The following is a 57293-nucleotide window of genomic DNA, read 5'->3' as shown; positions in this document are numbered from 1 at the left end:
GGGTATATCCCCTGTCGGTCGTGGCGAGCGTGAACTGGCAGACCGCCGTCCCTCCGTCAAGCTGACGGACATCGGGATCCTTTCCGAGATTCCCGATCAGCATCACCTTGTTAAGCATCCTTTGCCTCCTTCCTCAATGTGATTCGTATGGATGCCGGTGTCCCGGTTTCCTTGACGTATTGTCTGTACAGTTCCGGATGGTCCGACTGGAATTTCTTCGCATCGAAAGTTCTCTTCGTCGCCGCAGGCGTTATGGTAGCTTTAAGGCATCCGGTGTCCCACGATTTGACCTCATGTTCAATCATGGCACGTTTCAACGTGTCCTTGAAACCGTCGATGAACCGCTGTATCTTCTCTGCTTCAGCCACAGCTTCAAGATATTTGTTTATCACATCCTCCGGCAACAGCTGTACTTCATCTTTCCTGTATTCAGTTGCTGTTTCTGTATCCAAGTAGCGCTTGCCTTCAATCTCACACTGAAGCAATCTTTTGACCTTCTCGTCAGATTTGCGTTCAAGCGGAATAAGTTCTGACTTTTCATTGTAAAGCCACGCACCGAACAGGCTGTCTACCTTAAGATGCGGATTCTGCAATTCAAAGAGATAGGCATAAATGGACAGCTGCCATGCAAGGTACTCTTCGTCCGGTGCATAGGTTGTCTTTATATCCACAAGGGCAATCTTTTCATTTTTCTCCCACACACAGTCAATGTTGGAAGCGAAGTTTTCCCCGTCAGATACCGTATATTCATTTGCGAGAGCCCTATACCCTGCACCCGTCCGAAGAAGGAGATAGTTCATCGCTTCCTGGCTTTCAGGCTCAAATCCTGTTGTGTCAACAAACTGGCATTCGTGGTGAACTCTTGTACCTCTCTCAGCAGCACGTTCGAGTATGTGCTGCGGTATCTCCTTGTACTTGTTCGGAAACAGCTGCCTTCTAATCATTCCTGTTATTCCCGAGAGCTGCCTGCCCCCCAAGAAATAGGTGTGACTTTCTTCATTGAAAACCACACCCGACTTGACCAATTCTATCATTCCGGATATTTTTTACACATTTCCATTGTTGCGTTCCTGAACTCCATATTCTGCTGGAGAACTGAATGCTTTTTCCATACTTCATTAATCGCATACCTGCTCTGACATGCCTTAACCTCTGCAACGGCATCCTTCAGCTGCTTCCCTGTAAACACGTTAGGATTTTGCTGCCGAGGCTGCTGCTTCCTGGCAGGAAAACTGAACCTTTCATTGCCCTTGTCGTCAATGATTACGCACTTGCTTACTTCCCTGTTTTCGTCGTATTCAATTTCACTTACAGAGAATTTGGTGTAAGTTGAACATCTGCCCGAAGTGTTCTTGCTGATTTCGCCCGGTTCAAGTCTAACCCAGATAAAAGGCGCCGAATAGAGTTCGCGCCCTATTCCCCAGTTGAATCCGGCTCGCTTGAACGCATCCGACGCCTGCCCCTTCTCCTTCTCGGTATTGGATTCCGTTCCGACATCCTGCTTGCTTACCCATTCCTTCTTCCGTTCATCGTAGACGGATATGGTACAGAAAAGGTTCCCGTTCACAACTTCGTGGCATCTCTTCCAGTTCATTGGTCCGAACACCTCGTCAAGCAGTCTCATATCCACACGGGCATCCTTGTACAGCAACAATGTGCATCCCTTCTCATTGATTGTACCGATTCGGCATTCTATCTCGTTTGCCTTCAAGGTGCGGATTCCTGCCAGCTTTCCGTCCATGCCGGCATCAGATTCCGCATGAACTTCCTGCGCATTCTTCTTCGTTTCCATAAATTACAATTTATCAGTTTGACATTCAATTGATTACATCTATAAATATAGCCGTTGGCGACAAGATGTGCAAACGGTAGCTTCGCCATTTTCATGCCTTTTTAACCCAACGGAACAAAGCATGTCCGTCCGGTTTCGCGTCACCTTTCAGATGGAGTCAGCGGCTGACCGATGCCGTGCGGTGTAATCCTGCGCCATCTTCGCCCTACTCCCGGACATGTGCGGACATGCGCCCAAACACGGGTTGTGGGTACTGCGGGACTCGAACCCGCAACCTCCGGATGCACACTAACTAATAACATGGAATAAAAAAATAGAATCAAGAAATCCGGCGTTCTTCCCTTGAACCAAGTACCCGTCGGGACGGGCGGCCTTCACAGGCGGCGCGTCCATAGAAAATAAAAGTTGATAATTTAACATTTAAGTAGAAAAAACATGACCCTCACGGGCTTATGGTTATGCCTTCCTTTTCTTTCCTTTCTTCTTCGCCTTCCTTGCAGAACAGTTGCGGAGCACGTCACCGGCACGGCAGAACCATTTCCCGTTCTGTCCCCGGCTGCGCTTCTCCGAACGTATCCTGTTCTGCTCTATCAGCCTCCGCAGCCTGCCCTCCCCTCCGACAATCTTCGCGCTCAGGTCTTTCGAGAAATACTCGTCCTCCATCGCGAGAAGGATGTTTTCAAGCAGAATCTCTGCGGTATTGTCATACAGCGTCGTCATCATAAGCCTGCCGTTCAAAGTGTACACCATGTCAGCTCACCCTCTTCACCGTAACCGTACCCTTGTTCCGGTCGGACCTGATCGTCCACGACATGCCGGAGGCACGTTCCTTGTCCATACGCGAGGAAATCGTATTGTACAGCGACACCCTCTGCCGGATGGGGAACGCTTCCTCCGTACCGACCTCCATCGCGCGCAGCGTCGGCGCGATGGGCTTCCTGCATTCTTCCGAACTCATACCTTGTCCTCCTTTTCCAAAAATTCAACGAAATCCTCATAGCTGCTTCCGGGCTTCCCGCGCTCCTTCCTGTCCAGCCGTGCCAGAACGGGGACAAGGGCCGCGATGAAGCACACGGAAGAAATCCAAAACCACAAATCCAGATTGCGGATCGTGAACAGTACCGCCACATAGGCGCATACGCATATAACCGAAATAATCTTCATACCTGTATGATTTAAATTGGGGCCGGAAGGCGGAGTCGAACCGCCTGCAGACATGAGCAACATGCCGTCCACCCGCTGGACTATCCGGCATTTCCTTCCGGAAAACCTCCGTCTTGCGGGAACCGGAAGGATTTCTTAATTTTACTCTGTAAAACAGAAATCAAGAAATTATGAAGCAGTGCATTGAAATGATTCTCGACTGGATTTTGGACAACGGGGAACTGTCCGCACTGATAATCGGAATCATAGGTTTCTATTCAAGGGAAATGTACAAACTGAGCATCAAAAAGAGAGAGCTCAAGTACACCACGTTCTATTCACATTCAGTCAGCTCAATCTCTACATTCGTCAACGCGTTCCATTTGTTCAGAGCGTCCATGAAGGACATTCCGCTAGCCGGTTGTCTTGAAGGAAGCGTCCGTCCCGAAGAACTGGACAGAATGGCATCCGAACCGCTCCGGACACTGAAACGGCACGACCTGACGATGCGCCTCTATCTGGACAGGAACCTTTACGAGACCTACAGCCTGCTGACCAAGGAATCATGAACCTCCATTCGACACTTGCCTTAATCATATCCGACAAGTCACGGACCCCATTGGAAAAATGCAACAGGTATGACGAAGCGTTCAGGAACTTTGAAAGGCATACGGAGGACTGCCTTTCAGAGGCCGTCAGCAAAACACAGGAACTTCTGAAGCATTAGAAGCAGGAACTGGACCGCAAAAAGTACGGAAGAAATGACCAGAGCGCCTATCGCGACCGGACACCAGCATCTGGCCCCTCTGAAATTGAACGGCTCCCTCTTCCTGCACGACCTCCATATCTCATGAATCAGAAACGGGGAGAACATGAAAAATGCCCATGCGGACAGCACCCACACGAACATGACTCCGTACTGTATCGGCCTGATGGCTTCCGCCACCGAACCCAATGACTCTAATTCTGTCATACTGCAAATGATTCTTTATCGTTAAACTTCGGACGGGGAGGCGGATTCGAACCGCCGGCCTTCACACCCTTTGCCCTCGGACTGTGACGCTCTTCCGCCGAGCTTCCCCCGTCAATATCACCTAAAGCCCGCATTTGCGGACCGAATTGCGCAAATTCTTAAATCTGTCAGGCCGCCCGCTATCCACGGTGAATTACTATGCCCTTTCGGACACGCCTGTCAGCGTAAACATGTCAAGGAACTCTTCTCTTTCGTTCCCGGATAGGCGGTCAGGCCGCACCGGGAGATTCAGACTCAGCCGAAGACGTACTCCTTCAGCTCGTCAAGGCTGGCGAAACACATCCCTTCCGGAAAGTACGCCAGATAAGGATTGCCCTTCTCGCAATAGGACACGGAAACGGAAGAGTCCTCTTCCATGGTAACCGTTATCCTGCCGATTTCAAACTCGAAGGCCTTGCCCCCGTTCAGCGTCCATACTTTCTCGCCGCTCTCGAATTTTGTCTTTACTTGTGCCATAATTTCTGGTTTTAAACTGTTTATCGGTTTGACTTTCTATATCGCCGGAATCATTTATCCGAACCTGTATCTCATGTAGTCCGCTTCACTTGCGAAGCCGTGGTCGTCCCACTCGTCATAGTCCTCATCGTCCTCCCGTTCGCGGACGTGCGTCTCGGCAATCCGGAGCTCGTTATGGAGAAACTCAAGGAACTCGTCCTTGCCGTCGTCTGTGTTGAAACGCTCCTGCATTTCCCTTTCCGTCAAGGACTCAACTTCCGCGATTTCGTTCCTCAATTCCTCGGCTTCCCTCTCGTAATAACTTTTGTCCATTGCCATTTCCTTTTCAACTTTTATTTTCTATATTTGTATGTGTGATTGATTGTATTGCAAAGATAATCTCATTTGAGATAATTCAAAAACAAAACACCTATTTTATTATCTCAAATAGGATAGTTTAACATTTAAGTAAAAAAGATATGGTTACAAGAATTAAACAAATAATCCAGCATTACGACTTATCTGATAGAGCCTTTGCTATCCAATGCGGTCTAAAACAAAATACATTTAGCAACCAAATGAATGGTATAAGAGAGTTAAGCCTAACTACAATTAATGCTATTCTTAGCACATTTCCGGACATCTCCGCCGAATGGCTTCTGCGCGGCAAGGGAGAAATGCTCATTGCAGAAGAACAGCCGTCCGAAGCCGGAAACGAACGTCTGGGCAAGCTCATCGACACGATAGCCCTCTTGCAGGAAACCGTCAACAACTACAAGGAAAAGCTCGGCGACCTTGAAGCCAGAAACAAAAGGCTGGAAGCGGAACTGGCAATGTTCAAAAATGAAAGACTAATCGGATAAAATAAGAAGATAATCTCAAAAATGAAAAAGAAATATATCTGCTTAACAATAATAGCTTTAACCCCAATAATAATTTACATAATAAATTTTGGAGAATCAAGCATAAGTAAAGACCCTGAGAAATGGGCATTCTTCGGAGATTACATAGGCGGTGTGTACTCTGTTGTACTGACATGTGTACTGACATTTATAATGTATCAGCTCAACAAAAAGGATGAAAAATCAAAAGAGAAAAAAGATTTCGTAAAATCACTTCTCTGCAATATTAACGAATTCAATAATTCAACTACAAATTTAAACTTAGATAAAGTAGATGAATTTAGAAAACTCATCATAAACAATGAATTCATCATTGATGAATCTTTATTTAGAACACTTATTGATATAGGAGATTATTATCTATCATTATGCTCTGATATAAGTAATAGAGACATTGAGAGGGAATCCAGAATCAAACGTTTTTTAAAAGAATTGTACGATGGAAAATAAAACAACTACAAACATAAGAATACCGCCTAAATGTGTTGTCGATGAAATTCTATCTTTTCTAAAAAGTGTAGAAGTAATTTTCAATTGGAAAAATGAAAAAAAACCCAATGTCCTATTCAATTTATCAGAGGTTAGAGATATTGATATGCTTGGACTACTTCTCAATTACAAAATAATAGAATTCTGTGTAGAAAACAGATGTATAACGGATTCAAAAATTAAAACAAATGAATATGTTAACAACAAATTATCCGAGTTTAAAATCCAAGAACTTTTAAACTCGTATTTAGAAAACAAACGGGCTGATTATACAAATCTTGATTTTTTCCAAGGAAAAAGATTGTTTATAGCACCGTTCCCATTATTGAGAGAAAATGAATACACCAAATCAAAAATAAAAGAAAGCTACTTCCCTAAAATTGAAGAGTATTACAGCGGATGCAAAAATAAAGAAAACATTGCTTCAATGATATTCCAATGCTTTAGTGAGATATTGTTAAATTTTTGGGAACACGCCGTAAATGACACAAAATCAATTATAATTGCAAATGGCAATACTGATTTTATTGAAATAGCTTGTGTAGATACTGGAAATGGAATAATCTCGACATTAGGGCCAACATTAGACCATCACCTTACAAAGGGAGAAATATTATTGAAATCACTTGAAATGGGAGTAACTTCAAAAAAGGATACAGACCATATGGGATGTGGACTTTGGATTATTAATAGCATAACCAGTCTAGCAAAAGGAAGATTAATATTAATATCTGAGGACCAATATGTAAAAAATGACTTTGGGAAAATTTCAAATGGAGAATGTCCCTATTGGGGAGGTACAATAATATACGTCTTTCTAAGTCTAACATCTCCTAAAAGTTTGTTAGATATATTGCCAGAAGATGAATATAGAAATTTAAACAACCTAAATATAAACTTTCAATGAAAAATATAGCGCTTGACACATTTGCTCCAATAATTAGCAGCAAAGAAAGTGGAATTGCAATCTACAATCTCATTAAAGATGCTAATCCGTATAAAAATGAAATAACAATAGATATGCAAAATATAAAATCAATGGCTACCTATTGTGCAAAACAAATTTTTGGAAAACTATATGTGGAATTAACACCTGAAATTTTCAACAAAAATATAATAATTAAAAACGCTTCAGACAATGTAAAACTCATCATTCAATTGGGTATTAGATTTGCAGTAGATAATGAACCTAAATATTAAACGCAAATATGGTCAGTTTACTGTCAAACTGACCATATAATCCTTTTTCCTCGTCATCTCCCACGGGTTCGGGGTGGGCACATAATCAACCCTTATGCCCAGATCGGAAAGCATGTTACTCAGATGGCTGCCCAAGGCTTCATCGCTGACATTCTTTTCATCGATAAGGTATCTTATCTGATAGACCATGCCCATTATAGCGGTTTCCGATATTTCCTTTTTCTTGAACATACACGAAAGGCAAGAATTGTACAGACTATTTGAATGCAAATATAAAAAACTATCCGACATGATACACGAAAACCGATTTTTCGACAGCGCATGACTGCATTTCATTCCACTTTCATTCCAGTCAATGAAAAAACATCAATCGCAATCTACTGATTTACAGAGCGGAGTATCACATATCAAAGACTAAGTCTAGTTTAGTTTTTGTGTTGTGATACTCCCGGCAATAGAGATTGTCGGGAGTGTCTTTTTTTACCCCGCTTCTTCAGCGGACAATGCGGAAGTATCCTTCTTTTCTCGGTTTGGCCGGAGAAGGATCGCCCTGCGGATAACCCAAAGCCAGCCCGCCGATACCCGCCAGTCCGTCGGGAAGTCCCCAGCTCTTCATCAGCCTTCTGCCCCTCTCGGTAGCAAACATCTCTTTTTCCCTATGGATCCAGCAGCTTCCCAAGCCGATGGAATGGGCGGCAAGCATCATGTTTTCAAGCACGCAGCTCCCGTCCTGCACCGGATTGGGAGCATCGGAAGGAGCAAAAACAAGCACATAGACAGGAGCGTCATAATAAGGATTGGAAGCCACTCCCATAATCTCCGCATTCATCGCCGCCAGTTCCGCGCGCTGCTCTTCATTCTGCACCGCAACGATAAAGGGAGCCTGCAAGCCCCTTGAAGTGGGAGCATAAGTGCCAGCCTCGAGAACCGCCTGCAACTCTTCGTCCGTAATCTGGTCGGGCCTGTATTTCCGGCAGCTGCGCCTGGTCTTGATGATTTCCAAAAAATCTGCATTCATAAAATTCATTATTTAAAACGGTTTATCGCTTATCTTTTCTTCAGCAACGTATTCAGAACGGCCTGCATCACATGGTCGCGCGCCGCAACATCCTGAATGCACTCGAACGGGAAGCCCAGCACAAATGTCCTGTAATCCTTGCCTCTGTACACGACTCCCGTGCCATAATTCCCTTCGGTATAGACAAACGCGGAATAGCTTCCGGAAACGGGAAGCACGCACTGGATGGAAGGCACGGCATAAATCTGTTCATTGGCACGGCCCGCCAAGGAGAAGCGGACATTGGCTCCCGACAAATCCCTGCCGTTCAGGTTGCTGAAAGTGCCTCCGTCCTTGCACTTCAGCACCTTTGCGCCAAAGTCATCCTGCACCAGACTCTTCTTCAGCCTGGATCCGCTGACGAACAACCGGCCTCCGGCATTGCAATACCGGAGCAGGGCATGCCTGAAATCAGAAGAAAAGCCTCTGTCGTCCACTCCGCAAACCACATCCACCATCCTGTAATCTTCAAGATTCACGCTTCCGCTCTCGACCGTTTCATCGCTGCAAGACACGAATGAATACCTTCCGGCACGCTGTATCGACTTGCCATGTACAAACACATAATCGAACGTGTTTCCGGCTATCAGACGGCCCTCCATGCCATCGCCGCTGAACCCCAGTCCGCCGGCCGTTTCGATTCCCATCCGGCTCCGGTCGAAGCTCTGCTGGAGTCCGCAGAAGGCGGGCGTGCTCTGATAAGAAAGTCCCGGATCCGCCTGAAGGTCAAAGCCCTCCATCAGAGGCGACTCTACGGAGGCCGGAGCGCTCACCTTGTCGAAAGCATTGACTATAAGCACCGTTCCCCGGCTTCTTCTGGCCTTGTAAGCCGAAAGGATTTCCGACGGGAAGCTTTCGCCTCCCTTATTGACCGCGGTCACCTTGAAGCTGTATACGAGTCCCGGCTCGACCTTCACGGTATATTCAGGCTTCCGCACGTACACGCCGTTGTCAAAGCCTCCATACCCCACACGCGTATAGACGATATAACCCTGGGGGCGTGCGGTAGGCTCGAGCACATCTTCGGTTCCGGTCCACCGCAGAACGAATGTATTTTTCTTCTCTCCCTCGCGGACGGCGAAATGGCTGACCGGCAGAGGCTGGACCGTATAGTCCGTGCCGTGCATCTCCGCCACGTATTTCAATACCGACTTGTAGACAGACCTGCCCACCACGAACTTAAACCTCGGATCATGCCCCAGCTTCATGTCGGCAAAGTTCTGGTGAGAAAGCAGTTCGAGAATCATGGAGGGCACGGCCGGCAAGCGCGTTTCGCTATAATTCCGGTTCCACATGCCTCGCCGGTTCCAGCGTATTCCGAAACGTGAGGCGATGTCGCGCTGGAGGCCCGTCAGCACCATATCGGCCAGATCGCGCGAGGCATAGCGCGAGATGCCGCAATTCAGCTTCCCATCATTGAAGCCGGTGGTATAGATGCCCAGAGATCCTACCAGCGAGCCGTCTTCCCTGTATCCGGCATCCGAATGCAGGGCCAGCGACAATTCAAACGGCACTTTCAGCCCCTCTTCCGCGGGGTTATACACGGAGCCTCCGCTCAGATAGTTGAGCATGAGCGAGCGCGCATTGATGTCGTCGGTATAATCGTTCTTTCCTCCGCTCTTGCTATACACCTCATAAGGCATCCCCGCCCATTGCGCCGAATAGCGCGCCCCTTCAAGATAGCGGGGCAGGCCGCTCACCTTTCCGCCCCGCGAAATATTGCCCATTCCTCCTCCGAAGCGCACCGCATCGGCACATACAACTCCCTTGCGTGAACTTTCATTGCTCAGCACCACCATCCCGTAGTCGTTCATGCCCTTGTCGAATTCAAAAGTGCCCAGATAAACCCACGTTCCTCCTCCCATCCGCTGGTTGACCTTAAACTCAGACACTCCCCCGTTGTGGAACACCAGGTATTTCGCGTCGTCAACGCTCTCGGGCAATGTCTGGTAGCTTACGTAAACGGCATACCTGCCTTTTTCCGGGATGTCGGGAATCCACTCGGCAAAAGCCTTCTCGGGCTTCGACTGGGTTGCTATGAAGCGCGCCGTGCCGTCCGTGAAGGGATTGTGATTGTCGGGATACTCCCGGTATTTCTGCGCAAAGCCGGGGATGCCGGTGTCTGCCCATCTGTATCCCTTATCCTCCACCTCCAGGTAGCGGCTTCCGGGAGGGCAAGTATTGTTGTCAACGATCACCTCATGCCTCTGCCAGTCGCGTTCGCGGGGAGTGAACACCACCGCTCCGGCATTTTCAAGCATGGGGATAAGGTAAGGGACGACGAACGACTGGGTGAACAAGTCCTCGGTCGTGCAGAACAGCCGGGGGCGCTGCCACCTCCATTCGTCACGGTCGTTCTTGTAGAATTTCCCATGGCTCTGCCACACGGCCACATGCCGGTTCTGAAGGCCCTGGGTGATGTCGAAAGGGCGCGACACGTTCTTCACCCACGGGCTTCCCTTGTAGTCGGCCTTTCCGTAGAGCCTCGACTTGTCCTTCTTCCTGCGGAAAGCGTTCGGCACCAGATTCTCTATCGGCTGCCCGTCGGCAAACACCTGGAGCGAATAGTAGTTCACCGGGCCGGGAAGAACCTGCTTCAGCGAGCGGTAGATGGCCGAGGTGTTCTCTTCCGTGAAGGGCTGGTATCCGAAGGCCGCATTCGCATATACCTTGAGCGTTTTCTTCTCGTTGTCCAGCTCAAAACTTTCCAGCCCGCATCTTCCGATTTCGGCGTACAGCGTTTCATAGTTGCCGAAGAAAGTTTCCAGTCTTTGGCGCACAGTCCGTTCCAGGCTCTGCGCAAGCCCCGCCAGGCAAAAGCAGAAGGAAACGGCAAACAAGAGCAAATATCTTTTCATAAGCACAACGGTCATTATCCATTTTATCAGGCTCAAAGATACGAAAAAGGCCGCTCCGCACGAAAGCGGAACAGCCTTTTTTTATCATCATATCCGGAAACTTCCATCAATTGTTTTCCGGACGGAGCTTGCGCACGGTAACGGCGGTCTGCCACATTTCGCTCTCGCGCAGAGCCTTCAGCTCGGCGTTCAGCTTGTCGCGATAGTCGGGCTTCGAGTTGCTGTCGATCGAAATCTGCGCCTCGTGGCCGCTCTTCACGCTTTCATACAGCTTCTGAACCACGGGCTTGATGGCATCGTGGAACGGGCCCATCCAGTCGAGCGCGCCGCGCTGCGCCGTGGTAGAGCAGTTTGCATACATCCAGTCCATACCGTTCTTGGCGAAGAGAGGCATGAGCGACTGGGTAAGCTCTTCTACGGTTTCGTTGAATGCCTCCGAGGGAGTATGCCCGTTTTCGCGCAGCACTTCGTACTGGGCGAGCAGCAGGCCCTGAATAGCGCCCATCAGCGAGCCTCGTTCGCCCGTCAGGTCAGAGGTGGCCTCGCGCTGGAAAGTGGTTTCAAACAAGTATCCCGAGCCGATGCCGATGCCGAGCGCGATGGTGCGGTCGTAAGCTTTCCCGGTAAAGTCCTGATAGATAGCATACGAAGAGTTCAAGCCTCTGCCTTCGAGGAACATGGTGCGCAGCGATGTTCCCGAGCCTTTCGGGGCAACCATAATCACGTCGATATCCTTGGGAGGAACCACTCCGGTGCGGTCGTTCCACGTGATGGCGAACCCGTGCGAGAAGTAGAGCGCCTTTCCGGCGGTCAGATGAGGCTTGATGGCGGGCCATACGGAGATTACCGCCGCATCCGAGAGCAGGCACATGATGACGGTGCCCCTTTCGCAAGCCTCTTCGATGCTGAACAGCGTTTCGCCCGGCACCCATCCGTCGGCCACGGCCTTCTCGTAGGTCTTTCCCTGGCGCTGGCCCACGATGACATTGAACCCGTTGTCACGGAGGTTCAACGACTGGCCCGGCCCCTGCACGCCGTATCCGATGACGGCTATCGTTTCGTTCTTCAATACTTCACGCGCTTTTTCCAATGGAAACTCTTCGCGGGTTATCACGTTTTCAATAACCCCTCCAAAATTCATTTGTGCCATTTTACAATCTTTTTACGCGGCATAAGCCGCCGTTATTAAAACTTTAGTTAACTGAATATCACTTTGCTCCGAACGGCCACTTCCGAGCCGTTCTTCTTTACTTCCATATCGTATTCGTTCTCGCCTTTCCGCTCGCGGAAGAACGTGAGCCTGTCGCCGTAATAGCTTTCGGCCACGTAGGCCATCTCGAAGCGCCGCACCGTCTTCTCGCGGAACATGTCCAGCGGAAACAGGTCGAGAATATGCTCGATGTACTTGATGCTGTTCACGTGTCCGTTGATGTCGATGTCGCTGTATTTTGTCTGATACTCGGCCTCCGGGCTTCCCCCGCTCACCTTGATGCGTCCCGGCCGGTCGATGGGGCATTCCTTGTCGCAGACATATCCCGTTATGGCTCCCCCGTGCAGGGTGAGCAGGTCGGCGGGCCTGCGCGTTTCCATGCTGATCATCGCCCACACGGAGCGGGCATATCCGAGCGGCCTCCCCTTTTCGTCGAGGATGGCAAAATTGCGGTCGGTAAAGAGCCTGTATACATTTTCGACCCACGTCTGCACGCTGAACTTCTGGTAAGCCCGGGGCATATCCTCCAGCTCGACGGCCAGGCGCGACAGCACCCACGTGTAATGGTTTTCGTTCAGCTCCGCAATCCCGAAGCCGCGCTCTGCGGCATGAAAGCCCGCGCAGTTCAGCAGGTGGTTTCCGAGCACCCCCATCGTGAGGCGTCCGGCGAAGTCCACATGAAAGGGTTCGGCCACAAACTGATATGTTCCGACTTTGTCATTTCCATCCATACCGTACAACTGTTTTTCAGGTGAATCATTTTCCGTTTCTGTAGCGTTCTTCGCGATGCGCCAGGTATTCGTTTACCCGCTCGAAGCAGCTGGTGGAAACGGCCACGCGCCCCGAGCGCACGAACTGAAGCACACAGTTCAGGTCCTTCAGGTTCTGGAACAAGGCCGTTATCTCGCTGCTCATCCCCACCTTCTCCACGATGGCGAACGTGGGGTTCACCTCCACGATGTGCGCGCTGAACCTGCGTATCACCTTCGAGGCCTCGGGATTGGCCTGAAACTCGGGCATCGAAACCTTATACATGGCCACTTCGCGCTGGAATATTTCCGCGTCGGTGAAATAATGCGCCTGGATCACGTCAATCTTCTTCTCGATCTGCCTCACCACCTTCTCCACGATGTCTTCGGTTGTCCAGCAGGTTATCGTGTACTTGTGCACTCCCTTGATGGAAGACGCCGACACGTTCAGGCTCTCGATATTGATCTGGCGGCGGGTGAACACGGCCGTTATCTGGTTCAGCGTTCCCGCGAGGTTCTCCGAATGAACGATTATCGTATACAATGTCTTATTTTCCATATCCTATCCGAATCAACATTCCATTAACATATAATTGACTGAACTTCCCGGAGGAGTCATCGGAAGCACGTTTCCTTCCTCAACCACACATACCTCGAGCAGGAAGGGCCCTTCGGCGGAGATCATCTCCTGTATGGCGTCTTCGAGCTCTTCGCGCCCGGTCACCCTCCGCGACGGTATCCCGTAGGCAGAAGCCACCAGCATATAGTCGGGATTCATCATCGGAGTGAACGAATAGCGCCGGTTGAAGAACATGGCCTGCCACTGGCGCACGTTGCCCAGGTAGTTGTTGTTGAGCAGAATCATCTTCACCGGAACCTGCTGCTCCATCACGGTGCCCAGCTCCTGCATGGTCATCTGCAGGCCCCCGTCGCCCATGAATGCGCACACGGTGCGTTCCGGACATCCGAAAGTGGCTCCGATGGCAGCGGGCAGGCAGAATCCCATCGTGCCCATGCCTCCCGAAGTGACGATGCTCCGGCTCTTCGTAAAGCGGAAATACCGGCAGGCCATCATCTGGTTCTGGCCCACGTCTGTAACGAGAACCGCTTCGTTCCGCGTGGCCTCGCTCACCGCATGAACAACCTCGCCCATGTTGACGGGGCCTTGGGCGGGGAAGACCTCCTTCCTGATGACTTGCTCGAACTCTTTCTCTTCGTAAGGCTTGAAGCTCTCGATCCACTCCGTATGCTTCTGCGGCTGTACCAGTTCGGTGAGCAGGGCCAGCGTGCGCTTGCAGTTGCCCAGCACCGGTACGTCCGCCGGCACGTTCTTGCCGATTTCGGAGGGGTCCACGTCGAGATGGATGACCTTCGCCTGCCTTGCATACGTTTCGAGCTTTCCCGTCACGCGGTCGTCAAAGCGCATTCCTACAGCTATCAGCACGTCGCATTCGTTGGTTTTCACGTTGGGCCCCAGGTTGCCGTGCATGCCCAGCATCCCCTTGTTCAGCCTGTGTCCGCTCGGCAGGGCCGAAAGCCCCAGCAGGGTGCATCCGCAAGGCATGTCGCCCTTTTCTACAAACGCCCGGAGCTCTTCCTGCGCGTTGCCCAGCTCCACGCCCTGGCCCACGAGCACCAGCGGCTTCTGCGCCTCGTTGATGAGGCGCACGGCTTCGGCCACCATCTTCGGGTCGGTTTCGGGATCGGGGTCGTAGCTCCGGATAAAGTCGAGGTCAACCGGCTCGTATTCGGTCATTTCAGTCTGCGCGTTCTTCGCGAAGTCGAGCACCACCGGTCCCGGCCGTCCGCTCCGCGCGATATAGAATGCCCTGGCCACCGCCCATGCCACATCCTCGGCGCGCCGTATCTGGTAGCTCCATTTGGTTATAGGCTGGGTGACGCCCACCAGGTCGACTTCCTGAAAAGCGTCGGTTCCCAGCAGTCCTGCGCCTACCTGTCCGGCAATCACCACAATCGGGGTGCTGTCGATCATGGCGTCGGCCACTCCGGTAATCGTGTTCGTGGCTCCGGGTCCGCTGGTGACCAGACACACCCCCACCTTTCCCGAAACCCGCGCAAAGCCCTGCGCCGCATGTGCAGCTCCCTGCTCGTGCCTCACCAGCACGTGGTTGAGCTTGTCGAGATGGTCGTACAACGCATCGAAAACGGGCATGATCGCTCCTCCGGGGTATCCGAAAATCGTCTTCACCCCTTCATGCTCCAGCGAGCGCATCAAAGCCTCAGAACCTGTTATCTTTTCTTTCATACCTACTTTTGATTTTATCATTCAACAATCCTGACTCCCCCCTTGTCGGCCGAGCTGACCATGCTTGCGTAAGCCTTGAGCGCCTTCGACACCTTCCGGCTGCGCGTGAGAGGCGCCATGGGCCTTGCGGCCAGCTCCTCGTCGGTCAGCCTCACGCTGATCGAGCGGTTGGGGATGTCTATATCAATGATGTCGCCGTCAACGATTTTTCCGATGTTTCCTCCGGCCGCGGCTTCGGGCGAGATGTGTCCGATGCTCAGTCCCGACGTGCCTCCGCTGAAACGCCCGTCGGTGATGAGGGCGCATTCCTTGCCCAGGTGCTTCGACTTGATGTAGGAGGTGGGATAAAGCATCTCCTGCATTCCGGGCCCTCCCTTAGGGCCTTCGTGGGTGATGACCACCACGTCGCCGCTCTTCACCTTGCCTCCGAGTATGCCTTCGCAGGCCGCTTCCTGCGAGTCGAACACCTTGGCGGGGCCTGAGAACTTCCAGATGCTCTCGTCCACTCCGGCGGTCTTCACCACGCATCCGTCCTGCGCGATGTTTCCTTTCAGCACGGCCAGGCCTCCGTCGGCCGAATAGGCATGCTTCAGGTCGCGGATGCATCCGGCCTCACGGTCTGTGTCGAATTCCTTGTATTCGTTCTGCTGGGAGCCCATCTCGGTGCTGAACTTTCCTCCGGGCGCGCTCGAGTAGATGCGCCTGGCTTCGGGGTCGATTTCAGAGGCCGGCTTGCAGATGTCGTATTTTGCGATGGCCTCGGCCAGCGTCATTCCGTCTACGCGCTTCGCCGAAGTGTCGAGCAGCCCTCCCTTTGCCAGCTCCGCGAGGATGTTCATGATTCCCCCCGCACGGTTCACGTCCTGTATGTGGTATTTCTGAGTATTGGGAGCCACCTTGCAGAGGCAGGGCACGCGGCGCGACAGCATGTCGATGTCGTCCATGCGGAAGTCCACCCCGCCTTCGTGGGCGATTGCCAGCAGATGGAGCACGGTGTTGGTAGAGCCTCCCATGGCGATGTCGAGCGTCATGGCGTTCAGAAACGCCTCGCGTGTGGCTATGCTCCGCGGAAGCACGCTCTCGTCGCCCTCCCCGTAGTATTTGCAGGCGTTCTTCACGATCAGTTCGGCCGCGTCCTTGAACAGGCGGCTGCGGTTGGCGTGTGTGGCCACCACGGTTCCGTTTCCCGGCAGGGCAAGTCCGATGGCCTCGTTCAGGCAGTTCATCGAGTTTGCCGTGAACATTCCCGAGCAGCTTCCGCATCCGGGACAGGCGCGGCGCTCGATCTGGAACACCTCCTCATCGCTCACCGTAGGGTCGGCCGACTTGATCATCGCGTCGATCAGGTCGAGGTGCTGCCCCTTCCATTCGCCGGCTTCCATCGGCCCTCCCGACACGAACACGGCGGGGATGTTCAGGCGCATGGCGGCCATCAGCATCCCGGGAGTTATCTTGTCGCAGTTCGAGATGCAGACCATTGCGTCTGCCTTGTGCGCGTTGACCATATACTCCACGCTGTCTGCTATCAGGTCGCGCGAGGGGAGCGAATACAGCATCCCGTCGTGTCCCATGGCGATTCCGTCGTCAATGGCTATCGTGTTGAACTCTGCGGCAAAGCATCCCAGCCTTTCAATTTCCGCCTTCACCTGCTGGCCGATTGCGTGCAGGTGCGTATGCCCCGGCACAAACTGGGTGAACGAGTTGACTATGGCTATAATGGGCCTTCCCATCATTTCTTCTTTCATGCCGTTGGCCTTCCACAAGGCGCGTGCTCCGGCCATCCGCCGGCCTTCGGTACTCATCGAGCTGCGTAACTGGTGTTTCATTTTCCTTCTGTTTTTCAATTAAAAAGCCTCTCTCATCATTCGGGTGAGAAAGGCTTTCGTACAATATCACTGCAAGCAACTACATACATGAAGCTCCCTCACCTCTTGGTTCGACGACCACGACGCGAATAATGTGCAGGACTGCCAGGACAATCAGTGTATGAATTGCTTTCATTCTGTTTCTTTTTTCGGTTGTTTTACACTTGCAAAGGTAAAGGCTTTTTTGAAACAAACAAATAAAATGACACTTTTTTTTCAAATAAATTATTATTCGTAAGAAACAAGTGTGTTTTATTGTCAGTTTATCAGATGCCGTTTTCCGAGCCGCGCATAAATCATCTGCGAAAATCCGCGTTAGCCTGCGTTTCCGGACAGACAGGCTTTGCATAAACGGGTTCTCAGCATCCGCTTATTCCGGCACGCCTCCTTCCATGCTCCCCTTCACACCCGGACCTTTTTTCCGCCCTTTTTACTGATATAAACGAAAAAAACAGCCGCCGTACACCTTTTCAGGGCATACGGCGGCCAAATATGCAAGAAAATTCTTTTCCGGTGTCAGATTCCCAGCGACTTCTTCACGGCCTCAATCTTTTCCATCGCGTCAGCAGTTGCTCCGGCATAGCATTTGGGGCACTGCATTTCGCCCTTGATTTCCATGTAGAACTTGATTTTGGGCTCTGTTCCCGACGGGCGCACGGAAACCTTCGTGCCGTCGGCGGTGAAGAACTGGAGCACGTTCGACGTTTCGGGCATGTCGAGCGCGCTGACGTTGCCCTGGCTGTCGGTAGCCTTCAGCGTCTTGTAGTCTTTCACCAGCACCACTTCCGAGCCTCCCAGCTCTTTCGGCGGGCACGAGCGGAAGTTGTCCATCATCGCCTTGATTTCGTCGGCTCCGGTCTTTCCCGGCTTCACCACGTTTACGGTGACTTCTTTCGAGAATCCGTATTCCACATAGATTTCCATCAGCACGTCATACAGCGTCTTGCCCTGGTCTTTCGCCCATGCGCAGATTTCGGCCAGCAGCGAGCAGGCTGAAACGGCGTCCTTGTCGCGCACGAAGTCTTCGGCCAGGAATCCGTAGCTTTCTTCGCCTCCTCCGATATACTGCTCCTTGCCTTCGCGCAGGCGGATTTCGCGGGCTATCCACTTGAATCCCGTATAGCAGTCGATCATCTTGATATGGTTCTTGTCGGCCACAGCCTTGATGAGTTCGGTGGTCACGATGGTCTTCACGATAAACTCGTTGCCCTTCATCTTGCCGGTGGCGATGCGGTTCTTGATGATGTAGTAGAGGAAGATCAGGCAGGTCTGGTTGCCGTTGATGAGCACCCATTCGCCCTTGCTGTCCTTGCATGCCATTCCCACGCGGTCGGCGTCGGGGTCGGAAGCCATCACGATGTCGGCGTCGATTTCCTTCGCCAGCTTGATGGCCAGCGTCAGCGCCTCCGCGTTTTCGGGGTTCGGCGAAACCACGGTGGGGAAGTCGCCGCTCTTCACCATCTGCTCGGGCACGCAGTGCACGTTCTCGAATCCCCAGAGCTTGAGCGACTGGGGGATGAGCATCATGCCCGTGCCGTGGAGCGGGGTGTATACGATGCTCAGGTCTTTCTGGCGTCTGATGACTTCGGGGTCGATCGAGATGGAGTGAACCTCTTTCAGGTATTCGTCGTCGATGTCCTTGCCCACGATCTGGATCAGGCTCTTGTTGCCCTCAAATCTGATGCCGTCCACCTTCACCTTGTTCACCTCCTCGATGATGCCCGTGTCATGCGGAGCGAGCACCTGCGCCCCGTCGTCCCAGTAGGCCTTGTATCCGTTGTATTCTTTCGGGTTGTGCGAGGCGGTGATGTTGATTCCGCTCTGGCATCCCAGATGACGGATGGCGAAAGACATTTCGGGAGTGGGGCGCATGTCGTCGAACAGATACACCTTGATGCCGTTTGCCGAGAAGATGTCGGCCGAGATTTCGGCGAACTTGCGGCTGTTGTTGCGGCAGTCATGCCCTACCACCACCGAGATGCCTTCCTTGCCGGCGAAGCATTTGTTCAGGTAGTTGGCAAGCCCCTGCGTGGCGGCTCCCACGGTATAGATGTTCATGCGGTTCGACCCTGCTCCCATGATGCCTCTCAGGCCTCCCGTGCCGAACTCCAGGTCCTTGTAGAACGCGTCGATGAGTTCTGTCTTGTCGGGGTTTTCCAGCATGCGCTTCACTTCTGCCTGTGTTTCCGCATCATAAGCCGGAGTAAGCCACGACTGGGCTTTTTCCGTGCATTGCTTGATCAATTCTTCGTTTTCCATGATTTCTGTTGCTATTTTTTAGTTTTCCGGTATTCAGTCTATGCGAAGACAAAAATAAGAATTTTATTCGAGAAATCCTATAGCCGGACGATTTTTTTTCGGCCTGCCGGGAAACGGCCGCCACCGGTGCCCCCGGCGCCGCTTCCGCAAAAAAGCCTTACGCCCTTACAGACTTACAGATTACAGTATTACAAAAAGCTGATATTCGTCTGTATCCGATGGAATATAGATATTATAATATATATTATATATAAATATATTTATATATAATATATATTATAAAATTATTTACTAATATTTTTGCTGATGAAAGGGAGCTTTATCTCAGAAAAGCAAACTGTAATCCGTAAGACTGTAAGGCTGTAAGGAAGAAGAGGGGCGGCACGCACGCTTTTCATGCACATTCCTGCATGTTTCTGCACGTTTCTGCACATTTTTGCAAATTTCTGCACGTTTCTGCGCGTCCGGGCACGTCTGCAAACTCCGTTCCGCAGATTCCCGCTACTTTCGCCCCAGGTATTCAGAACTGTGCAGAGAAAAAAAATCACGGCAGAGATTTCTCTTCTGCCGCGAAAAATGCGGAACCTGTCCGCCCGGAACCATGAATCTGAGCGGACAAGTCCTTCCGGCGGAGGTCTTTGACATCACTTCAGCGCTTTCACCCTGTAGCGGTCGCCCGTTTCCTTCACCAGCTGCCTGAGGAAGTCCTCGGAGTATCCCGGACGGTCGAGGGGCGCGGTGTTTCCCGTGGCCGGACGCTGTATCTGCCCGTCCTTCATGCGCTTCACCACCCCGTCGTTGTAGCGCACGATGAGGAACTCGCCCAGCCTTTTCCAGCTGTCTACGGCCGTCTGCGCCGTCATCGAGGTGTAGGCGGAGAGAAACTCGCGGGCCTTCTTCGGGTCCTGCTGCCATAGCTCGAGGGCCGTGCTTTCGATGCCCTTCTGCGCGTCGGCAAACGTATCCTCCAGCGTGTTCTGCACGGCGCGCATGTCGCCCTCCATGAGGCTGTAGCGGGGGCGTACCATGCCGGCCACCCAGTTGTAGATCCAGAATCCCGAATCCCACGAGAAGGTCACGCAGTCGCCGTTGCCCTGCCTGTAGGGGACGGGCACCTTGTCGGTCTGGCAGTATACGGGGGTGAACACGGTCATGTTCGCGTCGTCGAGCCCGAACCACAGCACTCCTCCCACCGCATCGGGGAGTTTCGAGCGCATCTGCGAAACGAAGACGAATCCGCTCTGCTGGGTGGATATGGGGCGTTCGTTGAAGTACTCCTGGCCGTCGACCTTGAAGGTGAGGGGCGACAGGCGGTAGGGCGTGTTGAAGCATCCCGCTCCCATGTCGCCGGTGATGTCGAGCGGAGTGCCCTCGTAGTGGTCGCGCATGGCCTGCTGGATGTCGCGCACCGACACCTTGCGGTCGGGCTTCACGTAGAGCGGGAGCGGCTCTCCTCCCTCGCCCTGGATGTAGGGGAGCCATGCCTGTCCGGTCGTGCGGCTGAACATGTTGTAGAAGCTCCACACGCGTGCTTCGCAGGCGCGCAGGCCGCTGAAGTCGAGCGGGCAGTAGGCGTCGGCAAAGCTGAAGTCTTCGTTCTTTCCGCTGAAGTATCCCTTCTCGCGGGCGAACGAGATCACGTCGGGCGAGTAGAGGCAGTTTTCCTTGTCGTCCATGTCGAAGCGGTGTATGCGGCTCTGGTTGGCGTGCGCGGCGATGCAGTCGTCAGGAACGCGCACGGCCACCCATACGGCTCCCCTCACGCCGGGCCCCTTTCCTATCATTTCGAGGATCCAGGCCTCGTTGGGGTCGGCCACGGAGAACGACTCGCCGCTGCTGTAGTATCCGTATTCCTTCACGAGGTCGGTCATCACCTTGATGGCCTCCTTTGCGGTGCGCGAGCGCTGCAGGGCCACGTAGATGAGGCTTCCGTAGTCCATCACGCCGGCAGTGTCGGCCAGCTCGGGGCGTCCGCCGAAGGTTGTTTCGCCGATAGTCACCTGAAACTCGTTGATGTTTCCGATCACGTTGTATGTCTGCTTCGCCTCCCTGATCTGCCCCAGATACTTTCCGGTGTCCCACTCGTAGATGTCGCGCATCTCGCCTCCGGCATGTGCCGCCGCGGGATAATGGCACAGGAAGCCGTACATTCCGTATGAATCGGCCGAATACGACACGATTACCGACCCGTCGGCCGATGCCTTCTTGCCGACAATAAAGTTGGTGCAAGCCCATCCGCTCGCCACTCCTGCCGCCAGCATCAGAGCCGCGGCCATCAGTTTTTTCATTCCCATCATCATTTTTCTCATTTATATGCGTTTTTTTGATTTCCGTTTCTTGTCAGAACGAGCACTCCCAGCGCCCCACGTTTCCGCAGCAGTCGGTCACCACCGCCTCCACCTTGTGCGCCTCTCCGCGCTTCACCCGCTCCTTGTCCTGGATGACCAGTACGCCCTTCTTCAGCGCGAAGAGCACGAACTTTCCGTCGACGTACACTTTATAGGAAGCGATCCCGGACCCGGCGTCGCTCACCCGGAAGCGGATGTTGCGCGACGCCCTCCAGCCTTCCTGCCCCAGGGGGACGATGCGCGGCGCCACCGTGTCGAGCGCCACGGCAAAGGTGCCCAGCGAGCGCACCCTGGTCTTCATCCATCCGTTTTCGTATTTCCCGCCCATCGGGGCGCGCCTCCTGCCCCACTTCTGCACCACGTAGTACTTCGCGGTGTCGGCCACCGGAAGGCAGCGCATGCCTATCGACAGGGGGCACCAGGCGTGCAGGGGCGTGTATCCGGCGTCGAGCACATAGTCGAAGGAGATTCCGGCGCTGTCGCCGCAGATTCCGGCGCGGAGCTTCACGTCGTCATAGAGATTGTATTTCGGCACCACCAGCTCCAGGCCGGGACGCTGCACCACGTTCGTCCGGTTCCAGCAGAGGGTCTGCCCCCTGCGCTCTTCCCGCGCGGGTATCTCCTGCTTCCTGCCCCGCACCGTGAAGCTGTACGTGCGGCGGTTTCCGAAGTTGTCTTCCAGCACATAGCGGAAGCGGTAGTCGCGTTCCTCGCAGATGTCCACAACGCCGCGGTTTCCGTCCGTATGGAGCAGGCGCAGGCGGTTTCCGGGCGACTTGTACGAGCGCATGACCAGCCGGCGCGTGCGGCTCAGCTCCTCAAAGTCGGTAAAGGCGTTGATCATCCGGTTCTCGTCGGGCATGACGGCATCGGTGACCGAGCGGAACACCTCCGCCGAGTCCACATAGAGGGTGACCGAATGCACCCCGTAGAAGTTTGACGTTCCGTCCATATAGTCTTTTGCGCTGATGCCCGTATAGATTTTCCCCCAAGCCGTGACCGGAGTCCCGAGCCTTGACACGGGCACCAGCTTCTTCGCGGCAGACCCGTCGACCACCCCCTGGCCGGACACCGGATAGAATCCGACCAGGCTCGCCACGGGCGCTTTCGTATCCTTGAGATAACGTTTGAAATAGGGCATGGGGTCGATGTATTCGTTTGTCGCGGTGCGCCGGAGCTCCAGGTGCAGGTGGGGGCCCGCCGAGGCTCCCTCGTTTCCGCTCAGGGCGATGACCTCTCCCTGCCTCACGGGAAGCTCTCCGGGCGCGAACGTCAGGTCGCACACGAACGTTTCGTGGGCATACTGGTATGCGCGCACCGCCTGCTGTATGGCAGGGGCGAACGAGATGACATGCCCGTATACGGAGGTCAGCCCGTTGGGGTGGTTCACGTAGACCACCTGCCCGTATCCCCCGTGGAGCACTGCCACGCGCGCCACATACCCGGCGGCCACGCACCGCACGGGCTTGCCCGTCACGCCCTGCGTCTTGATGTCGATTCCGTTATGGAAATGGTTCGGCCTCAGCTCCCCGAAGTTCGCGCTCAGCAGCAGGGGGAAGTCGAAGGGCGAAGTGAAACAGTTTTCGGCCGTATGCTGCTGCGCCCGTCCGCACAATGCGGAGAAGAGCGCAAGCGCCAGTGCAAGTTTGCGCATCATAGTCCTTCAAGTACTTCCTCGGCCACGGCATCCGCCCCTCCTTCCGGGAGAAGCATTTTCTTCACTTTCTTCAACACGCTTATATCGCGCACATTCAGAACCTCGCGTATCACTTCGTTCTGCAATGCCTCCAAAGCAACAGTTCCCATACATGTCTTTTTTTCAAGATTATACCGGCAAAGATAGCACAAAATCCCAACTTTAAGGTGATTTTGCGGAAAGAATATGAAAGGAAAGGCACTTGCGCAAACGCAAAGCATCATTCTGGCTAAAGTTTTCATACTAAATAAGCAAGTGTGCAAATTAAATGATATTATTAAACACAGATTTTCACAGATTAACGCAGACAACCAGCACAATCATCTGCGAAAATCCGCGTTAATCTGCGTTTCTGAATACAAAAACAAGCACCTAATTTATAGAGAAGTCAAGCAAGTGTCCATTCTGTCTATAAAAAGATAAACAATCCTCCATTCCAAAATAAAATGCCCCCCGTTTCGCCACAATCAAAAAGTTATGATTAAATTTGCGGAAAATAAACGAAACACAAGCATAATCCGAATTTTGACTGAATGATAGAAAAACATATCGTACTGGAAGAGATTGACCCCGTCATATTCTATGGGGTGAACAACGCAAACATGCAGATGATCAAGGCGCTGTTTCCCAAACTGAGAATCGTGGCGAGGGGAAACGTCATCAAGGTGATGGGAGATGAGGAGGCCATGTGCGCCTTCGAAGACGCGATAACCGCGCTCGAAAAGCACTGCGCCACCTACAACTCGCTGAACGAGGAGGCGATACTTGACATCGTGAGCGGAAACATGCCCAAGATAGAGAAGACGGGCGACGCCATCGTGTTCAGCGTGACGGGAAAGCCGATCACGCCACGGAGCGAAAACCAGCTGAAGCTGGTGCGCGAGTTCGAGAAGAACGACATGATATTCGCCATCGGTCCGGCCGGCTCGGGAAAGACGTACACCGCCATCGCCCTGGCCGTGCGCGCCCTCAAGAACAAGGAGATCAAGAAAATCATACTGAGCCGGCCCGCGGTGGAGGCCGGCGAGAAGCTGGGATTCCTTCCGGGCGACATGAAAGAGAAAATCGACCCCTACCTGCAGCCGCTCTACGACGCGCTGCAGGACATGATCCCGCCCGTGAAGCTGAAGGAATACATGGAGCTGAACATCATCCAGATAGCCCCGCTCGCCTTCATGCGCGGACGCACGCTGAACGACGCGGTGGTTATCCTCGACGAGGCGCAGAACACCACCGCCCAGCAGATCAAGATGTTCCTCACGCGCATGGGAATGAACACGAAGATGATCGTGACGGGCGACATGACGCAGATCGACCTCCCCCCGTCGCAGATGTCCGGACTGGTGCAGGCCATGAAGATCCTGAAAGACGTGAAGGGAATCAGCTTCGTGGAGCTTACGAAGAAGGACATCGTGCGCCACAAGCTGGTGACGCGCATCGTGGAAGCCTACGAGAAGTTCGAAGAAAAGACAAGAAAGGAAAAAACCGATTCATCCAACAATTTAAACAAGAAGAGAAATGAGCAAAGCATTGACTAAGACAGACTATCACTTTCCGGGTCAGAAAAGCGTGTACCACGGGAAAGTGCGCGATGTGTACAACATCAACGACGAAAAACTGGTAATGGTGGCAACCGACCGCATCTCGGCATTCGACGTGGTGCTCCCCGAAGGCATCCCCTACAAGGGACAGATGCTCAACCAGATAGCGGCCAAGTTTCTCGACGCCACCGCCGACATCTGCCCCAACTGGAAGCTCGCCACTCCCGACCCGATGGTGACGGTGGGCGTGCTGTGCAAGGGATTCCCCGTTGAAATGATCGTGCGCGGATACCTGTGCGGAAGCGCATGGCGGGCATACAAGAGCGGAGTGCGCGAAATATGCGGCGTGAGCCTGCCCGAAGGAATGCGCGAGAACGAAAAGTTCCCCCGCCCCATCATCACCCCTACCACGAAGGCCGAAATGGGCCTGCACGACGAGGACATCTCGAAGGAGGAAATCCTGGCCAAAGGGCTGGCCACTCCCGAAGAATACGAAATCCTCGAGAAATACACCCTGGCTCTGTTTGAGCGCGGAACGGAAATCGCCGCCGAACGCGGACTGATCCTCGTGGACACTAAGTATGAGTTCGGAAAGCACAACGGAGAAATCTATCTGATGGACGAAATCCATACGCCCGACTCAAGCCGCTACTTCTATTCGGAGGGATACCAGGAACGCTTCGAAAACGGAGAGCCGCAGCGCCAGCTCTCGAAGGAGTTCGTGCGCGAATGGCTGATGGAAAACGGATTCCAGGGAAAAGAGGGACAGAAGGTGCCCGAAATGACCCCGGAAATCGTGAAGTCAATCAGCGACCGCTATATCGAGCTGTACGAACACCTCACGGGAGAAACTTTCGTGAAAGGGGATACGGACAGCCTGAACGGACGGATCGAAAAGAACGTGACGGATTATCTGAAATAAAAAACACTTACAGTCTTACAGCTGACAGTTGACAAAAACGCCAACTGCCGGCTGTCACCCATCAACCATCAACTGCAACATGCCTCACTATCCTCAAGAAAACATCAAGCCTTACGACAAGAACGGGAGCAAGAAGGAACAGGTGGAAAAGATGTTCGACCACATCGCTCCCGCCTACGACAACCTGAACCACCTGCTCTCGTGGGGCATCGACAAGAGCTGGCGGAAGAAAGCCATCAACCTGCTCAAGCCTTTCCGCCCGCGGCGCATCATGGACGTGGCCACCGGAACGGGAGATTTCGCAATCAAGGCCTGCCGGATGCTCGACCCCGAAGAACTGGTGGGCACGGACATCTCGGAAGGCATGATGAACGTGGGGCGCGAAAAGGTGAAGCAGATGGGGCTCGACCGCCAGATCTCGTTCGCCAAAGAAGACTGCACGGCACTCTCATTCCCCGACAACCGCTTCGATGCCATCACCGTGGCCTTCGGGGTGAGAAACTTTGAAGACCTCGACCGCGGGCTCAGGGAAATGCGCCGGGTGCTCGCTCCGGGCGGACACCTGGTGATCCTCGAGCTTTCCACCCCCGAACGCTTCCCCATGAAGCAGCTCTACTCTGTCTACTCGAAGGCCGTGATCCCGACACTGGGAAAACTCCTCTCGAAAGACCGGAGCGCCTACACCTACCTGCCGCAATCCATCAAGGCATTCCCGCAAGGCGAGGTGATGCAGGAAATCATGCTGCGGGCAGGATTCGGCCAGGTGAGCTTCAAACGGCTCACAATGGGAATATGCACGCTCTATTTCGCCACCAAATGAAACACGGACGCGGTTCCCAAACAGACGCATTACAACAAACTAATTATGACTGGTTACTCATGAAAAAATACGGTTTAATAGGATATCCTCTCGGCCACTCCTTCTCTAAAAACTTCTTCAACGAGAAGTTCCATTCAGAAAACATCGACGCCGAATACGTGAACTTTGAAATCCCCTCCATCGACGAGCTCCCCAAGGTGATCGCCGAAAACCCGAACCTGGAAGGGCTGAACGTAACCATACCCTACAAGGAAAAGGTAATCTCTTATCTCGACAGGCTGGACGATACGGCCGCCGCAATCGGAGCGGTCAACGTGATAAAAATCGACCGGACAAAGGGAAAGGTGAAGCTGGCGGGATACAACTCAGACATCATCGGCTTCACGCGCTCCATCGAGCCGCTCCTGGAGCCCTACCACAAGGGCGCGCTGATTCTGGGAACCGGAGGCTCCTCGAAGGCCATCCGCCAGGGACTGGAGCAGCTGGGGCTCAAAACGCTCTTCGTTTCGCGCAGCAAGCACAACGGAAACACCGTCACCTACGAGGAAATCACTCCCCAGATAATGAGCGACTACAAGGTTATCGTCAACTGCACCCCGGTAGGGATGTATCCCCAGGCCGACAAGTGCCCGCAGATTCCCTACACCCTGCTCACTCCCCAGCATCTGCTCTACGACCTGCTCTACAACCCCGACACCACGCTTTTCATGAAAAAGGGAAGCGACCAGGGGGCTATCGTGAAGAACGGGCTTGAGATGCTTCTGCTCCAGGCTTTCGCGTCGTGGGATATCTGGAACGAATGAAAGGGAGGGTCCGCATGAAAAAGAAACTGCTGGCGGGAGCCGGCATCGCGCTGCTGGCTCTCATGGCCGCCTCCATCGGAGGGGGGATGTATCTGATTGACTATGCTCTCCGCCCCGACAGGCCGGAACGCAGCGTGCGCGAAGCCATCGCCGAAACCTGCAAGGACTATCCCGCCATCACTACGTGGGCAGACAGCCTGCAAAGGCACAAAGCACTGAAAGACACGTTCGTCACGGCTCCCGACGGAACGGCTCTCCACGCGTTCTATGCGTATGCCGCCCGTCCGACGGGAAACACGGCGCTGGTGATTCACGGATACGGAAACCGTGCCACCGACATGCTCCACATCGGATACATGTACAACCATTCGCTCGGATACAACATCCTGATGCCCGACCTGCGCCATGCGGGACAGAGCGGGGGCGAGGCCATCCAGATGGGCTGGCTCGACCGGCTGGACGTGATGCAATGGATCGGCGCGGCTCCGGCTCTCTTCGGCGATTCGCTCCGGATGGCGGTACACGGCATATCCATGGGAGGAGCCACAACGATGATGGTGTCGGGCGAAGACCTCCCCGGCTATGTGCGCTGCTTTGTAGACGACTGCGGCTATACGAGCGTATGGGACGAGTTCAGCAAGGAGCTGAAGACGCAGTTCGGGCTCCCTCCCTTCCCTCTGCTCCACACCGCGAGCTGGCTCTGCGGCATGAAGTACGGATGGAACTTCCGCGAGGCCTCAGCACTGAAGCAGGTGGCGAAGTGCACGAAGCCGATGCTCTTCATCCACGGGGCAGACGATGACTACGTGCCCACATGGATGGTCTATCCGCTCTACGAGGCCAAGCCCCAGCCCAAGGAGCTATGGATCGTTCCGGACACGGAACATGCAGAGGCATACCGCAACCGTCCGGAAGAATATACACGGAGGGTGAAGGAGTTTGTGGGGAAATACATCCGGTAACTCCTCCCCCGGATTACATGCCTCCTCAGAAAGCCTTGGGAATCCTCACCACAACGGGAACGGCGGAGTACAAATCCGACTGGCAGCCGTAACGCGCGGCATCCCTGATGTCGGGAAGCTCTACCGTAACCCTGCTTCGTGCGCCTTCCGATGCCACCGCAACCGTTTCTCCCTCATAAGGATTCATGCCCGGCACGGGATATGCGTAAACTCCGGGGTTCAAGGCAAGGGACAACGTGAAGCTCAGCGTCTGCTTCTTTCCGTCGGGCATGGGATTGCCGACGGACAGCACCCATCCGTCCCCCGTATCACGCAGCATAATCTCGGCTACATCGTCTGATACGACCTTCACCCCTCCGGCTTCAATCTCGTCCGGGCGGAAGAAAGCGTATTGCCAGGTTTTCTCATCAGCGGAATAGGCCGCATGGGCCGACTTCGGCTTCTGCACGAGTTCCAGACTGCCCAGCAAAGCCTCAACTTTTTCCGGCATTTCTTCCGCACTGACGTTCGGAAGCTGGATATAGCGGCAAGCGTCGCTCCATTCCTCTCCCGGCACCGATCCGTGGCCGATGGCTATGATGAAGTTTGGTTTTCCTCCCGCCTCCCGGGGGTCGGTTGCATTGATTTCCTTTCCGGTCTTTATCAGCAGCTGCAATTTTCCTTCCGGAAGCAGCACATATCCCTTCTTGCCCTGATGCAGCCAGCATACGCCCTCGACAGGTTCGGCTATATTCACCGATTCATCCGGAGCGATTTCATGCCGCTCTCCGTCCGCATACCACGTAAGCGTGCCGCGCAAGTCCGACTGGTCAATGAACGTCGCGATATCCTCGTGCCGGCCTTCCCTTTCGCGGGCGATTCCGCTGGCCATGGAGATAATCTTGCCGCCGATGAAATGGTACGTCTTAAATGCGGAAGCGGAACTATAGCCTTCTGCGGGCAAGTGCCGGTAAATGCCCATGCCGGCCACACCGTCTGCCAATACGCCGGCAATCTTGTTCCTCCCGGGGAGAGATGCCTGCGAACCTCCCTCCAGCGGAAAAGGATCGGTGCGCCACTCCTCGGTCAGACCGGGCAAGGCGTGCCAGTCGAAGTTCTTCAGCACCTTGTCCGAATACTCGTCGCCGTCCACCTTCACCGGAAGGATTCCATATCCCATGTGCCAGGAATGACGGACCTTGCGGTCAAAATCCTCCGCACCCACGGTACGCTCGGACTTCAGCTTGAGGGAGGCATAGAAAGACGGCTCATTCTCTCCGCGGCGGTGCACCAGAAACTCGTTCACCCAATAAGCGTGCGTACCGGAATGCTCGTAAGTGTTTTCCTTGAGCCTCCGGCAAACCTCCTCCAGTTCTTCCGCCCTCTCCAGCCGGGTATCCCTGCTGCGTGCCCTGAACAGGCTGCGGACGGCGTTCGGATAAGTCTTCAGCACAAAACGCCGCATATCATGCAAAAAAGAGCGGCCTGCCACCAGAAAATCCATCCGCTGCTTGTAGAACAACTTGGGATACACCTCCAGCAGGCGGTCGAGCTGGAACTGATAGTGCTTGTCCGCAATCTTGAACGGCGTGTCCCTGAAACAGGCATAGCCTTCCGAACACTCCGTAAGCCACTCAAAGCCGTATGCCACCATGGCCGCATCCGTACCGTGCCCGATATGATGCGACACCGTACCGTCGGGCTGGAAGCCGGACTGGGCGTAGCGGTGCGCGGGGATGTTATATTTCGTCATCCAGTAGCTTACGTCAGACACCACACCGTGCGGGCTCCATCCCGGCTGGAAGCTGAACCCCTCGAAAGGCTTTCCTCCGTAAAAGTCCTCGTACCAATATTGCACGTATGTCATCGGACGGTTATAGTCGGCCCAGATAAGCGGAAGGGCCAGCATGGTGCGCGAACGGTGCCCGAGATTGGCATCCGCCCAGGCTCCGGAAGAATAGAGCGTGTCGCGGATTTCCCCCCAGCGCTCGTCGGGATTGTCGATGGCCCGCCGGCTCTTGATCACGGACATGAATATCTGGAAATAACGCACCAGCGCATCATGCACCTGCAGGCAGGTTTCATCCCCCTTCTTCATGCCCTCAAGCAGACCGGGCATCAGATGCAAGGCCGGAACAACCAGCGGGTCGGTCATTGTCCACTGGTGCGTAGGAACCTGACGCCCGATGATTCCGTCCGCCTCCAGCAGGCTGAACCCGTCGCCCGTACAGTCGCCGATGGGCTTCCCGTCAATCATCACGTCATCCCCCTCCACGGGAACCGACCTCGTATATGCGAGAATAGCCTTATACAAGGCATTCTTCAACCGCTCGCGCTTGTCCGTCCGGCCTTCCGGGCCATATACCTCCGATGCGGCATAGGCATAGCCCATCTGCCCGATCTTGCTGGCGATGAATGTCCAGTCGTGCTCGATTGTATTTCTCCCGTCAAAATCCTGCGGTTTCGTGCCGTACGAACGGAAGCCCTCGAACTTTCCTCCATTGCGCTCCACCTCTTCAATCATGCCCCCAATCTCTGCATCCGTACATTTCTTGTTGCCGTACATACGGGGGTTTCTGAGCGTCTTCGGAAGATAGCGTTCATAAAGCAGACTCCACAATGTCTGCTTTACGATGCGCACGTTTACATCAAACTTCTCCAACTGCCTGTCCCCGTCTTTCAGGGCTACAATCATCCGATAGTTCCGGGGGGTGGAAGGAGTGCTTTTCCCTTTATCCACCTCCAATACTCCCATCATGCGCTTTGACAGGTCATACCGGGTTTCGATGCGGAACAGCGCCTCTTCCGGCTGGCGGAGAATCTCAAAGTGATAGCCTTCGGGAACCGGCATCGTATGCACGTCCTTGTTCCTCTCCAGATGGATGCGTCCGGTCACTTCCGTCCCTTCCGGGCTATCAACCGGTATGTCAAAGTAACTTGCCAGCACCTTTTCCTGAGCCGCGTACAGACCTGCGGGCAACAGACAAAGCAGGCAAATCAAACTTGTTCCAAAAAGCAAATGCATTCTTTTCATGGTGTCAGCCATTCTACAGCCCTCAGTCAATCTTTTTTACTCGGAAACCGGTCACCTGCACATGGTTTTCCAGCAGACGGAGGCCGAAGTTTCCGTCACACTGGCCTTCCTTCACGGCATAGCGGAAAAGTTCTTCCCCGTCCACGCTATACGTCGTAACCCCTTCCTCCACACGGATGCGGATATTCATCCAGCGGTTGGGCTTCAGCAGGTGGGCTTCGTCGGTATACTCCTTAATGACGGGACGGGTCACATCATCCTTCGTATCCATGCCCTGTCCGAAATATTCGCGGAAACGGGTCGTTGAGTTATGGTTTCCCCCATAGCCCACATACATCAGCGTGAGCGACTTGTACCGCTGGAAGATTCCCATCCTCCATCCTGCCCGCGCATAAAGGTCGCCGGGATGCAGAGGGTCGTTGGCTCCCCAGAAACAATTCAGGTCACTCAGCCGGTCGCAAGCCCCTCCCTGCATCAGCACACACGCACGATACGCAATCTCGTAATGTCCGGTCAGACGGGGCGTATACCACAAGGTCACCCCTTTCGGCGAAACGATGTCCAGCGTATCGCCCGCCACCTCAATGCTCATCTGCCCGGAATGATCCTCGGCCTTCCAATACTTCAGCGAAACCTGCTGCGCATGGAGGCACGCCGCCGGGCAGCACAACGCCAGAACTCCCGCAAGATTTCTTATCAGATTCTTTTTCATCCCCATGACTTTTACTTGCTACCCCTGCAACTCTTCGCACTCCTTCATCCACAAAGCCGCACTCGCATCGCTCGGCATACGCCAGTCGCCGCGGGGGCTGAGCGACACGGAACCCACCTTCGGGCCGTCGGGCAGGCACGAACGCTTGAACTGCTGAGAGAAGAAGCGTCGGAAGAAGATGGTCAGCCATTTCTTGATGGTTGTACTGTCGTATGTGTTTCGGAAAGCAATCTCGGCCAGGTAATAGATCTTTGCCGGACGCGCGCCGAAACGGAGGAAATGATACAGGAAGAAGTCATGCAGCTCATACGGCCCTACCAGGTCTTCGGTCTTCTGCCTGATGTTTCCGTTCTCGTCCGCCGGAATCAGTTCCGGACTGATGGGCGTGTCGATGATGTCGAGCAGGGTGTTGCGCGAAAGCGTGTCCACGCCGGTCTGCGCCACCCATCCCACCAGGTAGCGCACCAGCGTCTTGGGGATGCTGGCGTTCACCCCGTACATCGACATGTGGTCGCCGTTGTAGGTGGCCCATCCGAGAGCCAGCTCCGAAAGGTCGCCCGTACCGATAACCAGCGCCCCGATCTTGTTCGCATAGTCCATCAGCACCTGCGTGCGTTCGCGCGCCTGGCCGTTTTCGTAGGTCACGTCGTGCACCGACATGTCTTGCCCGATATCCTGGAAATGCTGGATGCAGGCATCCTTGATGCTTATCTCCTTTGCCGTGACCTGCAGCGAAGCCATCAGCGAAAGCGCATTGTTATAGGTGCGGTCGGTTGTTCCGAATCCCGGCATCGTGATGCCCGTAATCCCCTTGCGCGGCAAGCCCAGCTTGTCGAAGGTTTTCACGCACACCAGCAGGGCCAGCGTAGAATCCAGTCCGCCGGAAATGCCCACCACCACGTTCTTGCAGCCGGTATGCACCAGACGCTTGGCAAGGCCTGCCACCTGTATGGAGAATATTTCCTCGCAGCGCTCGTCAAGCTGCCTGCTCCCCGACGGAACAAACGGATGCGGGTCGACGCTCCGGCTCAATGTCAGCTCGCGCGAAGCCACCAGTTCGGCCGACACCCTCAGAGGCTGGCCGGAAGCGTTTGCCCGGACACTGGCGGCAAAAGTGGTGTTTACCAGACGCTCCCCGCGCAGACGCTCCACATCAATCTCGCTCACCACCAGCTGCTCCTCGAACGAGAAACGCTCGGAAGCCGCCAGCAGGTTGCCGTTTTCATAAATCAGACCGTTTCCGGCAAACACCACATCGGTTGTAGACTCTCCGAAACCCGAAGAGGCAAACACATATCCCGCCAGGCATCGCGCCGACTGCTGGGCGAGCAAAGAGCGGAGATAAGCGTGCTTGCTGATATTCTCCGTATCGGCCGACAGGTTGAAGATGATCTCGGCTCCCTTCAGAGCCAGTCCGGAACTGGGCGGTATGGGCGCCCATACATCCTCGCAAATCTCCACGCCGAAGCATGTGTCGGACGTGTCGAAAAGAATGTTCGCGGTGAGCGGAACAAGCTGGCCGCACAGACGGACCGTCGCATTGTCCGGAAGCGTGGAAGCAGAGGCAAACCATCGCTGCTCGTAAAACTCTTTATAGTTGGGAAGATAAGTCTTCGGAACCACACCCAGTATCTTGCCCTTCTGAAACACCACGGCACAGTTCATAAGCACCGGCCCGGCCGTTACGGGCATGCCGACAATGGAAATGATGTCGAGCTGGCGCGTGTTGTTCATCACCTGCATCAGAGCGAACTCAGCCTGCTCGAGCAGCAGGGACTGGGCAAACAGATCGGCGCACGAGTAGCCCGTCAGCGAAAGTTCCGGAAACACCACAATCTGCACGCCCTTGCCGTCGGCAATCACGATCTGCTTCTCTATTTCCTGCGCATTGAACTTGCAGTCAGCAACCTTTACAGAGGGAACGGCTGCCGCAACCTTTACAAAACCATATTTCATATCTACATCTTTTAATGCACAAAAATAAGCAATATTCAGACAACAGGAGCAAAGTTCGCCCTTTTTTCGTCCGCCCGAAGGCGCCCGCATGCAAAGACAAATGATGCCGTCTGATTCCGGCAAAAAAATGACCCGTCATCTTCATCAGTCTTTCCCATCATCCTCATCAAAACAAGCCGTCATCTTCATCAAGATTACACGTCATTTTCAACACCTCCTCCAGCCATATCCGGCAAAGGAAGAAAGCAAGAAAGAAAGTAAAAAAATCAAAAAAAGCAGGCAAGGCTTTGCCAATATAAAAAATCTTTATACATTTGCCATCGAATTAGAATTGTAACAATTACATAATTGAAAGAAGAGATGAACGTTTACGAATACCTGCTTAATTACAATATCAAGCCATCCGTACAACGCATTGCAATTATGGACTATTTGCTCAAGCATGAAACGCATCCGTGTATCGATGAGATTTATATGGCACTGTGCAAAGAGATTCCGACTCTTTCAAAGACTACGGTCTACAACACCCTGAAGCTGTTTGTAGAACACGGAGCCGCAAAGATGCTGACGATTGACGAGCGCAATGCCTGCTTTGACGGAAACACAAGCCTGCACGCACACTTCCTGTGCAGAAGCTGCGGAAAGATTTTCGACATGCCGCTGAAAGAAGAGCTCACCGACACAGACAAGCTGGGCGAAGAAGGATATGTGGTTGAAGAAGTCCACTACTACTACAAAGGAATCTGTCCGGAATGCGCGAAACAGAAGAGCAAGAAAAACTGATTTTGAGTTTTAACTAACTGCAACATAAACTAATAACTTAAACTTTTAGACGTATGAAAAAATTTATCTGTACTGTATGTGGTTACATCTACGAAGGTGAAACAGCTCCTGAAAAGTGTCCGCTCTGCAAGGCTCCGGCATCTAAGTTCAAGGAAATGGAAGAAACCGCCGGCGGACTGACTTTCGCTGACGAACATGTCATCGGCGTTGCCAAAGGCTGCGATGAAGAAATGATCAAGGACCTGAACAACCACTTCATGGGCGAATGCACTGAAGTAGGAATGTATCTGGCCATGAGCCGTCAGGCCGACCGCGAAGGCTATCCCGAAATTGCTGAAGCTTTCAAACGCTATGCTTGGGAAGAAGCTGAACACGCTTCAAAATTCGCCGAACTGCTGGGCGACTGCGTATGGGACACCAAAACCAACCTGGAAAAGCGCATGAACGCTGAATGCGGAGCTTGCGAAGACAAGAAGCGTATCGCTACCCGCGCAAAACAGCTGAATCTGGATGCTATCCACGATACGGTTCACGAAATGGCTAAAGACGAAGCTCGCCACGGCAAAGGCTTCGAAGGTCTGTACAACAGATATTTCAAGAAATAATCACTGTCTGCCAGACATCTGAAAAAAACGCAGGCTGACGCTGAAAACAAACCGATGTGCATACGTCGGGAAGAAGCGCCGGCCTGCGTTTCGCTTTTTTTGCAATCGCCGCCTTCCTTATTTCTTTCTGCGGAACACCAGCCGGTAAACGGTGAGAACCAGATCGACGGCCACAACCAGCCCCCATATTACGAACGCCACGGTAAGCACCGTATTTTCCGGATTCCACAGCATATAGATGCAAGCCAGCGCACACAGATCAACCAATCCGCCCAAAACGCTGGAGCGTGAAAACAACCCTCTTGCCATAATCATTTTCTTTTTTCAGTTATACAACACATTTCAGCAGGCAAAAGTAATGATATTCTCACAAAGAAAAAACAGGATGCGTCAGCGTACTTCCCAATACTTGTCACAGAAGTTCAGATAATCCGGTTCGGGGCGCGTTCCAAACAGCAGGGCATAGAAAGAAGTGCCGCTCAGTTTTGCCTTGCGCACCGACTCCAGAAGCGCATCATCGGCGGGAGGAAGCTCAAAGTCGGAGATAAGCACCACGTCCGAACGCTTCCATCCCTGGTTGCGAAGCATCACCAACGCCTCGCCGACGGCCGGACGTATATCCGTACCTCCGTCAAAGCTGTGCGCAAGAAACTCGGCCAGCATCGGAAGGTCGGTTCTGAAATCGCGCACCAGCAGGGTCTGCACCTCTTCGGCAAAATTGATGACATAGCATCTTCGGTGTGTCTTTTCCACAAGCCTGGCTATGGCAAGCACCGCCGACTTGGCAAGCATCTCTCTCCGTCCCCCCATCGAACCGGAGGTGTCGACACAAACGATAAAAGGCCCTTGCCCGCTCACGGGGTGACGCTCCGAACGGCTCGAACTGTCAACGGCCACCGAACGGCTATCGAACACCTGCAGGCGCTTTTCCACATATTTCCGGAGAAAGACCGGATGGAGCTTCTCGTCCGACAGGCAGCAATATTCTGCCGGAAGCAGGCTGTTCAGGTTATCCCCCACGGTTATTCCTTCAATATCGCTCTGCACGGCATGGCGCACCAGGCTTTCTTTCGATATGCCCGAGAGCGAATCAAACGACATGCGCTCCCCCGCACTCCGCTTTCCAAGCACACGGACCAGCTCGCGGATAGAGGCATTCTTTTCCATCTGCCGCTCGTAAGGAAATATCCTGCGGTAAAGTTCGGGATGATTCAGCATCAGCCACTTGATCCGGGAACCCGGCTGGCTGGCCTCGGTCTTCAGCCCGAAACGCTTGTCGAGCAGGATAAAGCCCCGGCAAAGCTCGTCGATGTGGTGATACTGGTAGTCGTATTCCTTGGCGTTCAGCAGACGATGCCACTTGTCCAGAAAACTCTCCTGCAATTCCTTCCGCTCTTTTCCTGCCTGAGGAAGCATCTCCATCCGCCCGATATAATAGTCTATATCCAGTTCAAACAGCGGATAACGCTTTGCAAATGCCGGCTTCATCCGCTTCATGAAATCCAGCATGGCGGAAGGAGAAAGCGGCTCGCTCTCATAAAACACCTCCCACTCGGGAGTATAGCGCGAGTAGAACTCCTGCAAGGAAGGCGATGTCTTCTGATAATAATCCCACACATACGCTTCCAGCTCGCGCGGAAACACGGTCTGCTCGCGCAAGCAGTCCTCAAGCTTCGCATAGCATTCAGCGCGAAGACGCTCCAAATAGACCGCCTTCAGGTCTTTCAGACGGATATTCCTGATTCTCTTTACGGTAGGCATGCTTCAACTCTTCAAACTCGTTGCGGTAGCGGCCGGCTGCTCCCTGCTGGGCCTGCAACATCCGCACCATCTTTTCTTTTTCTTTTGCGGAAAGGAAAAGGTGCTCCTGGCAATACTGCTGCTCCGCATCCAGCAGGTCCCGGCAGCCGCCTTCCACATTCGAAAGCATCCGGTCCAGATGAATGAACTTTTCCTCTACAGCCTTTTCTGAAATCCCTCCGCTTACGGGGACCGCATCGCCTCCCGGCACACACAACAAAGGATATTCGTAGTCATTGACAAGCACCGACCGGCATCCCCTGCGCAAAGAATAAATCTTCGACTGGGGAACTTTATTCCGCATCGAGGGATCGTATTTCTTCAGTATATAGCAGTTCGTTTTATACTTGTCCTTATGCATATAGAACAGCCTGCCCCTGTCGTTCAGATTCTGATAATCATCGGCAAACAGCAGCAGACGCCCGGGAATGCGCGCTTTCTCTATCTGGTAATAAAAATTGTCGACCAGCTGAAGAGCCGGATCACGGCTTTCATTCAAACCGGAAACGGAAGCCAGCTCACTTTTCAGATTCTCCAGTTCACGGCCCACACTCGCAAGATTCAGCATGTATCCCTCCATGCTTTTCCTCACCGAAGCCATCACCGCCTCCGCAGCCCAGTCAATCTGGTCCGGCTCGCCCCAAAGGCAATGCGCCAGCAGCAGGCAGTCGGACAAACGGACCGTATCCGATCCGTTCAGAAAGGCAGAAGCCCGCATCAGCCTGACCAGCTTTTTCCACCGCCGGTCGGACACATACAGATAAGGCACTCCCGACGCATCATTCTCGATACGTCCGTTGTATTCTTCGATCTGCTCGCGCAGCAGATGGATAACCTCCAATACAGAATAATGTACCTTTATCTCCGAAATGCGCCGCTGCCATTCCGCATATTCTTCCCTGTCTACCGGCAGATCCTCCGGAACAACCGGCTCGCTCTCGTCCGAAGAAAGAACCATCCGGTCGAAGTCGGACACGTCTTCCACCCCTCCCACAAGCAGACGGATCAGGAAACGGTCATACAACGCCTCCAGTCCCTGCCCCTGTGCCGGAAGTTCATTCGAAGCCGCTATCAGTCCCTTCAATGGAATGCGGAGCAGATTGTTTCCGTTACGGTAGACTTTCTCGTTAATGACTGTCAGCAAAGCGTTCTGAATGGCAGGTCCCGCTTTCCATATTTCATCAAGAAACACTACATCAGCCGTCGGAAGATAGCCCTCTGTTACCCGCTCATACTTGTCCAGGTCCTTCAGCCTGGAGATAGACACCGGACCGAAAATCTCGTCGGGAGTACTGAAACGGGACATCAGGTATTCAAAAGCCGCGCCATGACGGAAAGCCAGTTTAAGCCGGCGCGCCACCATACTCTTCGCCACGCCCGGAGGACCGAACAGAAAGATGCTCTCGCCCGCCATAGCCGATAAGAAAGACAAGGCAATGACATGCTCTTTTCCATACACCCGCTCATTCAATACTTCCAGCAATTGCCGGACACGAACTCTCAACGTTTCCATTTGACATAAATTGAAGGAGTCATCTTCTTTTGATGGAGCAGGACACTGCACGTCTGAAGCACCACAGACAGGATAATCAGTCCCAGTCCGAAATAAAAGCTCGCGCCCAGATCCTTTGCTTCATGAAAAATAATCATAGCCCCGATGATGCTATAGATAGGCTCCAGATTGTAGCTCAAATTGACCGTAAAGGCCGAAACCTTCTTCAGCACCTGAATCTGCAGGATGTAAAGCACAACCGTACAGACGGATGCAAGACAAAACAGATAAACGAAATCCTTCATCTCGGGCACAATCGTCCCTACCGGGAAATAATGCAGATAGAAGGGCAACACGCACGATATGCCGACAAATCCGCCTGCCATCTCATAAAGCAGCATGGTGCTCGAGGTATATCCCACCGAAACCTTCTTGTTGACAATGGTGAACAAAGAGGCCAAAGCGGATGAAACCACTCCCATGCAGATGCCCAAGCGGTAGCGCGTATCAAAATGAAATATCAGCACAATTCCCATCACCGCAACCAGGCTGAACAGAATCTCGCGCACAGATATGCGGTGGCGGTTGATTGCCGGCTCGAACAAGGCCGTAAAAATGCTCATAAGCGAAAGGCATACCACGCCGATAGAAACATTCGAGGCCTTGATGCTCCCGTAAAAGAAAAGCCAGTGCGCCGAAAGCAGCAGCCCCACACCGCCTATCTTCAGAACATCGCGGAGCGTCACCTTGCGAAGCTTCTTCCACACGGCAAGCAAAACCGCAAACATCAGCGAGGCAAGCATCATCCGATACCACACGAGCAGCGCCTCGTTCAAAGTGATCAGCCTTCCGAATATTCCCGTTCCTCCGGCTATCAGAATAGAAAGATGAAGTTTGACAAAAGCTTCTTTCATACCCTAACACAGTTTAAACTAAAGGGCTGCACCAAATACAGATTGATACAGCCCTTTTTCTATCAAATGATAAGTCTAATTCTAAAATCGAGCGGCATTAGAGCGGCATGTTGCCGTGCTTCTTCGGCGGATTGCTCTGGCTCTTGTTCTGAGTCATCTCCAAAGCCTGAATCAGCTTGAAGCGTGTATCCTTCGGAAGAATGATTTCGTCGATATATCCCTGTTCAGCCGCACGGTACGGGTTAGAGAACTTTTCCTTATAGTCTTCGATGGCCTGTGCCTTTTCCTCGGGCGTCGCCTTGCGGTAAAGAATGTTCACGGCACCGTCTGCACCCATCACGGCAATTTCTGCCGTAGGATATGAGAAGTTCACATCCGCACCGATCGGCTTGCTGTTCATCACGATATAGGCGCCGCCATAGGCCTTGCGCGTAATCACTGTGATTTTAGGCACGGTTGCCTCGGCATAGGCATAGACAATCTTCGCACCGTGACGGATGATTCCGTTGTGCTCCTGCGCACATCCCGGAAGGAAGCCCGGAACATCCTCGAACGTAACGATAGGAATATTGAAACAGTCGCAGAAGCGGATGAAACGTGAAGCCTTGTCAGAAGCGTCGATATCGAGCACACCTGCCAGATAAGCCGGCTGATTGGCTACAATACCTACCGAACGTCCGCCCAGACGTGCAAATCCCACCACAATGTTCTTTGCAAAATGCGGCATCACCTCGAAGAAATACTGGTTATCTACAACCGGCTCGATGATGTTCTTGATGTCATACGGCATATTCGGATCGTCCGGAATGACAGACATCAGCGATTCGTCGGCACGGCGGACATCATCTGTGCATGGAACCATCGGCGCATCTTCCATGTTGTTTGAAGGAAGGAAGCTAAGCAGTTCGCGGATGCTCATCAGAGTTTCCTCTTCCGTATCGCAAAGAAAATGAGTCACGCCGCTTTTGCTGCTGTGCGTATAGGCACCGCCCAGTTCCTCTTTGTCGACTTCTTCGTGTGTCACGGCCTTTACCACATCCGGGCCGGTAATGAACATGTGGCTCTTTTCCTTCACCATGAAAATGAAGTCGGTCAGGGCCGGAGAATAACATGCGCCTCCCGCACACGGTCCGAGAATGGCCGAGATCTGCGGAATGACACCCGAGGCAATGGTGTTCTGATAGAAAATGGAAGCATATCCGGAAATGCTGCCGACACCTTCCTGAATGCGTGCGCCTCCCGAATCGTTCAGAGCGATGACCGGAGCACCGTTCTTCAAGGCCAGTTCCTGCACCTTCACAATCTTTTTTGCACCGGTTGTGCTCAGCGTGCCGCCGAATACGGTGAAATCATATGCATACACATACACCAGCCGCCCGTCGATTTTTCCATAGCCGCAAACGATGCCGTCACCGGGAATGTGCTTCTTATCCATTCCGAAATCAGAACAGTGATGAACTACGAATTTGTCTATTTCATTGAAAGTGCCCTTGTCGAGCAACATGTCAATCCGTTCACGTGCGGTCATGTGACCGTTTGCGTGCTGTTTTTCCACACGCTCCACACCGCCGCCTTGCGAAGCCAGCTTGTCAAGCTCCTCAAATTTCTTATATTGTTCTTCTGCTGTCATAATTATTCTTCGTCTTTATTTATCACATCCAGAGTCATGATCACCTGGTTGCTGTTTACTGAATCACCTTCATTCACCAAGATTTCCTTCACCGTACATTCGCTGTTCACCTTGTAGTTGCTCTGCATTTTCATGGCTTCGATTACAGCTACGATGTCGCCCGCTTCCAGACGGTCGCCCACCTTTACGGGGATCTTGACCACTTTTCCCGGCATGGGCGAAACAATCTTGTCCTGCTGTTTTTCTTCGCCACCTTTGCGCATACGCAAATACTTGGCTTGAGAATCGATAATGTCGATGTTATACGACTGATAATGGGCATTGACGGTATAACTCTTTCCGCCGTCCTTGCGTATAAGTTCGGCATTATACGATTTGCCGTTATGAAGGATAGAGCAGCTTCCGTTCTCAGCCATCACAATGTCTACATCGTAAGGAACGCCGTCGATTGTAAGCTGTACCTTGTTTCCTTCCTTGTTGACCAATGACACATCAGCCACTCTGTCACCTATATGTATTTCCATAATTTCCTGCTTTATTTAGATTCTCAATACACCCTTCTTCAAGCCAAACTCACGCCAGCGGCTGATCGGACGGTTGTCCGTAGAAGCCGTCTTGTTTTCTTCGAGGTTCATCAAATAATCGATGTAGGCCGCAATCATCGCGATGTTTTCAGTTTCCTCCTCCTTCTTGTTAGCCCACTTGCGGAGTATATCCTGATGCTTGGGTATAAACAGCGTATCATAACGGCCTTCCACAAAATCGGGCACGTTCATGATATGGCGGAGGTATCCGATATTGGTTTTCAATCCTGTGATCTTGTATTCATAAAGCACACGGCGCATCCGCTCGATGGCGAACTGGCGGGTTGTGGCCCACACAATCAGCTTGCCGATCATCGGATCATAATAAATAGGGATTTCGTAGCTCTCATACACATAGCTGTCGATGCGCACGCCGATGCCGTTCGGTTCAATCAGCTGACGGATAACGCCCGGCGAAGGCATGAAGTTATTTTCCGAGTCTTCGGCGCAGATGCGGCATTCGATCGCATGTCCGCGCTGCACCAGCTCTTCCTGCTTAAGATGAAGCGGCTCGTTGTTGGCAATGCGGAGCTGCTCTTTCACCAAATCCACGCCAAGCACTTCTTCCGTAATCGGGTGCTCCACCTGCAAACGAGTGTTCATTTCAAGAAAATAAAAGTTGCGGTGCTTGTCGACGAGGAATTCGATTGTGCCTGCTCCCTTGTAATGTACGGCTTTGGCGGCCGCCACGGCAGCCTCTCCCATCTTCTGTCGCAGTTCGGGAGTTACAAAAGGCGAAGGAGTTTCTTCAACTATTTTCTGATTGCGCCGCTGAATGGAGCATTCGCGCTCGTAAAGATGGATTGCGTTTCCAAAGTTGTCCCCCAAGATCTGGAACTCGATATGGTGCGGCTCTTCTACAAACTTTTCCAGATAAACAGTATCGTCACCGAACGATGACATGGATTCCGAACGGGCCGTATTGTATGCCTCTTCCACTTCGTCCTCACTGTGAATCAGACGCATGCCTTTTCCGCCTCCTCCCATGGAAGCCTTCAGCATTACGGGATAGCCGATGCGGTTGCAGATTTCTTTCGCCTCTTCAACGCTCTGCAAAGGCTGCTCTGTGCCGGGAACCACCGGAACGCCTGCAGCAATCATGTGCTTGCGGGCAGAAATCTTGTCCCCCATCGCATCCATCGTTTCCGGATCCGGACCAATGAAGATGATGCCTTCCTGACGGCAGCGGCGGGCGAACTCTGAATTTTCCGACAGAAATCCATACCCCGGATGGATGGCGTCCACTCCATGACGCTTGGCCGCCATGATAATCTTGTCGATGTTCAAGTAACTTTCGCGAGATGCCGCCGGGCCTATCAGACAGGCTTCATCCGCATAAAGTACGTGGCGGGCTGTCCTGTCGGCCTCAGAGAAAACTGCAACGGTGCGGATGCCCATTTCGCGGCACGAACGCATCACACGCACAGCTATTTCACCACGATTAGCGATCAATACTTTGTGTATCATGCTTTATGTTTTAGTTATTACTTCCGTTTGACAATCCGGCACGAACTCTTCGGCCGGACAAAGCCGCTTGCGCCAGACAAATCGGCACAGCAACCTTAAATCTGTGCAAAAATAACAAAAAAAGAAACATCAGTCCAAAGAACGGCCTTTTTTTTGCCGAAAGGGATGTTTTTATCTTCAAAAACACGAAGAAAACCGACAGAAGGAAAAGCATATACAGGAAACGCAAACTCCAGTTTGCAAACAACGGCAGCAACCGGCAGACAAAATGACCGCTCATCTTGCTCAAGACGGGCGGTCATTTTCGGCAATACGGGCGGTCATCTTGCCCATTATGTGGGGCAAATCCGTCACTTGGTTCTTTTCACGGTGTGAATCACCTTTCCCTCCTTGTCTATCATGTGCAGACAGAGTTCATTCTTGTCGAGCGTGATGAGCGAAAAGCCGGAAGCGTCGCTGCAGAACTGTGTTCCCTCAACCGGCTTCACCTTGCGGCTCAGCGAGCCCGAAGTGTTCACAACATAGTCAATCCCGCTTCCGGGCATGCGTATGTGCTGGAAGTTATGGATGTGTCCGCAAAGATACATGTCGACATTCTTATGCTTGCGGAGAAGCGAGTCGACACGCTTCTGCATATCCGTCCGTTCCGAATCATTCTTGTCCGTATCCGCATAAATGGGATGGTGGCCTACCACAAGCACCCAGTCCTCCTTTGCAGCCGTAAGCACCGAATCAAGCCAGGCCAACTGTTTGTCGACGTCCTGCAGATGCGCGTCCGGATATTTTTCCGTGTCTTTACGGTATTTGTCGAGCAAGGGAGGGGTGTCAATCATCACCAGGCGCAATGTCGCTCCATCCTCCTCCATCGTTTTCGTATAATAACGCCCGGCTATCTGCCAGCGTGCACTTACACCTGCATAGTCAAGCACGGCCTGCGTATTTCCCCGGTACTCGTGATTTCCAAGAATCGGATACCAAGGCAACATCAGATCCGGGTGGCTGTAAATAAGCTCATAGTTGGTCATCCACAAAGGGTCATCCACACTGCGCACTCCTTCGAAATGATGCACATCGCCGGCGGCAACCACAAATTCAATGTCTATGGTTTCAGCCATCTTCCCCATCAGTTCCGCAATCGGTTTCTGGTCGTAATATCCGTTACGTCCCAAATCGTTAGCCAGATAGAAATTCAAAGGCTTTTCAAGCGGTTTCCAGTCGGCTGGTGTCTGTGCGAAAACGGAAAGCGCAAACAAGGCTACTCCTAAAGTGCTTAAAGTTCTTTTCAATGAAATCATAATAAAAACTGTTTAAATGTTATTTTCGTTTTGTCGTGGCAAAGTTGAATCCGAAAACTGAAATAAATATGAAATACTCTCAGCCGCCACGAAAAAAACAGATTAAAAAAGCCCGGATGCTTTTATCAATAGATCCGGGCTTCCAAAGAAATGAATGTATATCAGCTGTGTCTCAAAAAGAGCCTGAATTTATTCGCCGTAAGCACCATAATGGCTTTGAACCGCCGGAGAAGTGTAGTTTTCTCCGTTAATGGTCAGACCAGTCGTGCCGAAAAGCGGAGTTGCAAATGATTCGGAAGCGCCAGCCGCACCGTTCAAAGCCGGAGAACCTGCTTTCAGATGGAAATCCCATGCGCTATCGTATACATAGCCGGTCAATGCCACGGCATTGATGTCGAAGTTCACGAACTGAGGGTCTTTCAAGTCATTTTCTTTGGCAATGACACTATGCACATCAACCACTCCCGTGTTATAGTCTTCGTGGTCGTAGTTATATCCCTGCCAAGCGTATGCCACACCGCTTTCGTCCTCACCGTCATATACGATGTCACTCTGCTGATTGCCCGAAGCGTAGAAATTGTAGTCAATTACGGATTTGTTATCATATCCTTCTTCCGGATTGTTCGGAATATCAAAGCTCGGAGTCATGGCGCGGAACTTGCAGTTCACCATCAAGTTGTTGAACACATTGGCAAGCGCGTTCTTTTCCACATACACGCAACCGCCTTTTTCTCCGTCACGTCTCCATCCGGCATTGATGATGGTGTTGTTGTATGCCTGAATCAACGCCTGACCACGGTTTCCGCCCTGACCGGAGCTCGACAACTTCAAGCCGTTGGTATTCGGGCTGAACATCACGTTTCCAGCCACGTCAACCTTGCATCCGGCCTTCACGTTCACAGCCTCAGCGCCATCGTATCCGTTGGCGGCAAACAAGTTGTTGGCTATGATGCCCTCACCGCCCATCATGTAGATACCATCCGACCAGCCGTTACGCAGAACGGAGTTGATGATGACATACTTGCCGTTAATGTTGTTGGTAGTAATCTGCGGATAAGCATCGTCACCGGCCGTATAAACACCGTTTGTCGCGGCAGGAGAACCTTCCACAACCTGACCTCCCGTATACTCAATGATGGTATGGTCAATCAGCATTTCGCCGCAAGTCTCGGAAGCAACGATACCGCCCCACAAGCCAGCAAAGATGTTTTCCTCAGTCCGTTCCTCTTCGGAAACAGAGAACAGAACGGGTTTCTCCGCCGTACCCTCACAATACAGGTTTCCGTTTACCGTAAATTCAATGGCCGCATGGTTGGCTCCTACGCCTTTGGAACTAGCGATAATCTGCGCGCCTTCCTTGATAACCAAAGTCTTTCCTTCGGGAACCACATAATGGTCCGTCAAGTTGACCACCGTATCAGCAGGCCAAACCACCGTATTGGTATTGTTCCACTGATCTGCCAAACTGGTTGATTCTCCGGGCTGTTCACCTTCCGGATCTTTAGGCGGAGTCTGCGGTTCATTTTCATCGTCACTACAAGCAGCAAAGAATGACAAAGCCATCAAAGCCGCACCCATGAATAAATACTTCTTGAAATTCATAATTTGAAAAATTAAGATGTTAGTCAATATGTCGTTCAGTTTGTTTTTCCTTAAAGTTTATATCTCACACCCAGCATGATGGTCTGTCCATGCCATTCCTTGCGCTCGATTACATTGCCTTTATGCCGTTCATAATTGAGCCCTTCCGTGCTGGGACCTTTCTGGACATATCTCAGCAAGGGCACATCCAGCAGATTGGAAGCCTTTGCAAAGATGCTCACTCCTTTCTTGAAGCTCTTCTCCACGGAAGCGTCCAGCTGGAAATATCCGTCCTCCCAAATATCGTTATCGTACCAGTTGGAAATGTCGCTCAGACGTTTTCCGGTATAGCTTCCGGCAAGCTGGCCTTCCCACCCGCGCTTGGCATCCTTGAACAGGAGAGAAAGGTTGGCCACATGCGCAGCCTGTCCGAACAAAGGCCGGGACTGCTTTCTTGTCTTGACCTCAGAGCCGTCCATATAACGTTTGTCTGTAGTAATCTTGGAATGCGTATAAGTATAGTTAGCCTTGATGCCGAACCAGTTGAAATACTTCATAACATCCACCTCCACACCCATGTTCGTGGCATCGCCCAAGTTCATCGGCTGGTAATAAGTGTCCTGCCCGGAGCTTACCAGACTGTATTCAATCGGATTCTGGATATGCTTGTAGAACAAACCGACCATAAACTGTTCGGACGATTTCGGAAAGAACTCATACCGCAAATCCACATTGTCGGCCACGGTATGCTTCAAGTCCGGATTACCTTTTTCCTTATAATCCTCGTTGATAATACTGTAAGGCACGATTTCGAAAAAGCTCGGACGGTTGATGGCACGGGCATACGAGAAGCGCAGGTTCGCGTTCTCATGCACGTTGTATTTCGCATGGAAGCTGGGCAACACGTCCGTATACTTCTGGCTGCCTTCCGGATCCACATCACGCGGGAACTTCAACACATACCCCTGATTGGTATGCTCCACTCGTACGCCTGCAATCAGCTCCCACTTCGGGAACGTATACTTCACCATACCGTAGCCGACCCCTATCTTCTCCGAAGCGTCATAGTTCAACGGATCTCCAATGTTGCCATATCCGCGCATGGCCGGCGTAAACACGATTTCATCGAAATTATACCAGTCTTCATTGATATATTGCGGATCTCTACCCGTACCTGAATCGAAAGTATACTCATTGAAGAAGCTGTCGCGCTTCTTATCACGGTACATGCCTCCGACAGAGAAGTCGAAAAACGATTCATCCTTCAAACTCCATTTGTAGCTCAAATCCACATAGCCCGCCTTGTCCTTGTCCGAATTGTGCTCCCAACGGCGGGTGGCGGCTCCGGAAGTCTGGACATGAGATCCCTGCATGAATATATCCGCATTGTCGGGAGTTTCGCTGTATGCCTTGGAAATTACCGCCGACCAGTTCAGTTTCAGCCTGCCGTCTTCAAGGAACTGATGTTCGCCTTTCAGTGTCGAGTTGATGATGTACTGACGATTCCACTTCATACGTACGGCACGCTCCTTGTCATCCTCCCCGTCACGTACCTCTGCCTCGCGCATATCCATATAGCCGTTATACCATGTCAGCTTGTGATTTCCGTTGATATGATAGTCCAGTTTGGCATGTGCGCCGATACGGGTCTGCTGGGACGAATAGTTACGGTATTCGATACCGTTATGAGTCACACCCGGCTGATAATAGAGCTGGCTTTCTTTTCCTCTATAGGTATTCAGATAACTTCCGGCAAGCATCACTCCCAGCTTGTTCCCGAAAAAGCGGTCGCCATAAGACAGACTGGCGGTCAGGTCGGGAAGCGGCTTCTTCCATTTCATGCGCAGATTGGAGGAAGTGAAATTGTCCTGTGTTACTTTATAATCCTCCGGCTTCCCCATCGCTTCGTAGGGCGACTTTTTCACTATCTCCCCGTAGTTGAACGACTGGAAGTCACGACCGAAATACATCGCGTTATAACCCGTCGAAATACTTGCCGTAAACTGACGTTCAGCCGGCGCATCCTTCATCACCAGATTGACCGCACCGCCAATGCCGTCACCTTCCATATTGGCAGTCAGCGACTTCGTTACCTCCAGACGGTCAAGCATCTCCGAAGGGAAGATATCGAGCGGAACAAACCGGTTTTTATTGTCCGGGCTCGGAATCTTCACTCCGTTTACCAATGTATAATTATAGCGCTTGTCCATGCCTCGGAGGATGGCATACTGACCTTCGCCGCTGCTGTTGCGTTCGATCGTCACTCCCGACATACGCTGGATGACATTAGCTACGGTGATATCCGGCGAAAGCTCGATTGCCTTTGCGCTCATCACGTTCACCACGTTCATCGCCTTGCGCTCAATGGCACGTGCGCCGGCCTCTGTCCGGCCCGGATTGGAAGCCACCACCGTCACTTCGCCCAAAGCCACCTCATCCGTATTCAATGGAATCTCTATTTCTTTACTCTTTGAATCGACGGTTACTTCATAGTTCTTATAACCGATATAAGAACAAACCAACGTATATTTGTTCCTGTTGACGGACAAATTGAAACTGCCGTCCAAACCCGTCACCGTCCCCTTGCCCGGTTCCTCTTTCACCATCACCGAAGCACCGATAATTTCTTCCCCGGTCCGTGCATCCTTTATTTTTCCCTTAACGACTCCGGCCTGCACGCTGGCTGATGCCAATAAAAACATCACAGCAATAAATCTAGCTTTCATTCTTTATCTTTTTATTTCGACGCAAAGGTATCAGTATGGGTTTTCAACATAATTACGCAAATGTGTCTTTTGGATTACGCCCATATTACTTTCATATTACAGCATACTTGGCTTTTACCCGCCTGAAGAAAGGCGAGAGCCGCGAAACCGCTGAGTTACCAGCATTTTCGCGGCTCTCGCCCGATTTCGACAGAAGCGCATTCCCCTCCGCCACCTTCCCGGCTTTTATGTCAGGGAAGCACAATGGATTCTATCAGTTCCATCCAATATTTTTTCACGTCCTCCCAATGATAATAAGGAGCTTTGTCGGTTTTGACAGGCAAAATGACCTCACGCTCATTCAAAAGCGCTTTCATCAGAATGTCGTCATTGTCTTTCTTGCGGTAGAACACCAGCTGCACATTGCCACACATCGGAATGATCCGATAAGTGCGGTAAGTATCAGCGATTTTCTCCCAGTCTGTTGTGGCTGTTGTCAACTGATTCATTCCCATCAGTGCGGCCAAAGGCGCCAGGTTCGTATCGTGACCGAAACGAAGCGAAACTGCATTTTTCCCCGACGCAATCACCGTATCTGCGGTTTCGATGAAATTTCGCAGCAAATTTCTTTCCAATTTATACATGCAGGCATCGCTCAACGGAGAAGGCCCCTTTTCATAATACCATTCAAAATTGTTGCGCTGCCACATGTCATAAAGCTCGTCTTCCGTAAACAAGAAGCCCAGATCCGGCTGGCTGTAACTGCTCTGGCTGATTCCGTGAAGTTCAAACAGATCCGCCATCAGTTTTTTCGCGTCGATATTCTCCGCCACATAAACAGAATCGTTAAAAAGCTGCTTCATCAACCTCTCCGGATGAATGTAGACACTGTCGGCCGCACGGTATACCGAATCGACATTTTCCATGTGCAACGCTTCATAGAGCGGATTCTTATACTTTATATACCAGGCATCGTGTTCGCTTGTTTCAGTCGTGATGTTCAGTTTCGGGTTCAAGCCTTTCAACTCCACACAGGCTGCTGCCATCGAAAGAAAAGCGCGCGTCTTGTAAGTGGACCTTGCATCCACATGAATCCCATCTTCAAACACCTGCGGATAATTGGCATACATTCTGTCCACCAGCCTGCGATGCTGTTCAGCCCCTTTCGGAGTCAGTTCGCCATAACGCCCCTCGGCCTCCTCCGCCAACGAAACGACCATTTTCAACGCCCGTCTGCCGTCCGGTGTAAGCCGGCCTTCATCTCCTGCTTTCAGAAGCGCCTGCATCGGCTGCACGTATTTCTTTTCCTTGGTAAGATAGCGTGAACCGTGGCGCGCAAACGAAGAAATATAGAACGGTTCATATCCGGCCGGTGCCGGTGCATACTTTGTCTGCGGCTCCTGATAAGCATAATACTTTCCGGCAGCCAAAGCCGGATTCTGCCGGATTTCATCACGAGCGCTCTGCCCCGCCACTCCCAACGGGAAAACGAGCAAAGCCAAGGCCAGCAACCTTCCTTTCATCTGAATAAACTCAACCATTATCTTTGTAGTCCATAAAATTTCCGGCGAAAATAAAGCATTTCAGTCTTGCGCGGCATTCTTTCCCGGATAAAAAAGACATCCGGAATTCAAATGAAACACAAATGAAATCCGAATGTCATTGATTTGAGATGCTTCAGACAGAAAACGAATCTCCGTTCATGCTCACCATTTCCTGAAGAATAGCCACCGCATCCTTCACTGTAGTTACATGCTGCACAACCATGCTTCGTTTTCCGTTCTGTTCCCTCAGATTGCAATACCGCGGATTCTTCGACATGTATTCGATTACCTTCCCGAAAGACCTGCTCTGGTAATAAGGACTCTCCAGGTTGCTGACAAAATAAAGAGTCATCTTGCCAGCTTTAAGAATCACCTTTTCCACACCCAGACGCTTTGCCAGCCGCCGCAGGGGAACAATGCGGATAAGCTCTTCCCCTTCCGGAGGAATCTGTCCGAAACGGTCTACCAGCCGCACCTTGAATTCATCCACATCCTTGTCAAGCTCCAGCTTGTCCAGTTCGCGGTAAACCAGCATACGCTCGCTGCTGCTGGGAATATATTCGTTCGGGAAAAGCAGTTCCAGGTCGCTCTCCACCGTACACTCGTCAACAAACTCTTCGCCGCTGATCTTCTCTTCGCCGGCTTTGATTTCATCCGCATACAGGTCGGCAAACTCTTCGTTCTTCAGTTCCGTAACCGCTTCTGCCAGAATCTTCTGATAGGTTTCATAGCCCAAATCGGCGATAAATCCGCTCTGTTCGGCTCCCAGCATATTTCCTGCGCCACGGATATCCAGATCCTGCATGGCAATGTGAATGCCGCTTCCCAAATCGCTGAAGTTTTCAATCGCCTGAAGACGCCGTTTCGCTTCGGGGGTCAGGCTCGACAAGGGAGGAGCCAGCAAATAGCAGAATGCCTTCTTGTTGCTTCGCCCCACACGTCCGCGCATCTGATGCAGGTCGCTCAAGCCAAAGTTCTGCGCCTGATTAATAATAATGGTATTGGCATTCGGTATATCAATTCCACTTTCAATGATTGTCGTGGCAAGAAGCACGTCGTAATCATAGTTCACGAAATCAAAAATAATCTTTTCCAGTTCCTCAGGCTGCATCTGCCCATGACCGATGCACACCCTGCAGTCCGGGATGTTCCGCTGAATCATTGCCTTCAGTTCCGGAAGATTCTGAATGCGGTTGTTCACGAAAAACACCTGACCGTTGCGGCTCATCTCAAAATTAATGGCGTCAGCGATGATTCCTTCATTGAAGGTATGCACTTCGGTCTGAATCGGATAGCGGTTGGGAGGAGGAGTCTGGATAACCGAAAGGTCGCGCGCTCCCATCAGCGAAAACTGCAACGTGCGCGGAATCGGCGTGGCAGTCATGGTCAGCGTATCTACGTTCACCTTCATCTGGCGGAGCTTTTCCTTCACGCTCACCCCGAATTTCTGCTCCTCGTCGATGATCAGCAGGCCAAGATCCTTAAACTTCACACTCTTTCCGATTATTTTATGCGTTCCGATGAGTATATTGACTTTTCCGTCGGCCAGCTCCTTCAAGATGCGGCTTGTATCCTTGGCCGTACGGGCGCGGCTCAGGTATTCTACGGTGCAAGGCATGTCTTCCAGACGTTTCTTGAATGTCTGATAGTGCTGGAAAGCCAATACGGTGGTAGGCACAAGCACCGCCACCTGCTTGTTGTCGGCCACAGCCTTGAACGCTGCACGGACAGCCACTTCTGTCTTTCCGAATCCCACATCTCCGCAGACCAGACGGTCCATAGGCCGGTCACTCTCCATGTCAGCCTTTACTTCCTGAGTAGCTTTCAGCTGATCGGGCGTATCTTCATACAGGAAGCTGGCTTCCAGTTCATGCTGCAGAAAGCTGTCGGGACTGAAATGAAAACCTTTTTCCTGCTTGCGCTGGGAATAAAGCTTGATAAGGTCGCGGGCAATGTCCTTGATCTTCGTCTTTGTCCGCTCTTTCATCTTCTCCCATGCACCCGTACCCAGCTTGCTGATACGGGGCTGTTCGCCTTCCTTTCCCTTGTATTTCGAAATCTTATGCAACGAATGGATAGAAACGAACACAACATCGTCATTCTGATAAACCAGCTTGATAACCTCCTGCGTGGTGTTTCCGTTCGGCACACGCACCAGTCCCGCAAACTTCCCGATCCCGTGGTCGATATGCACCACATAATCACCCGGCTCAAACATATTCAGTTCCTTAAGCGAAAGAGCCACCTTTCCACTCCGCGCCTTGTCGCTCCGGAGGCTGTATTTATGGAAACGGTCAAAAATCTGATGGTCGGTAAAAATGCAGCAGCGCAATGTATGATCGATAAATCCTTCGTGCAACGTGCGGTCTACAGGTTCAAACGCAATCTTGTCGCCCCGCTCCTGAAAGATGTCCTTCAGACGGTCGGTCTGCTTCACGCTGTCCGAACAAATGTAAATCCGATATCCGCGCTGCAAATAATCAGTCAGCGAACCCGACACCAGATCAAAGTTCTTGTGAAAGATAGGCTGCACGGAAGTTTCAAACTTCAGCGAAGCCTGAGGCGTACCAAGTGCCTTGTGTCCGAAATCAATCCGCCTGAACTCCAACGCACGGACACAGAACTCACCTCCGTCGACAAGTTGCTTTTCAAGTTCCTTCAGCCCGTCCTGCTCACCTTCATAAGCGGCCAGAGCCTGCGGAGAAAATGCCTCCTCATACACGGTCTGAATCCGCTCCTTCAGCCAGACGAAGTCCTTTACCCACAACACCGCATCCGCCGGAATGAAATCAAGAAAACAGATGTCTCCTCCAGACGCTGCAGAAAGTTCGGGCACAATGCTCACCGCATCCTTTTTTTCCTTGGAGAGCTGCGAGTCCACCTCAAACGTACGTATGCTGTCGATTTCATCTCCAAAAAAATCAACCCGATAAGGATATTCGGACGCAAACGAATACACATCCAGGATGCTTCCTCTCAAAGCGAACTGCCCCGGCTCGTATACATAATCCACATGCTCAAAACCGTGTCCGGCCAGCTCCTCCATTATTTTCCCGGTTGCAATATGCTGCCCGACCTTAAGCGCGATCGTTTTGTCGCTCAGCACCTTCTGCGACACCACCTTTTCTGCCAGCGCATCCGGATAAGTGACCACCGTAACCGGCTCGTTCCGTTCAAACGCTCCCAGCACTTCGGTACGCAGGATTTCGTTCGCCGCATCTTTCTGGCCGTACTTGATGGCTCTGCGGTACGATGAAGGGAAAAACATAGTCTGCCCTTCCCCGTTCACCTGCACGATATCGTGATAAAAATACCCGGCTTCTTCCAGATTATCCAATACAAACACATGAACGCCCGCATTCCGCCTGGTAAAAGCGGAAGCGAACAGCGACGCGCACGAACCGTGCATCCCGTCTAAAAATATCGTTCTTATTTCTTTGTTATCCAACAATGATGCCAGCCCCGACAAATTCGGATGACCGGCATACACCTTTTGAAGTTCCGTTATACCCATTGTTCTATAGATAGATATGCAAAATTACAAAATAATTGCTATTTTTGCAGTGATTGTAAATGATAATTTTCTTATTGAAACAACTCATGTATAAGGACATCATTCAGCTTCTCGACCAAAAACGACTGAAAGAAGCTTTCGCGCAACTTGGTTCACTGGCTTCCGAAACAAACAACTGGACTCTGACATCCGAAGTGGAAACGCTGCAGAACACCTACGGATATATGCTGCAATATGCCGCTCAGGGAACAGAAGACCCGCAGCAGGGAAAGATGTATGCGCATTTGTACCGCAAAGGATATGAACTGGCAGACCGGGCGGAATTCATCAGACAGCAATCCGCCTCAAAAGGATTCTTCGCAACAAAATGCCGGACTTTCAAACAGACGGCAGTCCATTCGTTCCAGGAAATCGGAATGACACTGGAAACCAATGCGGAAGATTTGAGCGTCACTCCGCTGATGCTCGCTGAAAACGCAGACAAAAACAGCGAACTGAAAAAGCTTTACAAGCAAAAGGAAAAGGCTACAGACGAACTCTTCGACAAGATATGGACATCTGCCCACTGGACTGACGAAGAAGCGAAAGAGGCTTCCGCCTTGCTGGATTCCCAACTTATACCGGCCAACTCGCTGGCTGTCATGGTGAGTGCCGCGACGTTAAGCCTGCTGCAACTGTTTGACCCTCAGAAGTTACAGTTTCTTTTGCTTGCCTACCGGAAGCGTACGGAAGCCGTCGTTTCACAACGCGCGCTTGCCGGCATACTGCTCACGGCATATTATCAGGAAAAGCGGCTTTCTCTCTATCCGGAACTGACAGCCGCACTGACGATACTGGGTGACAACGCGCAGACCGTACAGCAGCTTCACGACATACAGATTTTGTTTCTGCTGTCCAGAGAAACGGAAAAAATCGGAAAAAGGATGCGCGAACAGATCATTCCAAAGATGATGCGAAACCCCAGGCTGAGAAAAACCGACTTTAAAATCATCGACATAGAAGATCTGGAAGACAAAAATCCGGAATGGGAAAAAGAAATGCAGCAGATAAGCGACGAGATACAGCAGCTGGGCGAGCTCCAGATGGAAGGGGCCGACACGTATATGAGCACTTTCTCGCAACTGAAAAGCTATGCTTTTTTCGGACAGGCGGCACACTGGTTCTACCCGTTCGACAAGCAAACGGCCGACATTGCCGACCTGTTTGCCGACAACGACATAAGCGACAAGTCGCTCTTGAAGATGCTGCTCGAATCACCCATTTTCTGCAATTCAGACAAATATTCGTTCTGCCTCACACTCTTCTCGCTGCCCAAGCTGCAAATCGATGCGCTGAGGTCGCAGATCGGATCGCAAAGCGAAGTCATGGAAGAAAACCTGGACAAGCTGGCCGGAGAAACAAGCAGCCGGGACAAAGCCAACATCATCAGCCGGCAATACATCCACGACCTCTACAGGTTCTTCAAGCTGTGGATGTACAGAAGCGAACAGCACGACATTTTTGCCGACGAACTGGCTTTCTGGAAATCTCCTTTCCTCAACCGCCTCATCCTGCAAAACGAACGGAGAAAGCAGATAGCGGACTATCTTTTTGCCAAAGACTATTTTCCAGAAGCCTCGGAACTGTATGAAGAACTGGTGCAGTCTAATCCCGAAGAAGCGGGAAGCTGGCAGAAGCTGGGATTCTCCTATCAAAAAATGGAAAGATATGAGGACGCTATCAACGCCTATCTGCAAGCAGACATTGTGAAGCCCGACCATATATGGACTCTCAAGCACCTGGCCCAATGCTACAAGCGGACCCATAACTTTGAAAAGGCGCTGGAATATTTCTACCGCGTGGAAAGCATCCAGCCTGACAACCTGAACCTGCTGCTCCAAATCGGGCAATGCCTGGCAACCTTGCGCAACTACGACAAGGCGCTGCAATATTTCTTCAAGGTGGAATACCTTGACCGCACGCCGGCCAACGCACAGCGCGCCATAGGCTGGTGCTACTTCATGACCGGGAAACACGCAGAAGCGCTGCGGTTCTTCGAGAAACTGATACAGGCTTCCGACGCGCAGATTTCCGACTGGCTGAATACGGGCCACGTCTATCTGGCCATGCACCAGATACCCAAGGCGCTGGAATGTTACCGACACGCGGAAAAGCAGTCCAAGAGCCACGACGAATTTATGAAAATCTACCTCGCAGACAAAGATGCGCTGCTTGAACAGGGAGTGACAGAAGAAAGCGTCTACCTGATTCCGGACTTGCTGCTGTAACGCCAAGAGCCACAGCAAAACAGGACAAACACACGCCGCGTTTCCAAAGAATGCGGGCCGCAAACTCAATCGCATAAAAAAGAATCTTCATCTTTAACCTAAAGATGTGTATCTCCAGCTTGGAGATATGTATCTTTAGGCTGAAGATTTGCATCTCCAGGCTGAAGATAAAGAATCCGCCGCCACACTCCCGCATTTCTTCCGTCGCACACCCCGGCCTGACTGAGGCTCTGCCGGCAGAGCGAACGGGACAAAAGCGGGCGTTCAGCCTCAAAAAAAATACGACCGCAATAGCCTTCCGTTGCAAAAAAATTATATTTTTGCACTATAACTAATACTGATACGCTATGAACGAGCACTATGTTATCAATTTGGGCCGCCAACTGGGAAGCGGCGGAAAAGAAATAGGTGAAAAGCTGGCGAAAAAGCTGGGCATTTCTTTCTATGACAAGGAGCTGATAAACCTGGCTTCAAAAGAAAGCGGACTTTGCAAGGAATTTTTTGAAAAGGCCGACGAAAAAGCTTCGCAAACGATTCTGGGAGGACTGTTCGGCACCCGTTTTCCTTTTATCACCGAAGGTGCCTATCCATATAACTCATACCTGAGCAACGATTCGCTCTTCAAGATCCAGAGCGATGTGATACGCAAGCTGGCGGAAGAGAAATCGTGCCTGTTTGTAGGACGGTGCGCCGACTACATCCTGCGCGACCATCCGCGCTGCGCGAACGTGTTCGTGTCTGCCGCACCCGAAGCACGCATCGAACGCCTGATGAAACTGCATGACATTACGGCAGACGAAGCCGAAGAACTGATGGAAAAGGCCGACAAGAAACGTTCATCCTATTACAACTATTACAGCTATAATACATGGGGAGCCGCAGCGACCTATCATCTCTGCATTGACTCTTCCGTGCTGGGCATCGACGGAACCGTTGACTTCATCAAACAGTTCGTAACAATGAAACTGAAACTTTAAGGCCGATCGGAGCATACCGCAACAGGAAAAAGCCGCAGCCGTGATGAAACCGTCCTGCAAGAAAAAAAGGACGCATATCATCGCGGCTGCGGCTTTGATTTTAT

The 57293-nt window shown here is 52.2% G+C and carries 52 protein-coding genes and 3 tRNA genes (1 of these 55 running past the window's edge); 15 read left to right on the top strand and 40 right to left on the bottom strand.

The annotated features are described in order from the left end of the window. From NW212_RS09565 to NW212_RS09530, 8 genes are all read right to left on the bottom strand, one after another. Positions 1-118: the start of a single-stranded DNA-binding protein gene (locus tag NW212_RS09565; RefSeq protein ID WP_258338422.1), read on the bottom strand. Its footprint begins 275 nt before the window's first position; only the first 118 of its 393 coding nucleotides appear in the window; the start codon lies at positions 116-118; its stop codon lies beyond the left edge, outside the window. Continuing rightward, a complete protein-coding gene (locus NW212_RS09560; RefSeq protein WP_258338421.1) occupies positions 111-1034 on the bottom strand; it encodes a PD-(D/E)XK nuclease family protein in 924 nt (307 codons plus the stop codon). Before NW212_RS09560 ends, NW212_RS09565 begins: the two co-directional genes overlap by 8 nt. Next, on the bottom strand, positions 1031-1792 hold the full coding sequence (locus tag NW212_RS09555; RefSeq protein WP_258338420.1) for a hypothetical protein: 762 nt from the start codon (positions 1790-1792) through the stop codon (positions 1031-1033). The genes NW212_RS09560 and NW212_RS09555 overlap by 4 nt, the downstream gene beginning before the upstream one ends. A 247-nt stretch (positions 1793-2039) precedes the next feature. Next, positions 2040-2149: transfer RNA gene (locus NW212_RS09550), tRNA-OTHER, on the bottom strand. Positions 2150-2248: 99 nt separating this feature from the next. Beyond that, positions 2249-2515 (bottom strand): hypothetical protein, encoded by a 267-nt coding sequence (locus NW212_RS09545; RefSeq protein ID WP_309148248.1) that lies wholly within the window; start codon positions 2513-2515, stop codon positions 2249-2251. A 28-nt stretch (positions 2516-2543) separates the two neighbouring features. After that, positions 2544-2750: a hypothetical protein gene (locus tag NW212_RS09540; protein WP_258338419.1), complete on the bottom strand. Its 207-nt coding sequence runs from the start codon at positions 2748-2750 to the stop codon at positions 2544-2546. Then, positions 2747-2956, bottom strand: a complete 210-nt coding sequence (locus NW212_RS09535) for a hypothetical protein (RefSeq protein ID WP_258338418.1) — start codon at positions 2954-2956, stop codon at positions 2747-2749. Before NW212_RS09535 ends, NW212_RS09540 begins: the two co-directional genes overlap by 4 nt. A 17-nt stretch (positions 2957-2973) precedes the next feature. Next, positions 2974-3045: transfer RNA gene (locus tag NW212_RS09530), tRNA-OTHER, on the bottom strand. Between the two features lie 81 nt (positions 3046-3126). Here NW212_RS09530 and NW212_RS09525 point away from each other — a divergent pair. Continuing rightward, a complete protein-coding gene (locus NW212_RS09525; protein WP_258338417.1) occupies positions 3127-3504 on the top strand; it encodes a hypothetical protein in 378 nt (125 codons plus the stop codon). A 116-nt stretch (positions 3505-3620) separates the two neighbouring features. On the opposite strand, the gene NW212_RS09520 is transcribed toward NW212_RS09525, so the two are convergent. From NW212_RS09520 to NW212_RS09505, 4 genes are all read right to left on the bottom strand, one after another. Beyond that, positions 3621-3908 carry a hypothetical protein gene (locus NW212_RS09520; RefSeq protein WP_258338416.1) on the bottom strand — a complete coding sequence of 96 codons (288 nt, stop codon included), beginning with the start codon at positions 3906-3908 and terminating at the stop codon, positions 3621-3623. A 31-nt stretch (positions 3909-3939) separates the two neighbouring features. Then, positions 3940-4020: transfer RNA gene (locus tag NW212_RS09515), tRNA-OTHER, on the bottom strand. A 182-nt stretch (positions 4021-4202) separates the two neighbouring features. Further along, positions 4203-4424, bottom strand: coding sequence for a hypothetical protein (locus NW212_RS09510; RefSeq protein ID WP_258338415.1), 222 nt, complete (start codon positions 4422-4424; stop codon positions 4203-4205). Between the two features lie 54 nt (positions 4425-4478). After that, positions 4479-4736 carry a hypothetical protein gene (locus NW212_RS09505; RefSeq protein WP_258338414.1) on the bottom strand — a complete coding sequence of 86 codons (258 nt, stop codon included), beginning with the start codon at positions 4734-4736 and terminating at the stop codon, positions 4479-4481. 245 nt (positions 4737-4981) lie between these two features. On the opposite strand from NW212_RS09505, the gene NW212_RS09500 reads away from it, so the two are divergent. Genes NW212_RS09500 through NW212_RS09485 form a run of 4 tightly spaced genes read left to right on the top strand, consistent with a single transcriptional unit; the run spans position 4982 to position 6994 of the window. After that, positions 4982-5266 (top strand): XRE family transcriptional regulator, encoded by a 285-nt coding sequence (locus tag NW212_RS09500; protein WP_258338413.1) that lies wholly within the window; start codon positions 4982-4984, stop codon positions 5264-5266. Between the two features lie 21 nt (positions 5267-5287). Next, positions 5288-5755, top strand: coding sequence for a hypothetical protein (locus tag NW212_RS09495; protein ID WP_258338412.1), 468 nt, complete (start codon positions 5288-5290; stop codon positions 5753-5755). Beyond that, positions 5745-6701, top strand: coding sequence for an ATP-binding protein (locus NW212_RS09490; RefSeq protein ID WP_258338411.1), 957 nt, complete (start codon positions 5745-5747; stop codon positions 6699-6701). Before NW212_RS09495 ends, NW212_RS09490 begins: the two co-directional genes overlap by 11 nt. Beyond that, the gene (locus tag NW212_RS09485) at positions 6698-6994 is read left to right on the top strand and encodes an STAS-like domain-containing protein (RefSeq protein WP_258338410.1); all 297 of its coding nucleotides are present in this window, start codon (positions 6698-6700) and stop codon (positions 6992-6994) included. The genes NW212_RS09490 and NW212_RS09485 overlap by 4 nt, the downstream gene beginning before the upstream one ends. 12 nt (positions 6995-7006) lie before the next feature. Here NW212_RS09485 and NW212_RS09480 read toward each other — a convergent pair whose 3' ends face one another. The 12 genes from NW212_RS09480 to NW212_RS09425 form a co-directional block, all read right to left on the bottom strand. Then, complete coding sequence (locus NW212_RS09480) at positions 7007-7225, bottom strand: hypothetical protein (protein ID WP_258338409.1); 219 nt, start codon at positions 7223-7225, stop codon at positions 7007-7009. 262 nt (positions 7226-7487) lie between these two features. Further along, positions 7488-8012 carry a nitroreductase gene (locus NW212_RS09475; RefSeq protein WP_258338408.1) on the bottom strand — a complete coding sequence of 175 codons (525 nt, stop codon included), beginning with the start codon at positions 8010-8012 and terminating at the stop codon, positions 7488-7490. Positions 8013-8041: 29 nt separating this feature from the next. After that, positions 8042-10909, bottom strand: a complete 2868-nt coding sequence (locus NW212_RS09470; RefSeq protein WP_258338407.1) for a xanthan lyase — start codon at positions 10907-10909, stop codon at positions 8042-8044. Positions 10910-11015: 106 nt separating this feature from the next. After that, the gene (gene ilvC, locus NW212_RS09465; protein WP_258338406.1) at positions 11016-12059 is read right to left on the bottom strand and encodes a ketol-acid reductoisomerase; all 1044 of its coding nucleotides are present in this window, start codon (positions 12057-12059) and stop codon (positions 11016-11018) included. Positions 12060-12106: 47 nt separating this feature from the next. Beyond that, positions 12107-12850 (bottom strand): acyl-[acyl-carrier-protein] thioesterase, encoded by a 744-nt coding sequence (locus tag NW212_RS09460; RefSeq protein ID WP_258338405.1) that lies wholly within the window; start codon positions 12848-12850, stop codon positions 12107-12109. A gap of 25 nt (positions 12851-12875) precedes the next feature. Then, positions 12876-13427 (bottom strand): acetolactate synthase small subunit, encoded by a 552-nt coding sequence (ilvN, locus tag NW212_RS09455; protein WP_258338404.1) that lies wholly within the window; start codon positions 13425-13427, stop codon positions 12876-12878. Positions 13428-13439: 12 nt separating this feature from the next. Beyond that, positions 13440-15134, bottom strand: coding sequence for a biosynthetic-type acetolactate synthase large subunit (ilvB, locus tag NW212_RS09450; protein ID WP_258338403.1), 1695 nt, complete (start codon positions 15132-15134; stop codon positions 13440-13442). A 17-nt stretch (positions 15135-15151) separates the two neighbouring features. Further along, entirely contained in the window at positions 15152-16960 is a 1809-nt protein-coding gene (ilvD, locus tag NW212_RS09445) for a dihydroxy-acid dehydratase (protein ID WP_258338402.1), read from the bottom strand. A 555-nt stretch (positions 16961-17515) separates the two neighbouring features. Then, a complete protein-coding gene (locus NW212_RS09440) occupies positions 17516-19258 on the bottom strand; it encodes a phospho-sugar mutase (protein ID WP_258338401.1) in 1743 nt (580 codons plus the stop codon). Positions 19259-19902: 644 nt separating this feature from the next. Beyond that, a complete protein-coding gene (locus NW212_RS09435) occupies positions 19903-21546 on the bottom strand; it encodes a C69 family dipeptidase (RefSeq protein ID WP_375337980.1) in 1644 nt (547 codons plus the stop codon). Between the two features lie 52 nt (positions 21547-21598). Beyond that, positions 21599-23263: a M23 family metallopeptidase gene (locus NW212_RS09430; protein ID WP_258338400.1), complete on the bottom strand. Its 1665-nt coding sequence runs from the start codon at positions 23261-23263 to the stop codon at positions 21599-21601. Then, positions 23260-23412, bottom strand: coding sequence for a hypothetical protein (locus NW212_RS09425; RefSeq protein WP_258338399.1), 153 nt, complete (start codon positions 23410-23412; stop codon positions 23260-23262). The genes NW212_RS09430 and NW212_RS09425 overlap by 4 nt, the downstream gene beginning before the upstream one ends. A 423-nt stretch (positions 23413-23835) precedes the next feature. Between NW212_RS09425 and NW212_RS09420 the strand changes: the two genes are divergently transcribed. From NW212_RS09420 to NW212_RS09400, 5 genes are all read left to right on the top strand, one after another. Next, positions 23836-24840, top strand: coding sequence for a PhoH family protein (locus NW212_RS09420; protein ID WP_258338398.1), 1005 nt, complete (start codon positions 23836-23838; stop codon positions 24838-24840). Continuing rightward, the gene (locus tag NW212_RS09415; RefSeq protein WP_258338397.1) at positions 24821-25765 is read left to right on the top strand and encodes a phosphoribosylaminoimidazolesuccinocarboxamide synthase; all 945 of its coding nucleotides are present in this window, start codon (positions 24821-24823) and stop codon (positions 25763-25765) included. The genes NW212_RS09420 and NW212_RS09415 overlap by 20 nt, the downstream gene beginning before the upstream one ends. A 79-nt stretch (positions 25766-25844) precedes the next feature. After that, positions 25845-26585: a bifunctional demethylmenaquinone methyltransferase/2-methoxy-6-polyprenyl-1,4-benzoquinol methylase UbiE gene (gene ubiE / locus NW212_RS09410; protein WP_258338396.1), complete on the top strand. Its 741-nt coding sequence runs from the start codon at positions 25845-25847 to the stop codon at positions 26583-26585. Between the two features lie 59 nt (positions 26586-26644). After that, complete coding sequence (locus NW212_RS09405) at positions 26645-27388, top strand: shikimate dehydrogenase (RefSeq protein ID WP_258338395.1); 744 nt, start codon at positions 26645-26647, stop codon at positions 27386-27388. A 14-nt stretch (positions 27389-27402) separates the two neighbouring features. Further along, on the top strand, positions 27403-28350 hold the full coding sequence (locus tag NW212_RS09400; protein ID WP_258338394.1) for an alpha/beta hydrolase: 948 nt from the start codon (positions 27403-27405) through the stop codon (positions 28348-28350). Positions 28351-28375: 25 nt separating this feature from the next. On the opposite strand, the gene NW212_RS09395 is transcribed toward NW212_RS09400, so the two are convergent. From NW212_RS09395 to NW212_RS09385, 3 genes are read right to left on the bottom strand one after another with little or no spacing between them, the layout of a single operon-like run. Then, positions 28376-31363, bottom strand: coding sequence for a polysaccharide lyase family 8 super-sandwich domain-containing protein (locus tag NW212_RS09395; protein WP_258338393.1), 2988 nt, complete (start codon positions 31361-31363; stop codon positions 28376-28378). Between the two features lie 22 nt (positions 31364-31385). Beyond that, entirely contained in the window at positions 31386-32075 is a 690-nt protein-coding gene (locus NW212_RS09390; protein WP_258338392.1) for a DUF6250 domain-containing protein, read from the bottom strand. Positions 32076-32093: 18 nt separating this feature from the next. Next, positions 32094-34031 carry an NAD(+) synthase gene (locus tag NW212_RS09385; protein ID WP_258338391.1) on the bottom strand — a complete coding sequence of 646 codons (1938 nt, stop codon included), beginning with the start codon at positions 34029-34031 and terminating at the stop codon, positions 32094-32096. An 88-nt stretch (positions 34032-34119) separates the two neighbouring features. Here NW212_RS09385 and NW212_RS09380 point away from each other — a divergent pair, with 88 nt between their 5' ends. The 3 genes from NW212_RS09380 to NW212_RS09370 are packed head-to-tail and all read left to right on the top strand — an operon-like array spanning position 34120 to position 35419. Next, a complete protein-coding gene (locus tag NW212_RS09380; RefSeq protein WP_258338390.1) occupies positions 34120-34368 on the top strand; it encodes a hypothetical protein in 249 nt (82 codons plus the stop codon). Positions 34369-34391: 23 nt separating this feature from the next. Next, the gene (locus NW212_RS09375) at positions 34392-34814 is read left to right on the top strand and encodes a Fur family transcriptional regulator (protein ID WP_258338441.1); all 423 of its coding nucleotides are present in this window, start codon (positions 34392-34394) and stop codon (positions 34812-34814) included. A gap of 53 nt (positions 34815-34867) precedes the next feature. Continuing rightward, complete coding sequence (locus tag NW212_RS09370; RefSeq protein ID WP_258338389.1) at positions 34868-35419, top strand: NADH peroxidase; 552 nt, start codon at positions 34868-34870, stop codon at positions 35417-35419. A 117-nt stretch (positions 35420-35536) separates the two neighbouring features. Here the strand turns inward: NW212_RS09370 and NW212_RS09365 are convergent, their stop codons facing one another. From NW212_RS09365 to mfd, 13 genes are all read right to left on the bottom strand, one after another. Further along, positions 35537-35728, bottom strand: a complete 192-nt coding sequence (locus NW212_RS09365) for a hypothetical protein (RefSeq protein ID WP_258338388.1) — start codon at positions 35726-35728, stop codon at positions 35537-35539. An 81-nt stretch (positions 35729-35809) separates the two neighbouring features. After that, a complete protein-coding gene (locus NW212_RS09360; RefSeq protein ID WP_258338387.1) occupies positions 35810-37180 on the bottom strand; it encodes a VWA domain-containing protein in 1371 nt (456 codons plus the stop codon). Next, positions 37104-38732 (bottom strand): AAA family ATPase, encoded by a 1629-nt coding sequence (locus NW212_RS09355; RefSeq protein WP_258338386.1) that lies wholly within the window; start codon positions 38730-38732, stop codon positions 37104-37106. Before NW212_RS09355 ends, NW212_RS09360 begins: the two co-directional genes overlap by 77 nt. Further along, complete coding sequence (locus NW212_RS09350; RefSeq protein WP_258338385.1) at positions 38720-39625, bottom strand: DMT family transporter; 906 nt, start codon at positions 39623-39625, stop codon at positions 38720-38722. The genes NW212_RS09355 and NW212_RS09350 overlap by 13 nt, the downstream gene beginning before the upstream one ends. 97 nt (positions 39626-39722) lie before the next feature. Further along, positions 39723-41255 (bottom strand): acyl-CoA carboxylase subunit beta, encoded by a 1533-nt coding sequence (locus NW212_RS09345; protein WP_258338384.1) that lies wholly within the window; start codon positions 41253-41255, stop codon positions 39723-39725. Between the two features lie 2 nt (positions 41256-41257). After that, complete coding sequence (locus NW212_RS09340) at positions 41258-41779, bottom strand: biotin/lipoyl-containing protein (RefSeq protein WP_258338383.1); 522 nt, start codon at positions 41777-41779, stop codon at positions 41258-41260. A 15-nt stretch (positions 41780-41794) separates the two neighbouring features. Further along, positions 41795-43306, bottom strand: coding sequence for an acetyl-CoA carboxylase biotin carboxylase subunit (accC, locus tag NW212_RS09335; RefSeq protein WP_258338382.1), 1512 nt, complete (start codon positions 43304-43306; stop codon positions 41795-41797). Positions 43307-43401: 95 nt separating this feature from the next. Continuing rightward, positions 43402-43608, bottom strand: coding sequence for a hypothetical protein (locus NW212_RS09330; RefSeq protein WP_258338381.1), 207 nt, complete (start codon positions 43606-43608; stop codon positions 43402-43404). 48 nt (positions 43609-43656) lie between these two features. Beyond that, positions 43657-44601 carry a metallophosphoesterase gene (locus tag NW212_RS09325; protein WP_258338380.1) on the bottom strand — a complete coding sequence of 315 codons (945 nt, stop codon included), beginning with the start codon at positions 44599-44601 and terminating at the stop codon, positions 43657-43659. A gap of 189 nt (positions 44602-44790) precedes the next feature. Beyond that, complete coding sequence (locus tag NW212_RS09320; RefSeq protein WP_258338379.1) at positions 44791-46203, bottom strand: hypothetical protein; 1413 nt, start codon at positions 46201-46203, stop codon at positions 44791-44793. Positions 46204-46253: 50 nt separating this feature from the next. Then, entirely contained in the window at positions 46254-48908 is a 2655-nt protein-coding gene (locus NW212_RS09315) for a TonB-dependent receptor domain-containing protein (protein ID WP_258338378.1), read from the bottom strand. 230 nt (positions 48909-49138) lie between these two features. Beyond that, positions 49139-50428, bottom strand: coding sequence for a histidine phosphatase family protein (locus NW212_RS09310; protein ID WP_258338377.1), 1290 nt, complete (start codon positions 50426-50428; stop codon positions 49139-49141). 136 nt (positions 50429-50564) lie between these two features. Further along, on the bottom strand, positions 50565-53945 hold the full coding sequence (mfd, locus tag NW212_RS09305; protein WP_258338376.1) for a transcription-repair coupling factor: 3381 nt from the start codon (positions 53943-53945) through the stop codon (positions 50565-50567). Between the two features lie 86 nt (positions 53946-54031). Here mfd and NW212_RS09300 point away from each other — a divergent pair, with 86 nt between their 5' ends. Beyond that, a complete protein-coding gene (locus NW212_RS09300; protein WP_258338375.1) occupies positions 54032-56212 on the top strand; it encodes a tetratricopeptide repeat protein in 2181 nt (726 codons plus the stop codon). Positions 56213-56559: 347 nt separating this feature from the next. Beyond that, complete coding sequence (locus NW212_RS09295) at positions 56560-57189, top strand: AAA family ATPase (RefSeq protein WP_258338374.1); 630 nt, start codon at positions 56560-56562, stop codon at positions 57187-57189. Positions 57190-57293 lie beyond the last annotated feature (104 nt).

This window comes from Bacteroides sp. ET225 (assembly GCF_024733745.1).
Classification (GTDB): Bacteria; Bacteroidota; Bacteroidia; order Bacteroidales; family Bacteroidaceae; genus Phocaeicola; species Phocaeicola excrementipullorum.
Note: the sequence above shows the minus strand (reverse complement) of the source record. Positions and strands in the feature narration are given on the sequence as shown.

What these genes read in the sequence shown, in the direction of transcription:
- NW212_RS09500 (WP_258338413.1), top strand. Translation starts at nt 4,982, where the DNA reads ATGAATGGTATAAGAGAGTTAAGCCTAACTACAATTAATGCTATTCTT.
- NW212_RS09490 (WP_258338411.1), top strand. Translation starts at nt 5,745, where the DNA reads ATGGAAAATAAAACAACTACAAACATAAGAATACCGCCTAAATGTGTT.
- NW212_RS09540 (WP_258338419.1), bottom strand. Translation starts at nt 2,750, where the DNA reads ATGAGTTCGGAAGAATGCAGGAAGCCCATCGCGCCGACGCTGCGCGCG.
- NW212_RS09535 (WP_258338418.1), bottom strand. Translation starts at nt 2,956, where the DNA reads ATGAAGATTATTTCGGTTATATGCGTATGCGCCTATGTGGCGGTACTG.
- NW212_RS09560 (WP_258338421.1), bottom strand. Translation starts at nt 1,034, where the DNA reads ATGATAGAATTGGTCAAGTCGGGTGTGGTTTTCAATGAAGAAAGTCAC.
- NW212_RS09390 (WP_258338392.1), bottom strand. Translation starts at nt 32,075, where the DNA reads ATGAAAAAGAATCTGATAAGAAATCTTGCGGGAGTTCTGGCGTTGTGC.
- NW212_RS09475 (WP_258338408.1), bottom strand. Translation starts at nt 8,012, where the DNA reads ATGAATGCAGATTTTTTGGAAATCATCAAGACCAGGCGCAGCTGCCGG.
- NW212_RS09295 (WP_258338374.1), top strand. Translation starts at nt 56,560, where the DNA reads ATGAACGAGCACTATGTTATCAATTTGGGCCGCCAACTGGGAAGCGGC.
- ilvN (WP_258338404.1), bottom strand. Translation starts at nt 13,427, where the DNA reads ATGGAAAATAAGACATTGTATACGATAATCGTTCATTCGGAGAACCTC.
- ilvB (WP_258338403.1), bottom strand. Translation starts at nt 15,134, where the DNA reads ATGAAAGAAAAGATAACAGGTTCTGAGGCTTTGATGCGCTCGCTGGAG.
- NW212_RS09415 (WP_258338397.1), top strand. Translation starts at nt 24,821, where the DNA reads ATGAGCAAAGCATTGACTAAGACAGACTATCACTTTCCGGGTCAGAAA.
- NW212_RS09420 (WP_258338398.1), top strand. Translation starts at nt 23,836, where the DNA reads ATGATAGAAAAACATATCGTACTGGAAGAGATTGACCCCGTCATATTC.
- NW212_RS09380 (WP_258338390.1), top strand. Translation starts at nt 34,120, where the DNA reads ATGCAAAGACAAATGATGCCGTCTGATTCCGGCAAAAAAATGACCCGT.
- NW212_RS09345 (WP_258338384.1), bottom strand. Translation starts at nt 41,255, where the DNA reads ATGACAGCAGAAGAACAATATAAGAAATTTGAGGAGCTTGACAAGCTG.
- NW212_RS09440 (WP_258338401.1), bottom strand. Translation starts at nt 19,258, where the DNA reads ATGGAAAACGAAGAATTGATCAAGCAATGCACGGAAAAAGCCCAGTCG.
- NW212_RS09360 (WP_258338387.1), bottom strand. Translation starts at nt 37,180, where the DNA reads ATGCCTACCGTAAAGAGAATCAGGAATATCCGTCTGAAAGACCTGAAG.
- NW212_RS09495 (WP_258338412.1), top strand. Translation starts at nt 5,288, where the DNA reads ATGAAAAAGAAATATATCTGCTTAACAATAATAGCTTTAACCCCAATA.
- NW212_RS09300 (WP_258338375.1), top strand. Translation starts at nt 54,032, where the DNA reads ATGTATAAGGACATCATTCAGCTTCTCGACCAAAAACGACTGAAAGAA.
- NW212_RS09375 (WP_258338441.1), top strand. Translation starts at nt 34,392, where the DNA reads ATGAACGTTTACGAATACCTGCTTAATTACAATATCAAGCCATCCGTA.
- NW212_RS09395 (WP_258338393.1), bottom strand. Translation starts at nt 31,363, where the DNA reads ATGAAAAGAATGCATTTGCTTTTTGGAACAAGTTTGATTTGCCTGCTT.
- accC (WP_258338382.1), bottom strand. Translation starts at nt 43,306, where the DNA reads ATGATACACAAAGTATTGATCGCTAATCGTGGTGAAATAGCTGTGCGT.
- NW212_RS09520 (WP_258338416.1), bottom strand. Translation starts at nt 3,908, where the DNA reads ATGACAGAATTAGAGTCATTGGGTTCGGTGGCGGAAGCCATCAGGCCG.
- NW212_RS09370 (WP_258338389.1), top strand. Translation starts at nt 34,868, where the DNA reads ATGAAAAAATTTATCTGTACTGTATGTGGTTACATCTACGAAGGTGAA.
- NW212_RS09430 (WP_258338400.1), bottom strand. Translation starts at nt 23,263, where the DNA reads ATGATGCGCAAACTTGCACTGGCGCTTGCGCTCTTCTCCGCATTGTGC.
- NW212_RS09425 (WP_258338399.1), bottom strand. Translation starts at nt 23,412, where the DNA reads ATGGGAACTGTTGCTTTGGAGGCATTGCAGAACGAAGTGATACGCGAG.
- NW212_RS09350 (WP_258338385.1), bottom strand. Translation starts at nt 39,625, where the DNA reads ATGAAAGAAGCTTTTGTCAAACTTCATCTTTCTATTCTGATAGCCGGA.
- NW212_RS09510 (WP_258338415.1), bottom strand. Translation starts at nt 4,424, where the DNA reads ATGGCACAAGTAAAGACAAAATTCGAGAGCGGCGAGAAAGTATGGACG.
- NW212_RS09385 (WP_258338391.1), bottom strand. Translation starts at nt 34,031, where the DNA reads ATGAAATATGGTTTTGTAAAGGTTGCGGCAGCCGTTCCCTCTGTAAAG.
- mfd (WP_258338376.1), bottom strand. Translation starts at nt 53,945, where the DNA reads ATGGGTATAACGGAACTTCAAAAGGTGTATGCCGGTCATCCGAATTTG.
- NW212_RS09315 (WP_258338378.1), bottom strand. Translation starts at nt 48,908, where the DNA reads ATGAAAGCTAGATTTATTGCTGTGATGTTTTTATTGGCATCAGCCAGC.
- NW212_RS09460 (WP_258338405.1), bottom strand. Translation starts at nt 12,850, where the DNA reads ATGGATGGAAATGACAAAGTCGGAACATATCAGTTTGTGGCCGAACCC.
- NW212_RS09340 (WP_258338383.1), bottom strand. Translation starts at nt 41,779, where the DNA reads ATGGAAATACATATAGGTGACAGAGTGGCTGATGTGTCATTGGTCAAC.
- NW212_RS09355 (WP_258338386.1), bottom strand. Translation starts at nt 38,732, where the DNA reads ATGGAAACGTTGAGAGTTCGTGTCCGGCAATTGCTGGAAGTATTGAAT.
- NW212_RS09365 (WP_258338388.1), bottom strand. Translation starts at nt 35,728, where the DNA reads ATGGCAAGAGGGTTGTTTTCACGCTCCAGCGTTTTGGGCGGATTGGTT.
- NW212_RS09505 (WP_258338414.1), bottom strand. Translation starts at nt 4,736, where the DNA reads ATGGACAAAAGTTATTACGAGAGGGAAGCCGAGGAATTGAGGAACGAA.
- NW212_RS09435 (WP_375337980.1), bottom strand. Translation starts at nt 21,546, where the DNA reads ATGAAAAAACTGATGGCCGCGGCTCTGATGCTGGCGGCAGGAGTGGCG.
- NW212_RS09470 (WP_258338407.1), bottom strand. Translation starts at nt 10,909, where the DNA reads ATGAAAAGATATTTGCTCTTGTTTGCCGTTTCCTTCTGCTTTTGCCTG.
- NW212_RS09400 (WP_258338394.1), top strand. Translation starts at nt 27,403, where the DNA reads ATGAAAAAGAAACTGCTGGCGGGAGCCGGCATCGCGCTGCTGGCTCTC.
- NW212_RS09330 (WP_258338381.1), bottom strand. Translation starts at nt 43,608, where the DNA reads ATGACCGCCCGTCTTGAGCAAGATGAGCGGTCATTTTGTCTGCCGGTT.
- ilvC (WP_258338406.1), bottom strand. Translation starts at nt 12,059, where the DNA reads ATGGCACAAATGAATTTTGGAGGGGTTATTGAAAACGTGATAACCCGC.
- NW212_RS09480 (WP_258338409.1), bottom strand. Translation starts at nt 7,225, where the DNA reads ATGTTCAAGAAAAAGGAAATATCGGAAACCGCTATAATGGGCATGGTC.
- NW212_RS09405 (WP_258338395.1), top strand. Translation starts at nt 26,645, where the DNA reads ATGAAAAAATACGGTTTAATAGGATATCCTCTCGGCCACTCCTTCTCT.
- NW212_RS09545 (WP_309148248.1), bottom strand. Translation starts at nt 2,515, where the DNA reads ATGATGACGACGCTGTATGACAATACCGCAGAGATTCTGCTTGAAAAC.
- NW212_RS09485 (WP_258338410.1), top strand. Translation starts at nt 6,698, where the DNA reads ATGAAAAATATAGCGCTTGACACATTTGCTCCAATAATTAGCAGCAAA.
- NW212_RS09325 (WP_258338380.1), bottom strand. Translation starts at nt 44,601, where the DNA reads ATGATTTCATTGAAAAGAACTTTAAGCACTTTAGGAGTAGCCTTGTTT.
- ilvD (WP_258338402.1), bottom strand. Translation starts at nt 16,960, where the DNA reads ATGAAACACCAGTTACGCAGCTCGATGAGTACCGAAGGCCGGCGGATG.
- ubiE (WP_258338396.1), top strand. Translation starts at nt 25,845, where the DNA reads ATGCCTCACTATCCTCAAGAAAACATCAAGCCTTACGACAAGAACGGG.
- NW212_RS09555 (WP_258338420.1), bottom strand. Translation starts at nt 1,792, where the DNA reads ATGGAAACGAAGAAGAATGCGCAGGAAGTTCATGCGGAATCTGATGCC.
- NW212_RS09310 (WP_258338377.1), bottom strand. Translation starts at nt 50,428, where the DNA reads ATGGTTGAGTTTATTCAGATGAAAGGAAGGTTGCTGGCCTTGGCTTTG.
- NW212_RS09320 (WP_258338379.1), bottom strand. Translation starts at nt 46,203, where the DNA reads ATGAATTTCAAGAAGTATTTATTCATGGGTGCGGCTTTGATGGCTTTG.
- NW212_RS09525 (WP_258338417.1), top strand. Translation starts at nt 3,127, where the DNA reads ATGAAGCAGTGCATTGAAATGATTCTCGACTGGATTTTGGACAACGGG.